The 56,648-nt window shown below is 71.0% G+C and carries 50 protein-coding genes (1 of these 50 running past the window's edge); 22 read left to right on the top strand and 28 right to left on the bottom strand.

The features are described from left to right. Positions 1-576 carry the 3' portion of a hypothetical protein gene (locus tag ACZ7L0_RS24405; protein WP_471244853.1) on the top strand. The gene continues 516 nt to the left of window position 1, outside the view, so only the last 576 of its 1,092 coding nucleotides appear in the window; the start codon falls outside the window, past its left edge; it ends in the stop codon at positions 574-576. A 31-nt stretch (positions 577-607) separates the two neighbouring features. Here ACZ7L0_RS24405 and fxsT read toward each other — a convergent pair whose 3' ends face one another. Both fxsT and ACZ7L0_RS24395 read right to left on the bottom strand, forming a co-directional pair. After that, the gene (fxsT, locus tag ACZ7L0_RS24400) at positions 608-3,259 is read right to left on the bottom strand and encodes an FxSxx-COOH system tetratricopeptide repeat protein (protein ID WP_471244656.1); all 2,652 of its coding nucleotides are present in this window, start codon (positions 3,257-3,259) and stop codon (positions 608-610) included. Between the two features lie 161 nt (positions 3,260-3,420). Then, a complete protein-coding gene (locus ACZ7L0_RS24395; protein WP_471244655.1) occupies positions 3,421-4,875 on the bottom strand; it encodes an amino acid permease in 1,455 nt (484 codons plus the stop codon). Positions 4,876-5,176: 301 nt separating this feature from the next. Between ACZ7L0_RS24395 and ACZ7L0_RS24390 the strand changes: the two genes are divergently transcribed. From ACZ7L0_RS24390 to ACZ7L0_RS24380, 3 genes are all read left to right on the top strand, one after another. Next, a complete protein-coding gene (locus ACZ7L0_RS24390) occupies positions 5,177-5,923 on the top strand; it encodes a FadR/GntR family transcriptional regulator (RefSeq protein WP_471244654.1) in 747 nt (248 codons plus the stop codon). A gap of 76 nt (positions 5,924-5,999) precedes the next feature. Next, positions 6,000-7,472 carry an APC family permease gene (locus tag ACZ7L0_RS24385; RefSeq protein WP_471244653.1) on the top strand — a complete coding sequence of 491 codons (1,473 nt, stop codon included), beginning with the start codon at positions 6,000-6,002 and terminating at the stop codon, positions 7,470-7,472. Between the two features lie 246 nt (positions 7,473-7,718). Beyond that, positions 7,719-8,588, top strand: a complete 870-nt coding sequence (locus ACZ7L0_RS24380) for a DMT family transporter (RefSeq protein ID WP_471244652.1) — start codon at positions 7,719-7,721, stop codon at positions 8,586-8,588. A 35-nt stretch (positions 8,589-8,623) separates the two neighbouring features. Here the strand turns inward: ACZ7L0_RS24380 and ACZ7L0_RS24375 are convergent, their stop codons facing one another. Then, on the bottom strand, positions 8,624-8,944 hold the full coding sequence (locus ACZ7L0_RS24375; protein WP_471244651.1) for a hypothetical protein: 321 nt from the start codon (positions 8,942-8,944) through the stop codon (positions 8,624-8,626). Between ACZ7L0_RS24375 and ACZ7L0_RS24370 the strand changes: the two genes are divergently transcribed. Next, positions 8,934-9,419, top strand: coding sequence for a DUF4232 domain-containing protein (locus tag ACZ7L0_RS24370; protein WP_471244650.1), 486 nt, complete (start codon positions 8,934-8,936; stop codon positions 9,417-9,419). The two genes, ACZ7L0_RS24375 and ACZ7L0_RS24370, sit on opposite strands and share 11 nt — an antisense overlap. A 52-nt stretch (positions 9,420-9,471) precedes the next feature. Here ACZ7L0_RS24370 and ACZ7L0_RS24365 read toward each other — a convergent pair whose 3' ends face one another. Then, complete coding sequence (locus tag ACZ7L0_RS24365) at positions 9,472-9,957, bottom strand: hypothetical protein (protein WP_471244649.1); 486 nt, start codon at positions 9,955-9,957, stop codon at positions 9,472-9,474. Positions 9,958-10,096: 139 nt separating this feature from the next. On the opposite strand from ACZ7L0_RS24365, the gene ACZ7L0_RS24360 reads away from it, so the two are divergent. Then, positions 10,097-11,008, top strand: coding sequence for a slipin family protein (locus tag ACZ7L0_RS24360; protein ID WP_471244648.1), 912 nt, complete (start codon positions 10,097-10,099; stop codon positions 11,006-11,008). Here the strand turns inward: ACZ7L0_RS24360 and ACZ7L0_RS24355 are convergent. Continuing rightward, positions 10,962-12,143 carry an MFS transporter gene (locus ACZ7L0_RS24355; RefSeq protein ID WP_471244647.1) on the bottom strand — a complete coding sequence of 394 codons (1,182 nt, stop codon included), beginning with the start codon at positions 12,141-12,143 and terminating at the stop codon, positions 10,962-10,964. The two genes, ACZ7L0_RS24360 and ACZ7L0_RS24355, sit on opposite strands and share 47 nt — an antisense overlap. Positions 12,144-12,214: 71 nt before the next feature. Here ACZ7L0_RS24355 and ACZ7L0_RS24350 point away from each other — a divergent pair, with 71 nt between their 5' ends. From ACZ7L0_RS24350 to ACZ7L0_RS24340, 3 genes are all read left to right on the top strand, one after another. Then, on the top strand, positions 12,215-13,213 hold the full coding sequence (locus tag ACZ7L0_RS24350; protein ID WP_471244646.1) for an ArsR/SmtB family transcription factor: 999 nt from the start codon (positions 12,215-12,217) through the stop codon (positions 13,211-13,213). Next, a complete protein-coding gene (locus ACZ7L0_RS24345) occupies positions 13,210-13,716 on the top strand; it encodes a glutathione peroxidase (protein WP_471244645.1) in 507 nt (168 codons plus the stop codon). Before ACZ7L0_RS24350 ends, ACZ7L0_RS24345 begins: the two co-directional genes overlap by 4 nt. Before the next feature lie 84 nt (positions 13,717-13,800). Further along, a complete protein-coding gene (locus ACZ7L0_RS24340; protein WP_471244644.1) occupies positions 13,801-14,649 on the top strand; it encodes a MerR family transcriptional regulator in 849 nt (282 codons plus the stop codon). 126 nt (positions 14,650-14,775) lie between these two features. On the opposite strand, the gene ACZ7L0_RS24335 is transcribed toward ACZ7L0_RS24340, so the two are convergent. The 3 genes from ACZ7L0_RS24335 to ACZ7L0_RS24325 all read right to left on the bottom strand — a co-directional run bounded on the left by ACZ7L0_RS24335 (position 14,776) and on the right by ACZ7L0_RS24325 (position 17,025). Further along, positions 14,776-14,967: a DUF397 domain-containing protein gene (locus tag ACZ7L0_RS24335; protein WP_471244643.1), complete on the bottom strand. Its 192-nt coding sequence runs from the start codon at positions 14,965-14,967 to the stop codon at positions 14,776-14,778. 192 nt (positions 14,968-15,159) lie between these two features. Beyond that, complete coding sequence (locus ACZ7L0_RS24330; protein ID WP_471244642.1) at positions 15,160-16,017, bottom strand: helix-turn-helix domain-containing protein; 858 nt, start codon at positions 16,015-16,017, stop codon at positions 15,160-15,162. A gap of 252 nt (positions 16,018-16,269) precedes the next feature. Continuing rightward, complete coding sequence (locus ACZ7L0_RS24325; RefSeq protein WP_471244641.1) at positions 16,270-17,025, bottom strand: GOLPH3/VPS74 family protein; 756 nt, start codon at positions 17,023-17,025, stop codon at positions 16,270-16,272. Positions 17,026-17,277: 252 nt separating this feature from the next. On the opposite strand from ACZ7L0_RS24325, the gene ACZ7L0_RS24320 reads away from it, so the two are divergent. Together ACZ7L0_RS24320 and ACZ7L0_RS24315 are read left to right on the top strand one after the other, a co-directional pair. Beyond that, the gene (locus tag ACZ7L0_RS24320) at positions 17,278-19,587 is read left to right on the top strand and encodes a D-alanyl-D-alanine carboxypeptidase (RefSeq protein ID WP_471244640.1); all 2,310 of its coding nucleotides are present in this window, start codon (positions 17,278-17,280) and stop codon (positions 19,585-19,587) included. Between the two features lie 198 nt (positions 19,588-19,785). Next, on the top strand, positions 19,786-21,636 hold the full coding sequence (locus ACZ7L0_RS24315) for an MFS transporter (protein ID WP_471244639.1): 1,851 nt from the start codon (positions 19,786-19,788) through the stop codon (positions 21,634-21,636). A gap of 22 nt (positions 21,637-21,658) precedes the next feature. On the opposite strand, the gene ACZ7L0_RS24310 is transcribed toward ACZ7L0_RS24315, so the two are convergent. Beyond that, positions 21,659-22,516, bottom strand: a complete 858-nt coding sequence (locus ACZ7L0_RS24310; RefSeq protein ID WP_471244638.1) for a hypothetical protein — start codon at positions 22,514-22,516, stop codon at positions 21,659-21,661. 80 nt (positions 22,517-22,596) lie between these two features. On the opposite strand from ACZ7L0_RS24310, the gene ACZ7L0_RS24305 reads away from it, so the two are divergent. After that, positions 22,597-23,385 (top strand): SDR family oxidoreductase, encoded by a 789-nt coding sequence (locus ACZ7L0_RS24305; RefSeq protein ID WP_471244637.1) that lies wholly within the window; start codon positions 22,597-22,599, stop codon positions 23,383-23,385. Between the two features lie 221 nt (positions 23,386-23,606). Further along, positions 23,607-25,187 (top strand): sodium:solute symporter family protein, encoded by a 1,581-nt coding sequence (locus ACZ7L0_RS24300; protein WP_471244636.1) that lies wholly within the window; start codon positions 23,607-23,609, stop codon positions 25,185-25,187. Positions 25,188-25,201: 14 nt separating this feature from the next. Here the strand turns inward: ACZ7L0_RS24300 and ACZ7L0_RS24295 are convergent, their stop codons facing one another. The 5 genes from ACZ7L0_RS24295 to ACZ7L0_RS24275 all read right to left on the bottom strand — a co-directional run bounded on the left by ACZ7L0_RS24295 (position 25,202) and on the right by ACZ7L0_RS24275 (position 28,642). Beyond that, on the bottom strand, positions 25,202-26,317 hold the full coding sequence (locus ACZ7L0_RS24295) for an ADP-ribosylglycohydrolase family protein (protein WP_471244635.1): 1,116 nt from the start codon (positions 26,315-26,317) through the stop codon (positions 25,202-25,204). Between the two features lie 148 nt (positions 26,318-26,465). Next, positions 26,466-26,726 carry a hypothetical protein gene (locus ACZ7L0_RS24290; protein WP_471244634.1) on the bottom strand — a complete coding sequence of 87 codons (261 nt, stop codon included), beginning with the start codon at positions 26,724-26,726 and terminating at the stop codon, positions 26,466-26,468. Next, positions 26,723-27,028: a hypothetical protein gene (locus ACZ7L0_RS24285; RefSeq protein WP_471244633.1), complete on the bottom strand. Its 306-nt coding sequence runs from the start codon at positions 27,026-27,028 to the stop codon at positions 26,723-26,725. The genes ACZ7L0_RS24290 and ACZ7L0_RS24285 overlap by 4 nt, the downstream gene beginning before the upstream one ends. Before the next feature lie 143 nt (positions 27,029-27,171). Next, positions 27,172-27,660: a hypothetical protein gene (locus ACZ7L0_RS24280; RefSeq protein WP_471244632.1), complete on the bottom strand. Its 489-nt coding sequence runs from the start codon at positions 27,658-27,660 to the stop codon at positions 27,172-27,174. Between the two features lie 550 nt (positions 27,661-28,210). After that, positions 28,211-28,642, bottom strand: a complete 432-nt coding sequence (locus ACZ7L0_RS24275) for an ATP-binding protein (protein ID WP_471244631.1) — start codon at positions 28,640-28,642, stop codon at positions 28,211-28,213. 114 nt (positions 28,643-28,756) lie between these two features. On the opposite strand from ACZ7L0_RS24275, the gene ACZ7L0_RS24270 reads away from it, so the two are divergent. Then, positions 28,757-29,569 carry a helix-turn-helix domain-containing protein gene (locus ACZ7L0_RS24270; RefSeq protein ID WP_471244630.1) on the top strand — a complete coding sequence of 271 codons (813 nt, stop codon included), beginning with the start codon at positions 28,757-28,759 and terminating at the stop codon, positions 29,567-29,569. Beyond that, a complete protein-coding gene (locus ACZ7L0_RS24265) occupies positions 29,566-29,757 on the top strand; it encodes a DUF397 domain-containing protein (RefSeq protein ID WP_471244629.1) in 192 nt (63 codons plus the stop codon). The genes ACZ7L0_RS24270 and ACZ7L0_RS24265 overlap by 4 nt, the downstream gene beginning before the upstream one ends. Here ACZ7L0_RS24265 and ACZ7L0_RS24260 read toward each other — a convergent pair. After that, on the bottom strand, positions 29,745-32,150 hold the full coding sequence (locus ACZ7L0_RS24260; protein WP_471244628.1) for a tetratricopeptide repeat protein: 2,406 nt from the start codon (positions 32,148-32,150) through the stop codon (positions 29,745-29,747). The two genes, ACZ7L0_RS24265 and ACZ7L0_RS24260, sit on opposite strands and share 13 nt — an antisense overlap. Positions 32,151-32,242: 92 nt before the next feature. Between ACZ7L0_RS24260 and ACZ7L0_RS24255 the strand changes: the two genes are divergently transcribed. Continuing rightward, a complete protein-coding gene (locus ACZ7L0_RS24255) occupies positions 32,243-32,740 on the top strand; it encodes a DUF2165 domain-containing protein (protein WP_471244627.1) in 498 nt (165 codons plus the stop codon). A 52-nt stretch (positions 32,741-32,792) separates the two neighbouring features. Here ACZ7L0_RS24255 and ACZ7L0_RS24250 read toward each other — a convergent pair whose 3' ends face one another. From ACZ7L0_RS24250 to ACZ7L0_RS24225, 6 genes are all read right to left on the bottom strand, one after another. Then, a complete protein-coding gene (locus ACZ7L0_RS24250; RefSeq protein ID WP_471244626.1) occupies positions 32,793-33,749 on the bottom strand; it encodes a MerR family transcriptional regulator in 957 nt (318 codons plus the stop codon). A 55-nt stretch (positions 33,750-33,804) separates the two neighbouring features. Next, positions 33,805-35,868 (bottom strand): laminin G domain-containing protein, encoded by a 2,064-nt coding sequence (locus tag ACZ7L0_RS24245; RefSeq protein WP_471244852.1) that lies wholly within the window; start codon positions 35,866-35,868, stop codon positions 33,805-33,807. 167 nt (positions 35,869-36,035) lie between these two features. Then, positions 36,036-38,621: a bifunctional FO biosynthesis protein CofGH gene (locus ACZ7L0_RS24240; protein ID WP_471244625.1), complete on the bottom strand. Its 2,586-nt coding sequence runs from the start codon at positions 38,619-38,621 to the stop codon at positions 36,036-36,038. Between the two features lie 79 nt (positions 38,622-38,700). Then, positions 38,701-39,561, bottom strand: coding sequence for an LLM class F420-dependent oxidoreductase (locus ACZ7L0_RS24235; RefSeq protein ID WP_471244624.1), 861 nt, complete (start codon positions 39,559-39,561; stop codon positions 38,701-38,703). A 128-nt stretch (positions 39,562-39,689) separates the two neighbouring features. Continuing rightward, positions 39,690-40,430, bottom strand: coding sequence for a TIGR03943 family putative permease subunit (locus ACZ7L0_RS24230; RefSeq protein WP_471244623.1), 741 nt, complete (start codon positions 40,428-40,430; stop codon positions 39,690-39,692). Then, on the bottom strand, positions 40,427-41,437 hold the full coding sequence (locus tag ACZ7L0_RS24225; protein ID WP_471244851.1) for a permease: 1,011 nt from the start codon (positions 41,435-41,437) through the stop codon (positions 40,427-40,429). The genes ACZ7L0_RS24230 and ACZ7L0_RS24225 overlap by 4 nt, the downstream gene beginning before the upstream one ends. A gap of 135 nt (positions 41,438-41,572) precedes the next feature. On the opposite strand from ACZ7L0_RS24225, the gene ACZ7L0_RS24220 reads away from it, so the two are divergent. Continuing rightward, the gene (locus tag ACZ7L0_RS24220) at positions 41,573-41,968 is read left to right on the top strand and encodes a nitroreductase/quinone reductase family protein (protein WP_471244622.1); all 396 of its coding nucleotides are present in this window, start codon (positions 41,573-41,575) and stop codon (positions 41,966-41,968) included. 12 nt (positions 41,969-41,980) lie between these two features. On the opposite strand, the gene ACZ7L0_RS24215 is transcribed toward ACZ7L0_RS24220, so the two are convergent. The 7 genes from ACZ7L0_RS24215 to ACZ7L0_RS24185 form a co-directional block, all read right to left on the bottom strand. Next, positions 41,981-43,432: an aldehyde dehydrogenase family protein gene (locus tag ACZ7L0_RS24215; RefSeq protein WP_471244621.1), complete on the bottom strand. Its 1,452-nt coding sequence runs from the start codon at positions 43,430-43,432 to the stop codon at positions 41,981-41,983. Continuing rightward, positions 43,429-45,159, bottom strand: coding sequence for an N-acyl-D-amino-acid deacylase family protein (locus tag ACZ7L0_RS24210; RefSeq protein ID WP_471244620.1), 1,731 nt, complete (start codon positions 45,157-45,159; stop codon positions 43,429-43,431). Before ACZ7L0_RS24210 ends, ACZ7L0_RS24215 begins: the two co-directional genes overlap by 4 nt. Before the next feature lie 13 nt (positions 45,160-45,172). Then, positions 45,173-46,291, bottom strand: a complete 1,119-nt coding sequence (locus ACZ7L0_RS24205; protein ID WP_471244619.1) for an LLM class flavin-dependent oxidoreductase — start codon at positions 46,289-46,291, stop codon at positions 45,173-45,175. A gap of 109 nt (positions 46,292-46,400) precedes the next feature. Beyond that, entirely contained in the window at positions 46,401-47,171 is a 771-nt protein-coding gene (locus ACZ7L0_RS24200; RefSeq protein WP_471244618.1) for an SDR family NAD(P)-dependent oxidoreductase, read from the bottom strand. A 9-nt stretch (positions 47,172-47,180) separates the two neighbouring features. After that, positions 47,181-48,119 carry an LLM class F420-dependent oxidoreductase gene (locus ACZ7L0_RS24195; protein WP_471244617.1) on the bottom strand — a complete coding sequence of 313 codons (939 nt, stop codon included), beginning with the start codon at positions 48,117-48,119 and terminating at the stop codon, positions 47,181-47,183. Between the two features lie 134 nt (positions 48,120-48,253). After that, positions 48,254-49,726 (bottom strand): VCBS repeat-containing protein, encoded by a 1,473-nt coding sequence (locus ACZ7L0_RS24190; RefSeq protein ID WP_471244616.1) that lies wholly within the window; start codon positions 49,724-49,726, stop codon positions 48,254-48,256. Between the two features lie 132 nt (positions 49,727-49,858). Beyond that, positions 49,859-51,115 (bottom strand): amidohydrolase family protein, encoded by a 1,257-nt coding sequence (locus ACZ7L0_RS24185; RefSeq protein ID WP_471244615.1) that lies wholly within the window; start codon positions 51,113-51,115, stop codon positions 49,859-49,861. 210 nt (positions 51,116-51,325) lie between these two features. Here ACZ7L0_RS24185 and afsR point away from each other — a divergent pair, with 210 nt between their 5' ends. The 5 genes from afsR (at position 51,326) to ACZ7L0_RS24160 (ending at position 56,553) form a co-directional block, all read left to right on the top strand. After that, positions 51,326-54,289: an SARP-family global regulator AfsR gene (gene afsR / locus ACZ7L0_RS24180; RefSeq protein ID WP_471244614.1), complete on the top strand. Its 2,964-nt coding sequence runs from the start codon at positions 51,326-51,328 to the stop codon at positions 54,287-54,289. A 204-nt stretch (positions 54,290-54,493) separates the two neighbouring features. Next, entirely contained in the window at positions 54,494-54,703 is a 210-nt protein-coding gene (locus tag ACZ7L0_RS24175) for a hypothetical protein (RefSeq protein WP_471244613.1), read from the top strand. Positions 54,704-54,893: 190 nt separating this feature from the next. Continuing rightward, on the top strand, positions 54,894-55,040 hold the full coding sequence (locus ACZ7L0_RS24170; protein WP_471244612.1) for a hypothetical protein: 147 nt from the start codon (positions 54,894-54,896) through the stop codon (positions 55,038-55,040). Between the two features lie 48 nt (positions 55,041-55,088). After that, positions 55,089-55,559, top strand: coding sequence for a DUF397 domain-containing protein (locus ACZ7L0_RS24165; protein WP_471244611.1), 471 nt, complete (start codon positions 55,089-55,091; stop codon positions 55,557-55,559). A gap of 58 nt (positions 55,560-55,617) precedes the next feature. After that, positions 55,618-56,553: a hypothetical protein gene (locus ACZ7L0_RS24160; RefSeq protein ID WP_471244610.1), complete on the top strand. Its 936-nt coding sequence runs from the start codon at positions 55,618-55,620 to the stop codon at positions 56,551-56,553. Positions 56,554-56,648 lie beyond the last annotated feature (95 nt).

Below are 56,648 nucleotides of genomic sequence, written 5' to 3'. Positions count from 1 at the left end.
GATTCCGGTGTGCTGCGCGGGGAGCGGCCGAAGAAGGCGATCGCGTTGATCAATCCCCATCAGCAGGACGTCAAGGACTACCTGGCGACCGCGTTCCGCACGCCCAGTCGGGAAAACGATCCTCTGCTGCTGTTCAGCCGGTTCGAGAAGACGAGGGTGCGGCTCGTCGGGAACGTGGTCAAGACACGAGGGCGGATCACGTACCGGGAGGGCAAGCGCGGTGCGCTCGAGGTGACCACCGATGTCACGTACGTCTATCCGGTCGTACGCGCCGCGGCGGGAAGCGACGAGGTCGCGCGCACCATCGTGCGCCGCGAGGTCGTGATGAGCTGGGACGACCCGGCGAAGGTGATCATCGACCCGGGCACGTTCTCCCTCGTCTCCTACAAGGTGGACACCACCAACGGCGGCTGCGACACCTTCACCGGCTACCTCACCCCCGAGTTCAACGCCGATCGCGCGACCAAGGGTTCCGGTGACGGCCCCGAGGTCGACCCGTACGACCGCAGCAAGTCGATGGACACCCGCATGCGGGAGGCCGGCGGAGCGGGGTGCGGGACCGCTACCCGGTCGTGAGCGGCCCGGCGAGGGCGCTGCCGGCCTCGGCTCATCCGGGCTGACGCCGGCCGGTGCGGCGTTGCCCGGATTTGCGGCCCGACAGCAGCTTCTGGGCTTCCGTCACCTTTCCTCTGGCCGTCAGCACCGAAGCGAGATTCCTGGTCAGGGCTTTCGACACCGGGTGATCGGCACCGAGGCTCCGGAGACTGCGGGTGCGGGTTTCCTTGAGCAGTTCTTCGGCTTCCGCGTACCTCCGCAGTTCGTGCAGGGCGACGCCCAGGGAGTGGGCCGAGATCAGGGTGTCAGGGTGGTCGTCGCCGAAAATGCGGCGCCGCCGTTCGAGGGTGTCCTCGGTGATCCGGCGGTCCTCTTCATGCTGGCCGAGTTCGTGCAGGGCGACCCCCAGGGAGTGGGCCGAACTCAGGGTGTCGGGATGGTCGTCGCCGAAGATACGGCGCCGCCGCTCAAGGGTGTCCTCGGTGATGATCCTGGCCTCGTCGTGCTGACCGAGCTCACGCAGGATGACACTCAGGGAGTGGGCCGACCTCAGGGTGGCGCGGTGGTCGTCACCGTAGATTCGGCGCCACCGGTCGAGGGTGTCCTCGGTGATGATCCTGGCCTCGTCGAGCCGGCCGAGTTCACGCAGGGTGACACCCAGACCGTAGGCGGAACTCAGGGTGTCAGGGTGGTCGTCACCGAAGATACGGCGCCGCCGCTCAAGGGTGTCCTCGGTGATGCCACGGTCCTCTTCGAACTCGCCCAAGGCGTGCAGGGCACCGCTCAGGGAGTACGCCGATTCCAGGGTCTGTGGGTGGTCGTCACCGAAAATACGCCGTCGCCGTTCGAGGATCCCCTGGGTGAGACGCCTGGCGCCGGCGTAGTCGCCGAGACCTCCGACGGCGTGACTGAGGTACTGAGCACAGGAGAGAGTGTCCGGGTGCTCTTCGCCGTAGGCACCGACCCATGCGGCATGCAGACTCGTGGCCAGTTCGTGGGCGGCGCGCGACTGCCCGCTTTCGACGAGGTAGCGGATGGCCTGGAGGTAGATCTGGCGCAGTCGGGGATCCCCGGTGGCGGTGTGCTGAAGGGCAGTGAGGTGTGTCGTCAGGGCGGCCCATCGAGGCCACGACTCCGGGGTTTCGACGTCGCCGGGAGTGGCGGCGATGAGCACCTTCTCGACATCGGTGTTGATCACCGCGGCGTCAGCCTCGTCGGTGAGGTCGCGCAGGATGGCCTGGGTGAGCCGGTGGATCTGAAAGGCCCCGTATCCCAGGCGGGCCAGGCCGCAGCGAGCCAGGGCCTGGAGGTCCCGCTGCGGCCACAGGATGTCGTCGGGGTCGACGGTGACGGTGGACAGCTGATGTCCGGCGTTTTCCAGCCAGGCGAAAGGGATGGGCTCGGGGCCCAGGAAGGCACCCAGCCGCAGCAGCGCACCGGCACCGGGGCGGTCGTCGGCGAGGCGCTTCGCGGCGATGTCCACGGTGGCGGCCAGCGAGGCGGAGTACTCCGCCGGAGCTCCGTGGGTCAGGAGCTCCTTGCTCTTGCCCGCGAGGAGCTGGCGGTATCTGTCGAGACTCACACCGCTGGCCAGCGTGCCGGCTACCTGCGCCAGGGCGAGGGGGAGGTCACCGAGGTCGGAGGCGAGCGCCTCCGCCTGCTGGGAGGTGATGCCGGGCAGCCGGGCGGTGAGGTAGTTCGTGGACTCGCCCCGCGAGAAGACGTCCAGGTCGTGACCGGCGGTGATGCTGTCCCAGGCGGGATCGCGCGAGGTGATCAGGACGTGTCCGGAGCCTGTGGGCAGCAGGGCCTTGAGGTCTTCCGGGTGCTCGGCGTTGTCGAGGATGATCAGCCAGCGGTCGCGGGTGCGCAGATGCTCCAGGAGGGCGCGGGTGTTGTGCTCGGCGCCGGCGTCGGGTTTGGCGATGGCCAGCCGGGAGGCCAGTTCGATGTAACGGATGGGGAGTTGATCGGCCTGTTCCGCATCGATCCACCAGACGATGTCGTACTCGCCGGCGTAGAGGTGGGCGTACTCCAACGCGATCTGCGTCTTCCCGATGCCACCCAGTCCACGCAGGGTGAACGGGCCGCCGCGCAACCCCTCACGCACCTGCTCGATGACGGCCTCCCGCCCCGTGAAGTACGGGGTGCGCCCGACCGGTACCTCCCATACACCGGGCCTGTCCGGGCCATCGGCCGAAGCGGCGTGACCGGAGTCCGCCACCCCGGGGAACTGCGGAGCGCCGGCGGAGACGGGGCCGCTCGCGGCCCTGGGAGGGAAGGCGGGCCTGTCGGGGTCCCCAGGGGGGCCGCTCAACGCCTCCAACAGCGCTTTGACGGCGTCCGGTTCGTCGAGGCCGTGCAGGTCCGTTCTGAGCAGCGGCGTGAAGTGGGCGGGGATCTCGGCGGTGAGGGGTTCGATGACCAGGGGAACCAGGCGGCCACGGCGCGCGGCCACCGCGTTGCGCTCTTCACGGGTCCAGCGGTCGGGGCCGAAATACTCGTCGGAGAAGAGGGCGACCACCACCGTCGCACGTGCCACGGCGTCGCTCATACGCTGGATGACGTCGTCGCCGGTGTGCCAGTGCCACACGTCCAGCTCGACCGGATGACCGGCCTCACGCAGGTGGTAGGCCACCCACTTCGCCCACGCCCGGTCGGGCTTGGCGTAGCTGATGAAGACGGCTTGCGGTTCCCCGGTCAACTGTGGCCCCCTGACTGCCCGCGCTCTCCTGTGTGCAGCGCTACAGATGTTCCTCTGTATACCGTGGAACAGGACCTCGGATCACCCGGACGAAGGGCCGGCCCGGGAGAGGACTTCTCCCGGGCCGGCCCTTCGTCTCGTCTTGTGGCCCCTACGACTCCCTACGACTGGGGGACCGCGTCGTGGGTCTTGTCGCGGCCCAGCCGCCGGCGGAGCAGCGCGACGGCCACCACGCCGATGGCCACCAGGGTGGACAGGACCACCTGGTCACGGCCTCCGCCGTCGGCCGTGTCGGTCAGCATGTAGCCGAGCACGAAGGTGATCAGGGCGATGGTGGCCCAGGTCAGGTAGGGGTAGAGCCACATCCGGACGATGAGCTTCTCCGGCGACTCCCGCTGGAGGATCCGGCGCATGCGCAGCTGGGAGAAGCAGATCACCAGCCAGACGAACAGGGCGATCGCGCCGGAGGAGTTGAGCAGGAACTGGAAGACGGTGTCCGGCCACAGGTAGTTGAAGGCGACCGCGACGAAGCCGAAGACCACCGAGGCCAGGATGGCCGACTGCGGCACGCCGCGGCCCGTGGTGCGGCCGAAGGCCGCGGGGGCGTCGCTGCGCCGGCCGAGGGAGAACGCCATCCGGGAGGCGGTGTACAGGCCCGAGTTGAGGCAGGACAGTACGGAGGTCAGCACGATGGTGTTCATGATCTGGGCGGCGTGCGGGATGCCGATGGAGCTCAGTGCGGCGACGTACGAGCCGTCCTTGAGGATCGCCGGGTCGTCCCAGCGCAGCAGCGACACCACGAGCAGGATCGAGCCCAGGTAGAACACCGCGATCCGCCAGATCACGCTGTTGGTGGCCTTGGTGACGGCACCCTGCGGGTCCTTGGACTCGCCGGCCGCGAGCGTGACGATCTCACTGCCCATGAAGGAGAAGACCACCATCAGGACGCCGGTGAGGATGGCTCCCGGCCCGTGTGGCAGGAATCCGCCGTGCGCGGTCAGGTTGGAGAAGCCGGACGCCGGGTGGTCCGAGCCGGGCAGCAGACCGAAGATGGCGAGGCCGCCGATCACGATGAACGCGGCGATGGCGACGACCTTGATGCCGGCGAACCAGAACTCGAACTCGCCGTAGGAGCTGACCGAGGCGAGGTTGCTGGCGGTGAGGACGACCATGACGATCAGGGCCCAGCCCCACTGCGGGACCGCCGGGATCCAGCCGGCCAGGATCTTGGCGCCGGCCGTCGCCTCGACGGCGAGCACCACGACCCAGAAGAACCAGTACAGCCAGCCGATGGTGAATCCGGCCCAGCGGCCCAGCGCGCGGTCCGCGTAGGCGGAGAACGAGCCGGACGTGGGGTTGGCCGCGGCCATTTCCCCGAGCATGCGCATGACGAGGACGACGAGGACGCCGACCAGCGCGTAGGAGACGAGGATGCCGGGGCCCGCGGCGGCGATGCCGGAACCGGATCCGACGAACAGGCCGGCACCGATGACACCGCCGATCGCGATCATCGACAGGTGCCGGTTCTTCAGTCCGGCTTGCAGGCCGGAGTCTGCCGGGGTGCTTTCGGTGGTGGTGAGCGGGTCTGCGGCGGGGGCAGGGGGACGTGAAGTCATCTCGACATCCATGGCGGGAGTGCGGAAGAGGACATGCGTCGGTGAGCCGGGGCGGGGATGACCGCGCAGCTTCGACCGGAGGGGGACGGGGGGACGGGCGCCGTGGAGGGAAATTAGTTCACTACGATCTAAAAGAACAAGCCTTGTTTAAGTGTTCACCATGCTCTATTTTGCGTGCAGCGCGGAACCACCACTTCCGGTGGCTGCCGCCCCGTCCCGTCGCCCCCCGGCGTCCCGGCACCCGTGGGAGCCCCCGTGCACGACACCGTGACCCCGCTCAGCAGGCCGTTAGGGTGGCGTCGTGGTGAATCCAGCGGGGAAGTTCGGGCCCTACAACCAGCCGGGGACGGCGCGGCCGGGATCGGTCGCCGGGGTACGAGACGCCCGTGTCCTGCCCGGCAGGGGACCGACGGGATCGGAGCTGGTCCGGTCACGGATCGCACTGCGGGTGCGCCTGAAGTCCGTGTCACCGGGGGACCGGCTGCCGGACGCCGGCGTCCTCGCCGAGGAGCTGGGGATCAGTGAGATCACCGTGCGCCGTGCGCTGGAGGGGATGTGCCAGGACGGCTTGCTCGACCGCCGACGAGGCCGTGCGGGCGGGACCTTCGTCGCGCAGGACTGGGACGCGGTCGTCGCCCTGATGCACGACGCCGACGAGGCGGCCTCCCTGGACGCCCTCCACCTGCTGCTCGAGTGCGGCATCGTGGCGCACAGCGCGGGCGAGGTCCCGCCCGACCGGCTCGCGGCGCTCCAGGCGCTGGTCGACGAGCTGGACCTGGCCGACGACCAGGCACGACTGCTCGAACTGGAGACCCGCTTCCATCTCGACCTCGCGGAGGCGCTCGGCGGGGCCGGAATCCGTGAGTTCGCCGCCGACCTGCTCGGCCGGCTGTGCCTGCTGTCGCCCGCCCCGACGCCCGCGGTCGTACGGTCGCGAAACCGCTGCCACGCCGAACTGCTCGCCGAACTCGGCCGGGGCGCCATGGACCCGGCGGTGCGGGCGGTGAAGGCCCACCAGCAGGCACACCAGGAGACCCACCCCGGCTGACGCGCCCGCCGACCGTGCCGACCCGACCGCCCACACAGACCCCTCGCGCCGCCACACCGCAGAAGGAGTTGCCGCCATGCCTGACCCCGGAGGCGTCGGCCCGTCGTCGACATCGGGCCCCGTCGGCGGCGTGCCCCAGCGCCTGCGCGGCGGTGTCCTCGGCATGGCGGACATCGCCGCGGCCACGATGGCCAACGTCGGCCCGGCCATGAGCTTCTTCTTCGGCTTCGCCTTCCTGGCCACCACCGCGGGGATCGCGTCCCCGCTGACCATCGTCGCCGCGGGTGTGGCGGTCGCGCTCCTCGGCAACACGCTCGCCGAGTTCTCCCGGGCGCACCCCTCGGCGGGCAGCTTCATCACCTTCGTCGGCAAGACCTTCGGACCGGTCAGCGCGGTGACCACGGCCCTGCTGGCCGGGCTGGGGTACATCATCGCGATGGCCTCCGTCATCGCGATCTCGGGCGGGTTCGTGCAGATCACCCTGTACCACTACACCGGGGTCGACCTGCCGTGGATCCTGTGGACGCTGCTGCTGACCGGGCTGTCGGTGGTGCTGATGCTGCGCGGGGTGGTGGTCTCCACCAAGTGGGCCGGGTACTTCTTCGGCGTGGAGATGCTCGTGCTGGTCGTGGTCTCGGTCGCGGCGATCGTCGAACACCGCGGCAGCCTCTCCGCCGCCCCGTTCCTGCCGGGCCACCTCACCCACGGCCTCAAGGGCCTGGCGGCGGGCTTCCCGCTGGCGGTGTACCTGTTCATCGGCTGGGAGAACTCGGCGGCGCTGGCGGAGGAGACGGAGAACCCGCGGCGCAACGTCGGCCGCGCCGTGTTCTTCTCCGTCGCGATCATGACGGTGAGCTACATCCTCTTCTCCTACGCCACGGTGACCGGCTTCGACTACGACGTGGCCAGGCTCGGTGACGCCCCCATTCCCTTCATCGACGTCGCCCACCACACACTCGGAGCGCTGGCGTTCGTCGCCTATGTCGGGGGCCTGACCTCCACCCTCGGCGTACTGATCGCCGGTATCAACTCCCAGGCCCGTCTGGTGTTCAACGCCGGACGCGAGGGGCTGCTGCCGTCCTTCTTCGGCTATGTGCACCCCACCCGCCGCACGCCCAACAACGCGATCATCACCTTCACCGTCACCGCGCTGCTGATCATCGGAGGCTGGGGGCTGGGCCACCTGCTCGGGGCCGACGGCGGTCCGATGAACCCCGTGGTGTTCTTCACCGAGTCCTCAAGCCTGGGCGCCATCCTGATCCTGCTGGTCTACCTGGCGTCGAACATCGCCCTGCCGCTGTACTACCGCAAGTACCGCCCGCAGGAGTTCCGGACGGTACGGCACCTGGTGCTGCCCGCGATCGGCACCCTGGCCATCCTGGTCCCGCTCTACTACCTCGCCAAGCCCGGCCAGCCCGCGCCGTACAACTGGTTCCCCTACGCGGCACTGGCCACCCTGCTCGCCGCCATCGGCTACGCGACCCTCCTGGTCCGCCGCGACCCGAGCCTGGCCGAACGGGTGGGTTCCGTCGTCGCGGACGTGGAGTGAGCACGCGACCCCTCGACGAACAAGAGCCACGTAAGGTGGCGCCGTGCATCACCATCCGACCATCTGCCCGCCGCCCCGCTTCTGAGCGGGGCGTCTGCCGGGCCGGGCCAAAAGAGCATGGCCGCGGCCTTCTGTGGTGTTGCCGAATCAGCTGATGCCCCGCTTTGACGCCGTCCTTTCCTCGTTTCCGCGTCAGAGCCGGAGCCCTTTCTCATGTCCGCACGCTCGTCTCTTTCCGCTGCCCGCATGTCGCGCGGCGGCGTCGCCCTGCTCGTCCTGGCCGGAGTGCTGTGGGGAACCGGCGGTCTCGCCGGTGCGGTCCTCGCCTCGTACACCGGACTGACCCCGGTCGCGGTCGCCGCGTACCGTCTGCTGACCGGGGGTGCCCTCATCACCGGTTACGCCCTGGCGACCGGCCGTCCCACCCGCGCGTCCCACCTGCCGCGGGCCCTTCCCCGGATCGCCACCGCCGGTCTCCTGCTGGCCTGCTTCCAGGCCGCGTACTTCGCGGCGGTGGCCGCCACCTCGGTCGGTCTGGCCACCCTGACCACGATGGTCGCCGTCCCCGTCATGATCACCGCCGGGACGGCATGTCTGGACCGGCGCCGCCCCAGCCGCCGTACGACCGTCTCTCTGGTCATCGCACTCGCCGGCCTGCTGTTCCTGATCGGCTCACCGGCCGCGGGTGCGCACCGGGTGGCCGGTACCGGCCTCGCCCTGCTGGCCGCGGCGGGCTTCGCTGCCCTGTCGCTGGACCGCCGCGACGCACTTCCGGGCCTGGACCGCATCACCATGACCGGGCTGGGTTTCCTGGCCGGTGGCCTTCTGCTGCTGCCCGTCGCGCTGACGACCGGAATGGGCATCCCGGCCCGCCCCGGCGCGATCGGCGCAGTACTGTTCCTCGGCCTGGTGCCCACCGCCCTCGCCTACACCGGCTACTTCACCGGCCTCCAGCAAGCCGGTCCGGGCGCCGCGGTCATCGCCGTCCTCCTGGAACCGCTCACCGCCACCCTGCTCGCCGCACTGGTCGGCCAGGAGCATCTGGACGGTACGCAGGTCCTCGGGGCGCTTCTCATCCTCGTTTCGATCATGGTCCGGCAGGATTCCGCGTCCTGATGCCACGATCCGGCCCGGGTCTCGTCACCGCTGCGTCACAGGTGAGCGGTCGGGAGAACCCCCGGCCCCGCCTGCTCTGTCTGCATCGGCGACAGTCGCCCAATTCCGAAATCGGGGGAGAACATGCAGTTCAGGAACAGCGTCCGCAGAACCGTGCTGGTGGTAGCGGCGGCCTCGGCCGCTCTGGCGGTGGCCGGGTGCCAGTCCGATGGCGACGAGGCGGGGGCGTCCGGGGCATCGTCGTCCTCGCCCTCGTCCTCGGCCTCGTCCTCGGCCTCGGCCTCGCCGAGCGTCTCGTCGGGATCGCATTCCGGTGCGCCGGATGTCACCGCGACGGCGGTGCCGGTGGCGAGCAAGTCCTCCGGAACCGGTTCGTCGGGCGGCACCGTGAAGGCGTGCGCGGCGGACAGCCTGAAGGCGACCGCCTATCAGGCCGCCGATCGGCCGGACGGTACGGGGACGGGCGCCGCGATCGTCGAGTTCAGCAACGCCTCCGGGCAGCCGTGCGTGCTCAACGGCCATCCGACGGTCGCCGGGGCCGGCAACGGTTCCCCGGAGCACAACTCCCCGCTCACGGTGACGACTTCCGGGTCGGCGACGCCGGTGAAGGTGGCCCCGGGCGGCAAGGCGTGGGTGAAGCTGACCTTCGTGCAGGTGCAGGGCGAGGCCGACGGTTACTGCGAGTCCGGTGCGGACCCGGTGGTCTACCCCACGCTGGTGGTCGGGCTGCCGGAGGCGGGGGCGCACCAGGTCGCCCTGGCGGACGGCCAGTTCGCCGAGTGCGACAACAAGGTGACCGCCACCGCGGTTTCGTCGGTCAAGCCTTCCTGAACCGTCAGGAAGCGCTCCACGGCCCGGGCTTCCGGCGGCCGCGGTGTGCGGTTCACGGGCGCTCGCCCTTGCGGCGCTTCCGGTTCGGGCGGTGCGGGCGCCGGAGGGTGTCGAGTTCACCGATGGCCGCGCGTCCGTGGGCCGGGTCGCCGGGGGTGGGGCCGCCCGCGCACCACCAGGTCGGGCGGCCGGCGACGCTCCGCACGTGCATGCCGAGGCCGTGGACGGGGCAGACCGGCCAGACCCGCCAGAGCAACTCCATGACGGTGTCCTGGGCGGCTTCGGCCACGGCGGAGACGGCTGCGTCGAGGGCGGTCGCCGAGTCCGGCTGAAGAGGGTTGCCGTGGGAGTCGCCGTTCGCGAGCGAGACGTACACCTGCTCCGGCTCGCCGTCCTCCCAGGACACCCCCCGCAGGCACAGGGGGAGCTGTTCCGGGAGGGTGGCCGCCAGGTCGCGGTTCACCAGGGCCAAAGCCTCCTCCCAGAGCGGGTGTTCGCCGGGGGCCGGTGGGCGCGGGGACGGGTTGTCGAAGGGCACGTACCCAGTGTCCCCGCCCCGCCGGTCTTCTTTACGCATTCCTGACGCCCCCCGGCGCATCCGGCGGCCCCCGCCCGGTGTCCTCCTTCGTGCCTCCCCGTGTCGTGGAGGTGCTCAACGAGCCGAGGAATGGAGTGCCATGGAAGGCACCGTCGTCGCAGTAGTGGTCGTGGCCGTGCTGGCCCTGCTCGTGCTGCGCAGTGGGATGCGGGTGGTCAACCAGGTCGAGCGCGGGGTCGTGTTCCGCATGGGCAAGGCTCTGCCGGAGTACCGCCACCCGGGCGTCACCTTCCTGATCCCGTTCGCCGACCGGATGCGGAAGGTGAACGTGCAGGTGGTGACCATGCCGGTGCCCACCCAGGAGGGCATCACCAAGGACAACGTGTCGGTGAAGGTCGACGCCGTCGTCTACTTCCGGGTGACGGACCCGCTGCGGGCCGCCATCGAGGTGCAGGACTACGTCTTCGCCGTCGGGCAGGTCGCCCAGTCCTCCCTGCGGTCCATCATCGGCAAGAGCGACCTGGACGACCTGCTCTCCGACCGGGAGCGGCTGCACGAGGGGCTGGCGCTGATGATCGACAGCCCGGCCGCCCAGTGGGGCATCCACATCGACCGGGTCGAGATCAAGGACGTACAGCTGCCGGAATCGCTGAAGCGGTCCATGTCCCGGCAGGCCGAGGCCGAGCGGGAGCGGCGGGCCCGGGTCATCACCGCGGACGGCGAGTTCCAGGCCGCGCAGCAGCTCGCCAACGCGTCCCGGATCATGTCCGACACCCCGGAGGCCATGCAGCTGCGCCTGCTGCAGACCGTGGTGGAGGTCGCCGCCGAGAAGAACTCGACGCTGGTGATGCCCTTCCCGGTCGAGCTGCTGCGCTACTTCGACAAGGCGGCCCAGCAGTTCGCGGCCCCGGCGGCCCCCGCCGCCGCCCCCGCGACCCCTGAGGTTCCTGAGGCCGCGGCTCCCGAGGTTCCCGCGGCTTCCGCGGCTTCCGTGCTCCCGCCTGCTACGCCGGCTGAAGCCGCTCCCGTCCCTCTCGCCGAGCAGCCGTAGCCAGCGCCAGCGTCACCGCGGCCGAGGCGAGAGCCATGACCGTCATCGCCGTGGCGGGCGAGGTGAGTTGGGCCACCGACCCCGCCAGCGAGGCGCTCACGCCCTGCATCGTCAGCATGCCCGCCGAGTGCAGCCCGAGGGCGTGGCCGCCGAGTCCGTCCGGGGTCAGGGCCACCAGGCGTTCCTGCTGCACCAGGCCCGCCCCGAAACCGGCGGAGGCGACGGCGGCCAGGGCCGCGGCGAGCGGCAGCGGCGGGTGCTGGAAGAAGACGAGGTACGGCGTCGCCAGCAGCAGGAGCAGCGGTACGGCCAGCCGCGCGCGGACTCCGGGCGGCAGCAGCCGGCCCACGGTCACGTCCCCGGCCAGCATGCCCAGCGCGGCGCCGGCGAACAGCGTGCCGGCGCCGTCGGGGTCGTAGGAGACGAAGAGGGACTCGCAGCCCACCACCAGGCCGTTGGGGATCCACAGGCCCAGATAGACCAGGCGGCGGGGGCGGGCGGACCACAGCAGGGCGTTGGTGCGCCAGGTCGCGGCGACGGAGGGGCGGCCCGCGGTCCGGGGCGGGCGCCGGGTGAGGCCGAGGCGGACGCCGAGCGCCGCCACCAGATACAGGGCCGCGGACACCAGGAGCGTGGTGCGCGGTGACAGGGCGGCCACCAGCACGCCGCCCGTCGCGTACCCGGTGATCTGCATGACACCGCTCATCATGTTGAACACCGAACGCCCGGGAAGATAGCCGCCCTTGGCCAGGATCTCGTTCAGCAGGCCCCAGCGGACTCCCCCGCCGAGGGAGGCGACCAGCCCCTGGGCGAGCAGGACGGCGAAGACCGCCGCCACCGGCAGACCGGGCAGCGCCAGGACCGCCGTGCCCGCCGCGAAGGCGAGGCCGATGCCGGTCAGCGCCGCCCGTGGCGGCAGCCGGTCCGCGCCCGACAGGAACAGGGTCGCGCCCAGCACCTGGGCCAGGGACGGGCCGAACATGCTCACCGCGGACAGCAGCGGCGAACCCGTGGTCCGTAACACCAGTGTGCCGAGCGCCAGACCGGCCACCGTCTGGGCGGCGGTCTGGGCGGCGGAGGCGAGGAAGAGCGGGGTGAACTCGGGGGTGCGGAAGAGGTCCTTGTAGCTGCGCATGCGGGGAGTCTCCGGGGCTCCGCGGAGGGCCGTTATTGTTTCGCACCCGCGCGAAACCTCCGGAGGTGCCCATGGGCTGGTGGCTGGTCAACGCCGACACGCTCGCCCGCAGCCGGTTCGTGCTCTCCCCGTACGTCGAGACCTTCGCCTCCCTGAAACTGCTGCACGCGGGCGAGGCCGCGCACCCCGGGGAGCGGCACTGGCTGCGCGCGCACCTGCCCGCCTACCGGGCGCGGCTGGCCGCCGACCCGGTGACCGCGCTGCTGGTGCGCGCGGGGCTCGGCCGGAGCTGGATCGCCGACTTCCTCACGCCGGCGCCGCGGGACGGGGAGACCTTCGAGGAGGGCGTCGCCCGGGTCCGGGCGACCGGCCCGGCCGAGGCACGCGCGAACCTGCGGATGTCCCTCGCCGGGCCGCTGCCCGCCGCGCTGGACCGGGACGATTTGCCCGAGCGGGCGGCCGGGGTGCTCACCTACGTGTGGGCCGAGGCCGTACGGCCGTACTGGGACCGGCGCCGACGGGTCCTGGAGGCGGACGTGGTCGCGCGGACCGCGCAGGTGAGCCGGGGCGGCTGGGCGGCGGTGCTGGACTCCCTGCGGCCGGGACGGACCCAGTGGCTCGGGGACAACCGGCTCCAGGTGAGCCCGCACGAGTACCCGCCCCGCGAGATCTCCGGCGCCGAGCTGCTGTTCGTGCCGGTGACACCGCAGCGGCACGGGTGGGTGTCGTGGGAGGAGCGCACCCGGTACGCCGTCGTCTACCCGTGCGCCGGCGCGCTCGCCGACGGGAGCGGCCGGGCGGCGCCGCGGAGCCTGGGCGCGCTGCTCGGGACGGCGCGGGCCGGGGTGCTGGTGCTGCTCGACTCGCCGATGAGCACCACCCAGCTGACCGCGGTGACCGGGCAGGGGCTCGGGTCGGTGGGGCGGCATCTGAAGGTGCTGCGGGACGCGGGGCTGGTCGAGCGATGGCGGGCGGGGCGGTCGGTGCTGTACGCGCGGACGGCGGCGGGGGACGTGATGGTGGAGGCGGCCACGGGCCGGACACGGACCGGAGCTAGCATCCGCTCATGACGACTACTGACCACACCGGCTCCGTGCTGGACGTCGAGATCGGTGCCCTTCAGGGCGGTTCCGCGAACCTGCCGGGTTACGCGGGCAAGGCCGTGCTGATCGTGAACGTGGCCTCCAAGTGCGGGCTGACCCCGCAGTACTCCGGGCTCGAGCGCCTCCACGAGCGCTACGCCGACCAGGGCTTCACCGTCCTCGGCGTGCCCTGCAACCAGTTCCTCGGGCAGGAGCCCGGCAGCGCCGAGGAGATCGCCGAGTTCTGCTCCGCGACGTACGGCGTGACCTTCCCGCTGACCGAGAAGGTCGAGGTGAACGGGGAGGACCGGCACGCGCTGTACGAGCGCCTGGTCGGCTTCGCCGACGCCGAGGGGCACAGCGGCGACATCCGCTGGAACTTCGAGAAGTTCCTGATCGGCCGGGACGGCCGCGTCGTCGCCCGCTTCTCCCCGCAGACCGACCCGGAGTCGGCGGAGGTCGTGGCGGCCGTCGAGGCCCAGCTCGCCTAGCAGGTGTTGACCTTGCCCCTGGGGCAGGGCTGAGCGTCCTGGTCACCGGGCGGAAAGGGCCGCCCGGTGACGGAGGATGCCGGTATGGACGAGGAACTGCTCACCATCGGGGCGTTCGCGGCGCGGGCCAGGCTGTCGGCCAAGGCACTGCGGCTGTACGACCGCCTCGGGCTGCTGGCCCCGGCGTACGTCGACGCGGTCAGCGGTTACCGCTACTACCGCGCCGGCCAGGCCGAACGCGCCCGGCTGGTGGCCCAGCTGCGCCGGCTCGACATGCCGCTCGCGGTGATCGCGGAGGTGGTCGAGGCGGACGGGGCCGAAGGCGCTCGGCTGCTCGCCCGGTACTGGGCGGACGTCGAGGCGCGGCTGGCGGGGCAGCGGACGCTCGCCGAGTACCTCCGTGGACGGCTGTCGGGGAGGAGCTCCGAGATGTACGACAGGTTCCAGGTCGAGACGGTGGACGTGCCCGCACAGGTGGTGATCACCGAGAAGCGGCACACGCTGGCGGACGAGTTGCCGGCGTGGATCGGGGCGTCGCTGGGGCGGCTGGAGGCGGCGGCCCGGGAGTGCGGGGGCGTCGTGGCGGCGCCGTACGTCGTGTACCACTCCGAGGTGTCGATGGAGAGCGACGGGCCCGCGGAGTCCTGCGTGCCGGTGGCGGACGAGACGGCGGCCCGGGCGTGGGCGGAGCGGCACGGGCGGGCGTGGGAGACGGCGGTGCGGGTGGAGCCGGCCCAGCGGCTGGTGTTCACCCGGATCACCAAGGCGCAGGTGGCCCACCCGCAGATCCTCGCCGCGTTCGAGGCGGTGGAGGAGTGGATGGCGCGGGAGGGACTCCAGGCGGCGGGGCCCTGCCGGGAGGTGTACTTCGCCGACTGGGACGCGGCGGGACCCCAGGACGCGGTGTGCGATGTGGCGTTTCCGGTGAAGTGACACCGCCGCCCAGGGTGGGGTGACACCGCCGCCCAAAGGGCGAGCCCTCTCGGCAAGGACGGCGGGCTGGTCGAGAGGGCTCTGGGTGGTGCTGTGCAGTTGTGGTCGTCGGGTCAGGGAGGCCCCCTACGCCTTGACCGAGGCCACGAAGGCGTTCCACGCGTCGGCGGGGAAGGCCAGGACGGGGCCCTGGGTGACCTTGGAGTCACGTACGGCGAGTTCCGCGGTCGCGGGCGACTTGACCTCGACGCACGCCCCGTTCCCGGCGGAATAGGAGGACTTCGTCCACGTCTCCGTGGCGCCCTGAAGCAGTGCCATGTCCACTCCTGTTGCGAGTTGCTCTGTAGTGCGATTCACGCCAACCAGGTCGACCGGTTGGCGTGATCGACGCTACTCGGCAACAGCCCCTCCTGGCGTACTCGTTCACTCGACCGGATGGCATATTCCATTGGGGACTTCCACCTGGACCTGGCATCGGTGTAGGATCCGGCGCCCCATCTGCCCGAAGGCTCAGCGGGCGTACTCTTTCGCCGCGTCGGCGATGAATTGGCGGGATTGCTCCACGTTCAGGGACTGTGCCCGCAGATGTTCGTACATCACGGCGTACTTCTGCACGTCCTGCGCCTTCTCCAGATACAGGTCGCTGGTGACGCCTTCGAGGTACACCACGCTGGAGTCGGCCGCGTCGGCGAACTCCAGGATCGCGTACTGCCCGTTGAGCCCCGGATGCGCGCCCACCTCGAACGGCAGCACCTGCACGGTGACGTGCGGCAGCTGGGACATCTCGATGAGGTACTCCAGCTGCTCCCGCATCACCAGCCTGCTGCCCACGACCCGGCGCAGCGCGGCCTCGTCCAGCACCACCCACAGCCGGAGCGGGTTGTGTTCGGCGGTGATACGTTCCTGTCGCCGCAGCCGCACCTGCACCCGCTTCTCGATGTCGGCGGTCGAGGTCTCCGGCAACGCGCCCTGCACCAGCGCCTCCGCGTACGCCCGGGTCTGCAGCAGTCCGGTGACCAGCTGGGGTTCGTACACGCGCAGCGACTCGGCGTCCGTCTCCAGACCGATGTAGACGCTGTACGGGATGTCACCGAACGCGTGCCACCAGCCCTGCTGACGCGAGTCGCGGGCCATCTCCATCAGCGAGTCGACGATCCGCTGGTCCTCGACCTCGTACACCCCGCACAGGTCACGGACGTCGCGCTGGCTGATGCTGCGCCGGCCGTTCTCCAGACGGCTGATCTTCGACTGCGACACCAGCAGTCTCTCCGCCACTTCTTCGGCCGTCATGCCCTTGAGCTCGCGAAGCCTGCGCAGCTCCTGGCCCAGCCGGCGCCGCCTGACGGTGGGATTGACATTGGACGCCACGGGACGTGCACCTCCGGCTGCCTGCCTGTACCTACCACTTTGCGTATCTGCTGTTGAGCAGACTGCCACCAAGGTGCTTCCTACCGCTGGCAAACGGTGGATATGCGGCGCGGACACGTCAGTTCGGGCACCAGTACGCACAACACCGCTCACACGCAGCCGAGCGGGGCGGTGAGACATACGGTCTCACCGCCCCGCTCGAACCAGCGGCTCCCGGGACGGGACTTGGGGGCTGTGCCGTGGGTCTGCGGCTCAGTGGGCCACGGCCCGCGCCATGGATCCGTGGCGCGGTTGCATCGGAACACCGCGGGCGGGTTCCGGTGCGGACCTGGCTCCTGGTCCGGCCTGGCGGCCGGCCGGGGCCGGGTTGCGGCGCGGCTGGGCCGCCGCACCGTTCTGAACGTCCATCACGGCGTGCGCCACGAGGCCGCCCATGGGGTCGTGCCTGATCAGATCCCGCAACCGGGAGCGCGACGAGCGCCCTTCGTTCCCCGGGTACAGGTGCTTGCCGAGGCCGACCGCGTGCGCCAGGGCGGCGAGCGCCGCGGTCCGCGGGTCCGGCGGTACGCCGGTGCGGATCGCGGAGTCCAGCCGGGCACGGATCTCCCGGCTGATGTCGTTGTCCGTCGCCTGGTAGCGAGTCGTCGGCAGCACCCCGCACATCTGGCCCGCCACGGCGGCGACCATGCCGCACCGCTCCAGATGCGAGAGGTAGACCTGGCGGAGCCCGAGACGCGGCCCGCCGATCCAGTGGACGGCCCGCACCGGGGCGCCACGCCTTCGCAGCAACTCCAACGCGCAGTCCAGTGTTGGATCTCCTGTCGGCCGTGGTACCACCACGGCGATACGATCCCCGTCTGGGGCTATCCGTCCGGCCAGCGCCAGCTCCACTAGCTGTGCTCCGGCCAGACCGAGGTCGAGCGACTGCGGCTGTGCAGTGGTACCCGTGGCCGGGTCCAGTGCCAGCAGCAGAAGCTCCTCCGGAAGTGTTCTGCGGCTCCTGCCCATCCATGCCTCCCCGCGTGGATGAATGACAGGGTGACCCCTCTCACATTGGTCTGTCGAGAGCGCGTGACCGGTTCGTAAGGGAACCGGTAGGTATGTCGTTCTCGTCTACCACGGGGGACAAGCCCGCACACAGGACACTGGTACATGGTTCGGACAGCGGTGGGGAGGCGTTGTCCGGGCGGACGGTTAGCCGTCGGTTGGTGGTCGGTTCGGCAGGCGCACGGAGGACGTGCGGCACATGAGGAGGCATCGGTGGCGGGCGAGTCCCCCGACAGGTCGAAGCAGCGCAAGTCGTCGGCAGAACCGACGTCGGGGAGCGCGGCTCCGGTTCCCGAGGCACGCGACCCGCGGCTCGCGGTGACCCGCGAGTCCGACGCGCGTGGCGCCGTGGACACCTCGACCAAGATCCTCTCCACCCGGGGCCTGGCGTCCGACGCCGAGAACTCCGACACCCCCGCCCCCGAGGACGACGCCCGCCTCCGCGAGGCCGTGGCGGCCTGGGTACGGTCGGGCGACTCGGCCGACGCGGAGAAGCGGGCGGACACCGAGGACGACGAGGACGACGAGGACGACGAGGACGACGACGAGTCCGAGGACACCCCGGAGACGGCCGCCGAGGACGACGAGGACGACGAGAGCGCCGCTCGGGCGAGCGGCGACGACGAGCCCGCCCAGGACGCCGACGCCGAGCCCGAGGCGACGGACGAGCCCGAGGCCGCCTCCGCGGACGTCGAGGAGCCCGTAGACGCCGGCACGGACGCGGAAGAGCCCGAGACCGCCTCCGCAGACGCCGCGGAGTCCGCAGACGCCGACGCGGACGCGGACGCCGAGGAGCCCGCAGACGCCGCCCCGAAGGCGGACGCCTCTGCGGACGAACCCGACGACCCGTCGGCCGCCGACGGCGAATCCGCCCCGCAGGGGCCACCCGCGGCCGACGACGAGAGCCGCACGGCTGGTGCGGGTGGGGACACGAAGACCGAAGGCGAAGCCAAGGCCGTCGATCAGCCCACCGCCGTCTTCAAGGCCCCGAAGCCGCGGGTCGACCAGCCGACCACCATGCTGAAGCTCGGCGGCACCGCCAAGCCCAAGGCCCCCGAGTCCGACCCGGAACGCACCAGCAAGTTCGTCGCGCTCAAGCACCTCGACGACCCGGCGACCCGCAAGCCGGAGCCGAATACGGCACCGAAGACGGAGCCGAAGCCGGACGCGAAGCCCGTCCCCGCCGACGCCACCACCCCCGTCCCCCAGATCGGCCCCGAGCGCACCACTCAGCAGCCCCTCCCGCCCAAGCCTCCGCTGGACCTGCTGGCCGAGCTGACGAACACGCCCCCGCCCCCGGAGACCCCGGTCCGCACGCTCGTGCGCCGGGTCAAGATCTGGACCCCGCTGGTCCTGCTCCTGGCGGTCGTGTTTGCGGTCGTACAGGCCATGCGCCCGCTGCCCGCCCCCACCCTCGGTCTGACCGCCGAGGACACGTACCAGTTCAAGGGCGGCAAGGTCAGCCTTCCCTGGCCGACGGAGGGTCAGGGCTGGATGGACGTCGAGGGCGTCGGCACGATGAGCAGCTTCGGCAAGCAGACCCCCATCGCCATCGGCTCCGTCGCCAAGACCATGACCGCGTACATCATCCTCAAGGACCACCCGCTGAAGACGGGCGCCGAGGGCCCGGCGATCGAGATCGACGCCACCGCCGAGAGGGAGGGCCACTACGACGAGCAGAACGAGTCGACCCTCAACACGGTGAAGAAGGGCGACAAGCTCACCGAGAAGCAGGCGCTCTCGGCCGTCATGATTCCGTCCGCGAACAACATCGCGCGGCTGCTGGCCCGTTGGGACGCGGGCTCCGAGGCGGCGTTCGTCAAGAAGATGAACGCCACCGCCAAGAAGCTCGGTATGACGAACACCACGTACACCGACCCCTCGGGCCTGAAGGAGACCACCGTCTCCACCGCCGAGGACCAGGTGAAGCTCGGCAACGCGGTCGTGAAGATCCCGGCCCTGACGGCCATCACCAGCGCGGCCAGCTGGGACGACCCCTACGGCCACAACTGGACGAACTACAACACCCTCCCCTACGTCATGGGCGCGATCGGCATCAAGACCGGCAGCACCACCGCGGCCGGCGGCAACCTCCTCTTCGCCGCGAGGAAGGAGATCGGCGGGGAGACGGTCACCGTCGTCGGCGCGGTCCTCGGCCAGCACAAGCCGAAGATCCTCGACACGGTCAACGCGGTCAGCAAGACCGCGCTGATCGCCGCGAAGGACGCGCTGACCTCGGAGAAGATCCTCAAGAAGGGCGACGTCGTCGGGTACGTGGACGACGGTCTCGGCGGCCACACCCCGATCGTCACCACCGAGGACGTCACCGCGGTCGGCTGGGCGGGCCTGAAGGTGAAGCTGTCCTTCGACGCCGGCGACGTACCTCACACCGCGAAGGCCGGCACCAAGGTGGGCACGCTCACCGTCGGTGACGGCAAGAGCGGCGCGGTGAAGGTGCCGGTGGCCCTGCAGAAGGCCCTGACCGAGCCGGGCCTCGCCGCCAAGCTGACCCGCCTCGGCTGACGCACGGCACACCGTTCGTCACCGTACCCCGCCGACGGAGCACCACCCGGGAGCCCCGCGGCGGGGTGCGTGCTAGCGTCACGAATCGGGGCAGGTGACCGGTCGGGGGGACACGGCCGCGAACCGGACGAGAAGCGGCCGGGAACAATCGAGGAACACGGCCGAGAACAGAAGACGGGACACGGGGAGTGCCTTCAGGTGGCCACTGCGGAGCCGACACGCGCCGACGACGCCGATCCGGGCCCGGGACCAGGCTCACGAATACGCCTGTCCGCGGCTGACACACGCGCGGACGGCGATACGGGCCGCCGGTCCCGGCTGCGGGCTGCCGCCGAGCGGCTGCGGCAGCGGATGCTCCTGCATCCCGCCCTGTCCATGACCGCGCTCTCCGGCGTGCTGCACATCATCTGGTTCTTCACGTTCGCGAACAGCGGCGGCGACCTCGCGGCGCAGGACGCGTGGGCGGAGTTCGTCGGCCGGCACCCGGACTCGGCGTACAACCTGGCCTGGTACGGCGGCATGCACCCGGTGTCGTACAGCGTGGTGTCGCCGTATCTGATGTCGGTGCTCGGCGTCCGTACGACGATGATGATCGCGGGGACGGTGTCGGCGGGCCTGCTGACCATGATCCTCATCCGCAGCCGGGTGGTGAAGAACCCGCTGTGGGCCGCCCTGGCCGGGGTGTTCGCGCTGATCTGCAACGCGATCTCGGGCCGGGTGACCTTCGGCCTCGGCACCGTGTTCGCGCTCGGCGCGGTGGCGGCCGTGTTCTGCTGGCCGTACCGCTGGCGGCACAAACGCTGGGCGAAGGCCCTGGTGGCGGCCCCGCTCGCGGCGCTCGCCACCATGTCGTCGCCCGTCGCGGGGCTGTTCGTGGGCCTGATCGCGGCGGCGCTGTTCCTGCAGAAGCGGCGTCCGGGTGCCTGGGCGCTGGGGCTGGCGCCGACGGCGGTGGTCGCCGTGTCGACATGGCTGTTCCCCTTCTCCGGCACCCAGCCGATGAAGTTCGGCTCGGTGATCATGCCGCTGCTGTACGGGCTCCTCTGCCTCTTCCTCGTCCCCAAGGAGTGGAAGACCGTCCGGCTGACGGCCGGGGTCTTCAGCCTCGCGGTGGTGCTGGTCTGGCTGGTCAACTCGCAGATCGGATCCAACATCTCGCGGCTGCCGATGCTGTTCGCGGGTGTCACGCTGATCGCGGCGCTGCCGTTCACGGTGCCCCGCTCGCGCAAGTGGTACACGATCGTGCTGGCCTTCCTCGGCTCCGCCGGCTGGATAGGCTTCAAGTCCGTCGACGACATCGTCCACACGACCCCGGACGCGTCGTGGGCGCGCGAGCTGGCCCCGCTCGTCAACGAACTCCAGCAGGTCGGTGCCGAGAAGGGCCGCGTCGAGGTGGTCCCGGCCCGCTCGCACCGCGAGGCGTCCGCGCTCGCCCCGTACGTCAACCTGGCCCGGGGCTGGCTCCGCCAGGCCGACATGGAGCGCAATCCGCTCTTCTACGACGACACGCTCAACTCGGCGAACTACCACGAGTGGCTGCAGCGCTGGGCCGTCCACTTCATCGTCGTGCCCAAGGACCAGCCCGACGCCGACGGCGGCGGCAAGCGGGAGCGGCAACTCATCCAGCGCGGGATGCCGTACCTCACGCAGGTCTGGGGCGACGCCAACTGGCAGCTGTTCCGGGTGACCGACCCGGCCCCGCTCGCCGAGCCCAACGCGATCGTCGACCGGGCGGAGCAGGGTGAGATGACGATCGAGGTCCGCAAGGCCGGCCGCATCCTCATCCGCATCCCCTACTCGCCGTGGCTGAGCATCGTCGACGCCAAGGGCAAGAGCCTGAAGCCGCCGCAGGAGACCGAGGCCTCCAAGCACCGGGCCGACGGCACCCCGAAGACGTACGACAACGTCAACGGCTGCCTGATGGAGACGCCGGAGGACGCCAAGGGCGACAAGTGGACGATGCTGCTCGCGCCGAAGGCGGGGACGTATCACCTGGCGGCGCCGTACCAGTTGCCGCGGGGCACTCCGTGTCCGGACGAGCTGAAGTGACCGTCCGCGGGCCGGTGCGCGCCTACCGCTGCCCGGAGGGGGCACGGAGCTCGCTCACGTAGCGGTCCGTGCCCGGCACCGTCGGGATGAAGGGGGCCACCAGCTCCACCCTGCCCAGCCCCGACCCGGTCACCTGCTCGTCGAGCCCGGTGAAGCACCGCTCCCAGCACTCCCGCGGGTCCGCCTCCAGGAACCACAGCAGGGTCAGCCGGGTGTCGACGCCCTCCACCTGCTTGACGTAGGTCATGCGGTCGCCGGGCAGGGGCGTCGGCCGGAACACGGTCACCATCGCCGCCGGGGAGCCCGCGACCCGCTTCGGCAGATGGCGGGCGCGCAGCCACTCCAGCAGTTCGGCGCGCTGCTCGGCGGTGTCGCTGTCGACGACCTCCAGGACCAGGCCCGCATACGGGTGGTCGAGGGCGTGGAAGTCACGGGGTCCGGCCGCGCCGTCCCGGTACACCGTGGCCTCGTGGTCCTGGAAGGCCGTGAAGACATGGGTGCGGTCCTGGTAGACGCGGGCGTCGCGGTTGAGGCGCTTGTTGATGGCGACGGTCCACTTCATGTGGTCGTCGTAGCGGCCGTCGGTGATCCAGTACGTGGAGAGGTAGCAGCCGGCGGTGACCGGCTGGGCCAGCGCCGACTTCTCCGGGTAGCGCAGGAGCTGGAGGTCCCGGGTCGCCACCCAGCGGCGGCCCGCGTACATCCAGGGCATGGCCATGGCGCCGGCGTAGTAGTGGTCGTCCTCGTACCAGCGGTTGTACGCGTACTCGTGGCCCGGGTGCGGTTCGACCATGGTGATCAGGGCGTGGCCGGGGCGCACCCCGTACGGGCCCACTGCGGCCAGTTCGGCGTACGTCTCGCTGCGGGTCTCCTCGCTCATGCCGTTCCCCTTCCTTCCTCCGCCGGACGCCCATACTCTGACGCTCCGTCAGATGATGCGCCATCCCCCGGGAGGCCCGGATGTCACTGCTCGCAGGCAAGACGGTCGTCGTGTCGGGAGTCGGGGCCGGGCTCGGCCACCAGGTCGCCGCCGCCGTCGTACGGGACGGGGGGAACGCGGTGCTCGGCGCCCGCACCGGGGCGAACCTCGCCAAGACCGCGGCCGAGATCGACCCGGAGGGGACCCGGACCGCCCACCGGGCGACCGACATCACCGACGAGGGGCAGTGCGCGGCACTGGCGGGGCTGGCGCGGGACCGGTTCGGCGGGCTGGACGCGGTGGTGCACGTGGCGGCCTGGGACTCCCACTTCGGCGGCCTCGAAGACGCCGACTTCACGACCTGGCAGTCGGTCATCGACGTGAACCTGCTGGGCACCCTGCGGATGACCCGGGCCTGCCTGCCCGGGCTCAAGGAGCGCGGCGGCGGGTCGGTGGTGTTCATCGGCACCCAGTCGGCGGTGGCCGCGCCCACCCAGGTGAAGCAGGCGGCCTACGCGGCCTCCAAGGGCGCCCTGACCAGCGCGATGTACTCACTCGCCCGAGAGTTGGGCCCCCACCGCATCCGGGTCAACACCGTCCTTCCCGGCTGGATGTGGGGACCGCCGGTCCAGGCGTACGTCCAGTTCACCGCCCACACCGAGGGCGTACCGGAGGCGGAGGTGCTGGGGCGCCTGACCGGCCGGATGGCGCTGCCGGAACTCGCGACGGACGGCGACGTGGCGGACGCCGCCGCGTTCCTGGCCTCGGACCGGGCGCGGGCCATCACCGGGCAGTCGCTGCTGGTCAACGCCGGGGAGCTGATGCGCTGACCACCCACCATTTCCAGCCACTCAAGATGTTCATATAGGTGAACTAAGGTCAGCAAGCCGAACATTTTTGCTTGCTCTTGACCTTACGCTCGCTTGTCGTGCCCGCGTAACCGCAACCACGATGAGCGGGCACTTCGCGGCCTTCCCCGTCCACGCTCCGCTTATGCGAAGTGCCAGCCAGCTGAGCGGAGTTCACAAGGCGGACCCTGGAAGGGGGGCGCATGAACAGTCTCGACTGGGCCGTGCTCATCGGCTACTTCGGCGTGATGGTCGCGATCGGCGTCTGGTCGCACAAGCGCGTGGACGACGTCAGCGACTTCTTCACGGCGGGCGGAAAGATGCCGTGGTGGCTGTCCGGCATCTCGCACCACATGTCGGGCTACAGCGCGGTGATGTTCACCGGGTACGCGGGCATCGCCTACACCTACGGCGTCACCTCCTTCGTCACCTGGTCCTTCCCCATCGCCCTGGGCATCGCCATCGGCTCGAAGCTGTTCGCGCCGCGCATCAACCGGCTCCGCTCCCGGCTCCACGTGGCCTCCCCACTGGAGTACCTGAAGAACCGTTACAACCTGCCCACGCAGCAGGCCCTGGCCTGGTCCGGCATGCTGCTGAAGATCGTGGACGTGGGCGCGAAGTGGGCCGCCATCGCGACACTGCTGTCCGTCTTCACCGGGGTCACCCTCAACCAGGGCATCCTCATCACCGGCGCCATCACCGCCGTCTACTGCACCATCGGCGGCCTGTGGGCGGACGCGCTGACCGAACTCGGCCAGTTCGTCATCCAGTTGCTGGCCGGTCTGTCGATGTTCGTCGCGGTGCTGCTGAAGCTGAACGACAAGGGCATCGGGTTCTTCGACGCCTGGGACGAGCCCGCCCTGCACGGCCACGGCAAGGCCCTGGTCGGCCCGTACGGCACCGTGTTCCTGCTCGCGTTCCTCTTCATCAAGCTCTTCGAGTACAACGGCGGCATGCTCAACCAGGCCCAGCGCTACATGGCGACGGCCGGCCCGCGCGAGGCCGAGCGCTCGGCCCGACTGTCGGCGGTGCTCTGGCTGGTCTGGCCGGTCGTCCTCTTCTTCCCCATGTGGATGTCACCGCTGCTGGTGCACGCGCAGAAGCCCGACGGCTCCGACTCCTACGGCCTGATGACCGAACAGCTCCTCCCGCACGGCCTGCTGGGCCTGGTCATCGTCGGCTTCTTCTCCCACACCATGGCCATGTGCTCCTCCGACGCCAACGCGATCGCGGCCGTCTTCACCCGCGACCTCGCACCGGTGCTGTCGGCACGGGCCCGGGAGTGGGGGCAGCGGTCCGGGCTGATCGCGGCCCGTGTCACCACGGTGGTCTTCCTCGGCCTGTCCATGGCGGTGGCGACCCAGGTCAACTCGCCCGCCTTCAAGGACATCATCACCGTCGTCATCAAGTGGGTCGCCGGTCTGATGGGCCCCATCGCCATCCCGATGATGCTGGGCCTGCTGCGCCCGTTCCGCCGCTCCGGCCCGACGGCCGCGCTCACCAGCTGGGCGATGGGCCTGCTGGCCTTCTGGCTGGTCAACTACCCGATCAACTGGAACGTCGACGGCGGCGTCCCGCTCCAGTACCAGGTCTCGGTCCCGCTGGCCGTCTCCCTGGTCCTCTACATCCTCATCGGCTACCTGAAGCCGGAGGACACCCCGGAGCGCCTGGCGGTCATCGAGCGGATCAACACGGACGGGGACGGAAGCGGCACGGCGGCCGTCGCGGTGCCGGCCCCGGCAGGAGCGGGGGACGACGTGATCGGGGCGCCGCTGAAGGACTGACGCACCCCTGCCGCTCAGGCCCTCGGATAACGGGCCAGCCACCCCGGCGAGGACCCGGCGGGCCCGTGCAACGCGGGCCCCTGGGTCATCTCCATCGCGAAGTCGTCGGCCAGCTCCAGCATCGTGGGACGGCCCTCCAGCTCGGCCAGCCAGGCCGGCGGGAGGGCCGTCTCGCCGTGCAGCGCCCCGAGCAGCCCACCGGTCAGCGCACCCGCCGCACCGGACGGCCCGCTCTGGTTCACGGCCAGGCACAGCCCATGCCGTACGTCCTCCCCCACCAGCGCGCAGTACACCGCGCAGGCCAGCAGCCCGTCCGCCGCCCCCTCCCCCACCAGCTCCTCCACCCGCGCCGGGGTCGGCATCCCCTGCCGTACGGCACCCAGCGCGTGCTGAAGGGCGTCGGAAACCGGCTGATGCCCCGGCCGGGCGGCGAGCAGCGCCAGCGTCCGCTGCACCGCGCCGTCCAGGCTCTCGCCCCGGGCCAGCGTGTGCACGATCACCGCGTACGCGCCCGCCGACAGGTACGCCGTGGGGTGACCGTGGGTCTGCGCCGCGCACTCCACCGCCAGCTGCATCACCAGCTGCGGCTCCCACCCGACGAGCAGCCCGAAGGGAGCGGACCGCGCGACCGCCTCCGGCCCGTCCCCACCCGGATTCTTGGGCGCGTCCAGCGTCCCCATGTTCTCGTCACCGAACCCGAGCAGCAGCGCGCGAGTGGGGTCCCGCCGGGCGTAGAGCCACTCCTCCCGTGCCAGCCACCCGTCGTCCTTGCGCCGCTCGTCGGGCCCCCAGTCCCGCTGCGTCGCCGCCCATCTCAGATACGCCCGGTGCAGATCGGTCGGCGGATGCCAGGCACCGGTGTCCCGCCGCACCTGGGCCCGTATCAGCCCGTCCACCGTGAACAGCGTGAGCTGCGTGTGGTGCGTGACGGCACCGCGCCGCCCGTACGCCACCGCCAGGTCGACAAGCCCCTCCACCCCGTACCCGGCCCGGATCTCCTCCACCCCGAGCCCGTCCACAGGCGCGCCCAGCGCATCCCCCACAGCCACCCCGAGCAACGCCCCCCGCACCCGCCCCCGGAAGTCCTGCTGCTCGGCCCGCCCCCAGACGGCCCCGGATGTCGCACCCACCCTGACCTCCCACGTGGCACCGTCCGTATCCATGACGCCCAGCACTGTAATGGACCGGGAACGGTCGGTTTAGGGGCCAATACGGTCGGCGGAGTGTGGAGGATGTGAACCCGTGAGCGCATGCACTCGAAAAGGCGTCGCCGCGGTGTCAGCCGTACCACGTGACATTGCAGACGTACACGCACTCATGGCGGGGCACGGCCAGGAAGCTGATGAAGCCACGCCCGCCGAGAAGGTCGAACTCGCGCAGCCCGCCTTCCCGATCAGCGGGTCTGCCCACCCTTACGGAGTCGTGGCCAAGCGCGGCCAACTCGACGGCCAGCCTCTCGACCTCCGCCACCACTCCCGGCGGAAGCCCTCCGGTGATGTACTCGGCACTCGGGTTGTAGTCCCAGGACCAGTCGGTCACAGGCCTGCCTCTGCCTCCGCCGCCTCCCGGATCGCGTGGATCTCGACGATGGCCTCAGCGGGATCCAGTTCGCCGGCGTCCACGATCCGCTCCAGCTCCCGCAGCCGGGCTGCCCGGGCGGGGTGGCGTTCGATGGCGACGAACACGGCCCAGGAGTGCACGAAGGCTCGCAAGGGCGCCAGGCTCTGGGTCTGCTGAGCATTGGTCGTGGCCTCGAACAGGTGCTGCGTCAGTGCCGGGAGCCGGCTGGGAGCGATCCGGGCCACCGCGTTCCTGAGCGCGTCCGGAGTCGGCTCAGGCATGGGGATCAGCGGTCCGTACGGGCCGTCACTCTGGGCACTCACAGTGGCCTCCGGTGCTGCTGGTTCGCTCCTCGTACCGTACCGGCGAAGGCCGCGGCACGCTGCCGGGGCGGCCCAAGCGATGGGGCTCGTTTCCGGCATCGCTATGCCACCTTCCATTCGGCGGTCCGGCAGTCGCGGCAGTGGCCCGGGGCGGGTGCGCGGAACGCGCGGTCGCAGTCTTCGCAGGTCTGGAGGGGGTCGGGCCGGGTGGGCTCCGGAGCGGGTTCGAGGGCCGGAGGCAGGAGGGCAGTGAGGCGGTGGGCGAGGAAGCCCGCCGGATGGCGCACGCCTTCCGGGGGCAGGCCCGTACAGAGCGTTCGCCGCACGTCGTCGGGCCCGACGCCGCGCTCCAGCCAGGCGACCACGGCTGGAACGAGACTGCGTACATCGCGCTCGGCCAGGTGGAGCCGGGGGTCGCGGAGGCGGAGGCTTGCCAGTAGGGAGTGGGCGGTGCGGTGGGCGGGCAGGTCGGATGCGGCCGGGGCCGGTTGTTCCGGCTCCTTGAGGTCCGGGGCCGGTTCGCGGCGAGGTGCGGACGTCAGGTGAGCCGTGCGCGTCCGGGGCTTGTTGTAGGAGGTCGTACGCGTCACGATCCGCCCCGACGGCAGCCGCTCCTTGGTGCGGGCCAGATAACCGTGTTCCTCCAGCTCCCGCAGCGCCGAGGCGATCCGCGTCTCTCCCTCGGGGAACTTGGCCGCCAGGACCTTGATGCCGACGAGGGCTCCGGTGGGAAGCGACTGGATGTGGACCGCCAGCCCGATGGCCGTCAGTGACAGATCCGAATGCTGGCCAGATGGTTTCCGACAACGGTGAACTCTTCGTCGTGGCGCTCGTCCACGTGGTCAACTCCGAGGCGGGAACGGACGGACCGGGGGCGCGCGTGCGCGCTAAGGTGCTGGGCAGTCATCGGGAAGGGGCTCTACTTCCTGGGTGATCAGGCCCTCGTTCGGGATGGCAGTCCCGGCGGGGGCCGTTATGTGTGTGTCGAGGGTGACGCTGCCTCACCGATTCGCCGACGCGCCAGGCGAACCGATCCTGATCACCCGACCGAGTGACCAGGGGTGCGGTGGTCGACGGGCTGGGTGGGGCGGGTTCGGTTCTTTCCCCGGTTCTTTGTCTTTGGCGTCGGGCCCGGCCGGGTCACTGCTCCGCCCGATCCGGCGCCAGTTCGGCCCACACCGTCTTGCCGCCCGCCGGAGCCGCCGCCACGCCCCAGCGCTCCGCGTACGCCGCGACCAGCCACAGCCCCCGCCCCGATTCCGCGCACAACGGATCCGGCTCCTGGATACGCGGCACCCGGTCGCCCCGGGCGTCCGTCACCTCGATGCGCAGGACGCCGAGCGCGTCGAGTCGAAGCGTCAGCCGGAAATCGCGGCCCGGTACGCGCCCGTGCAGCACGGCGTTGGCGGCGAGTTCGGCCACGACGTGCAGGGCGTCGCCGTATGGCTGATCCCAGTCCGCGAGTTGGCGCTCCGTGAGAAGACGGGCGAGCCGGGCGCCCCTGCGGGTCGCGGACAGCAGCACGGTGAAGTGGCGTACGAGGAGCGTGGTTTGGGTGATTTCCTGGTTCACGTCACTCAGCGTGGTCGCTCCCTTCTACCCTGAACAGCACTGACACAGGTACGGAGAGCGACTGTCCGGGCACGGTCCGAGGTCGTCCGGCCGGGTACACGGGAGGTGGGCGGTATGGAGGACGAGGAGGCCACGGCCGTACTCAAGGCGGTCGGACGGCAGATCAAGGTCTGGCGCGAGGCAGCCGGGATGCGGCAGGCGGAGTTCGGCGCCGCCATCGGGTACGGCGAGGAGATGGTCTCGTCCGTGGAGCGCGGACGGCGGGTCGCCAAGCCGGAGTTCCTCGACAAGGCGGACGAGGTGCTGGGGGCGGGCGGGAAGCTGTCCGCGATGAAGGAGGACGTGGAGAAGGCCCGGTATCCGAAGAAGGTGCGGGACCTGAAGATGCTGGAGGACGAGGCGGTCGAGCTTGGCGCGTACGCCAACCACAACATGCACGGCCTGCTCCAGACCCCGGAGTACGCCCGTGCGTTGTACGCGATGCGGCGGCCGGCGTTCACGGAGGAGGAGATCGATCGGCATGTCGCCGCCCGCCTGGCCCGGCAGCGCATCTTCGAGCGCGTGCCCGCGCCGCTCCTCACCTTCGTCCAGGAAGAGGTGACATTGCGGCGGCCGGTCGGGGGCAGAATGGTTTTGCGGCAACAGCTCGAATATCTCTTGGACATCAGCAGGTTGAGGCATGTCGAGATCCAGGTGATGCCGACGGCCCGCGAGGACCACGCGGGTATGGGTGGGCCGATTCGACTGCTGAAGCTCCGGGACGGCAAGACGCTGGGGCACTCGGAAGCCCAGCTGCACAGTCGTGTGATCAGCGATCCCCGGGAAGTCCAGATCCTGGAGATGCGCTATGGAATGATCCGGGCGCAGGCTCTCACGCCTTGGGAGTCGCTGGCGTTCATCGAGAAGGTTCTTGGAGAAGAGACATGACCTCCACGTTGACGTGGTTCAAGAGCAGCTACAGCAGCAATGACGGCCCCGACTGCGTCGAGGTAGCCATAGCCACCCCCGAAGCCACCGTCCACGTACGCGACTCCAAGGACAAGCTGGGCGCCCGCCTGGCGTTCACGGACGGCTCGTGGGCGGAGTTCGTGGCGTTCGCCGCTTATTCCGCGTAGCGTCGCGTCACCTCGGCCCGCCGCTCCAACGCCCAGGCATAGCCGGGGTTCAACTCGATGGCTCGGTCGAGGTCGGCCAACGCCTCGTCATGCCGGCCCAGCTCGTGCCGGGCCGCTCCCCGGCTGGCCAATGCCGAGGCATGGTCAGGGCTGAGGGCAAGGGCTCGGCTCAGCTCGGTGACGGCCTCCTCGAAGCGGCCCGCGATCCGGTAGGTATCACCCCGCTCCGACGCGGTCCAGGCGGAGTCGGGCGCGAGACGAACCGCCCGGTCGAGATCGACGAACGCGGCGTCCCACCGTTCCATGACCCGGTGCAGGCGAGCCCTTCGCACGAGAGGCCACAGGAAGTCCTCGTCGAGGTTCAGCGCATGGTCGAAGTCGGCGAGTGCTTCGTCGTACTGCCCAAGCGCGTACCGGCACACGCCTCTGCAGGTCAGAGCGTAGGCATCGGCAGGGTCGAGCGCGATGGCCCGGTCGAAGTCGACTACGGCCTCCTCGAACCGGCCCGCGAACCGATGGGCCTCCCCTCGCTGTGCGACGATCCATCCCGCGTGGGGAGCCAGCTCGTGCGCGCGGTCGAGGGCAGCCGTGGCAGCCGCGTAGTCGCCGAGCCTCCGGTGGGTGACGCCACGACCGTAATGCGCCCAGACCAGCTCCGGATCGAGCTCGATCGCCCGGTCGTACTCGGTCAGGGCCCGCCCGTACTCCGCACTGTTGCGCAGCTCCCGGCCGCGCACCCCGTGTGCCATGGCCCGGCCGCCCCGGTCCAGCCCAGGGTGGGACAGGAGCAGGGTCATCGCCCTTGTCACCCCGGCCGTGCCGTCCGCGAGCGCCTCGCACAGACGGGATCCCAGGCCGCGCAGGTCCGAAGCGTCCGCCGCACCGCCCGCCTCCTCCAGCATCAGAGCCCAGCGGGCGCCTACCACCTGATCGACACGACAGGCCTCGACCATGTCCCGCAACGCCGAGCCGAGCGCTTCGAGCGGTCTGGCACACAGCGAGTGATAGGTCTCCTCCTGCCGCCACTCGCGCCAGGTCTCCCGCTTCCAAGGCCTGTCGCCGGGGCGCAGCTGAGCCGCCGCTTCCTCCCGCCAGTGCCGGAACATCCCCGCGAGCCGCTCGTGGCGCTCGGTCCAGCCACGCGGAGACCAGTGGCGCTGCAATCGGAGCATCTGTTCGCGCACCAGGTCGTGGTACCGCAGTCGGTCTCCGCGGTCGTCCACGAAAGGCAGCCCGCGCAGCCAGGCGAACAGCGCCTCGGCCTCCTCGTCCGGGCAGTCCACGGCTGCCCGGAACACGTCCATGTCCAGGCGCCGGGGCAGCGCGCACGCCAGGGCCACCGTCCGGCGTACCGGATCCTCCTCCCATTTCAGGAACCTTTCGACCGCCGTGGCACTGGGGTCGCCCACATCGTCCGGATCGGAGGGGCGCTGCTCGGCCAGGGTCGACACCAGCACCGGCAACCCGCCCGTCAGCCGCAGCACCTCCGCGACGACCGGCTCGTCCCGCACACCCCTGTCCGCCAGCAGCCCCCGCGCCTCCGCCTCCGTGAACGGCCCGAGCGGCACGTCCATGACGAAGTCGGCGAAACCGCCCCAGCGGGCGGTGTCGAAGGCACGTTGGCCTGCCGTCACCACGACGACGCTGGCGGGCAGCGCGCCGTGCCGGTCCGTTGTCATCAGATCGTGCAGCCAGGCGTCGAGGAACGGGCCGGTCCGCTCGTACGTGTCGAAGAACAGGACGGTCCACGGAACCGTGGATGCGGCATCCGACAACTCGCCGAGTAGCACCGGCGTCAGCACCCGCTCCGGTGACAGCACCAGCTGCACGTCCTCCTGGCTACGGAAGCGGGCGCTGAGACCAGCGCGTAAGCGGTCGGCTCCCTGGGCGAGCCGGTCCGCGTCCAGCGCACCCGCGAACGCGCTCACCCCGGGCACCATCCCCAGCCCCACCAGCCCGGCACGCGCCACTGCCATGCCGGCCGCCGAAGGCCCCTCCGGCTGAGGTTCCAGCGCGGCGATCGCCGCCGCCTCCGCCTCGTGCCGTCGTTCCCGATGTGCGGCCAGAAGCCGGTCCAGTTCCTTGAAACGGTGTCCGTGGGTAGCGAATTGCCGACTCATCGTGGCCATCATCTCCGGCAGGCTTCCGACGCTCTCGTCGATGTACGCCGTCAACGCCCCCCGCTCCCGGGCGATCTGCTCCAGCTCGCGGACCAGGAAAGTCTTTCCAACACCCGCATTGCCGTGCACATGGAAGAGGAAGCGATGCCGCTCGTCCTCGGGCGGGATGTCGAAGTTGCCGCGGAACGCGGCCCGTTCATCACTGCGTCCCACGAACCCGGCCCGCCTGCGCTGCCGGATCAGCTCCTGCATCGACGGCCGCGCCTGCGCCATCCGTACGTCCCCTCACCGCTGGTGGTCGGCCCGCACTCATTCTGGCTCAATGTGTACGGGACGCGGCGGCCACGCAGGGAAAGCAATCCGTCATGACCACATCAGCCTCACGCGCCCCACGCCTCGCCGCCACCCTCCTGACCGGCACGGTCGCCCTCTACATCGCCCTCGTCGCCTTCGGCAACATCACCGACTTCGGTACCAACCGGCAGTTCGTCCGCCATGTCCTCGCGATGGACACGACGTTCAAGGACGACGACCTGATGTGGCGCGCCATCACCTCCCACGCCTGGCAGGACGCGGCGTACATCGCGATCATCACCTGGGAAACCCTCGCCGCCCTGCTCCTGACCACCGCGACCTACCTGTGGGCCCGCCACCACCCCCGCGCCCGCCAGGCCTCCACCACCGGCCTGCTGATGCTCCTGCTGCTCTTCGGCGCCGGGTTCATAGCGATAGGTGGCGAATGGTTCGCGATGTGGCAGTCCAAGACCTGGAACGGCCTGGACGCGGCCACCCGCGTGATCGTACTGACGGGGGTGACCCTGCTGGTGACGTACCTGCCGGGGGCGGCACCGGAGAAGAACTGACGGTGGGCGGGCCATACTGCGAGCGCTCCCCGCGACCGAAGCGTGGTGTGCGCTACCTCGTTGATGGTGACCATGCGTCGCGGTCGTTTCGCAGGGCCTGGATGAGCCAGGGGTAGATCGGGGTCAGGTTCGGTACCACCTGCCAGCCGTTGACTGTCCAAACCAGCCGCCAGTACCGGTCCACCCGGGGATCGTGGGCCTCTTCGAACTGCCGGGCCATCCAGTCCCGGAATTCCGTGTCGGGGGTGCGCGCGAACGCCTCGGCGAAGCGGTGCACGAGGTCGTCGACGACGGGGGCGGCCCTGTCGCTGAGCGGATCGATGCCCGACTCCATGGCCTCGGCCACCTTCTGGCGGGTGAACTCCATCAGTTCCTCGCCGGCCTCGCGCTCGATGTCGAGTGTGCGCCCGGCGGCCTGGCGCATGGCCGTCCGGCGCAGCCGGGCCCGGAAGTCCTCGTCCCCGACCAGTTCGGCGAGCTCCACCCACGCGGCGACCTGCTCGCTGGACGGATCATCGGGGAGGTCGGGAATGGCGGCGCGAACCATGGCCACCGCGGCTGGGTCGGCATCCGCTGTGCCGAAGGTGGCGTCCAGGAAATCGTCGATCAGACGTCGGCGTTCCTCGCCGGTCAACTGCGTGAGCCTGTGCATGAGCTTGGTCTCCTCGGGATCGGACCCACGTCCGGCCACGACTCGCAGAACGCTCCGACGCAAGTGCAGCACCCGGATCTGGACGTCCAGGGCGTCGGCGTGCGCCGCGGCGACTTCCGCCACCGAGAGCTCGCGGTCCAGTACCCGTTGGATGGTGGCCAGGTCCATGCCCAGCTCGCGCAGTGTGCGCAGGAGTTCCAGACGCAGCAGTGCGTCGAGGTCGTAGAGCCGATAGCCGGCGGGACTTCGGGTGGTCGGCGCCACGACCCCCGAATCGGAGTAGAACCGGATGGTCCGCACGGACAAGCCGGTCCGCCGGGAAAGCTCCCCGATCGAGTAGAGGGTCGTGACGTCCATGTCCCCAACCGTGCCGTCTCCAGTCACTGGAGACTCAAGGCCGTTCCCAGGCCGGTCAGCACAGGCAGGGGTCTGTGCCCCAGCCGAGGGCCGGGATGTCGCTGTCGCGGAGGGCGCCGGCGTAGGCCTGGATCTCGTCGACGTCTCCGCGCAGGTACTCGCCCCAGCCGTCGCCGGTGTGGGCGCGGCCGACCTGGAGGGCGCCCGAGGAGTGCCAGCCGTTCGGGAAGCCGGCGGTGGCACCGGTGTTGGTGTAGCCGTCGAGGTAGAGCTTGATCTTGTCGGTGGCGTCGTCGTAGACCACGGCCAGCCGGTGGCCCTGGCCCTCGCCGCCGTCCGCCGACTCGATCTGCGCGACCACGGTTTCGGGCGCGCCCGCCTCGTCCTTCTCCGGCATGACCAGCTGCCAGGCGTGCGCCGACGGCTCGTAGCGCACCCTGAAGGCGTCCGTGTGCTCGCCGGCCTGGGACAGCACGGTCATCGGGTGGGCAGGCTCGGAGTCCGCGAGCCGTACGACCACGCCGATGCTGAAGCTGTCGCCGGTGTCCACGACCGGCTCCTCGGTGGCCGCGTAGGCCGACTCGCCGTCCAGCCGGAGGTGGCCGTCACCGACGAGCGCGTACGCCACGTCGGGGCAGTCCGGGTCGAGCTCCGGGACGCAGGAGCCGTCCGGGCCGCGGTGGATCGTCGCGCCCGCGCCGAGCTTCAGCGGCACCCCGCCGTTCTGCTCGGGGCTCGCCCCGCCCGCCGCGTTCTCCAGCGACCAGTGGCCGAGCAGCCCCGGTTTCCGGCGGGCGAGCTCGGTCACCTCGTCCGGCACCACGACCCGGTCGTGGACCTGGACGCCGCCGATGTCGCCGTGCCACGCGTCGCCGTAGCCCTCGCCGTCGCGGGCGCGGCCGATCTGGAAGGAACCGGCGGCATCGGCGGGTGCGGCCTGCGCCTCGGTACCGATCTCGTGGCCGTTGACGTACAGGTGCGCCTTGCCGGTCTCGGCGTCGTAGAGGCCCAGCAGATGCGCCCACTCACCCGTCTCCGGGGCGCCGCCCGCCACCCGCGCGGAACCGAGGGCGAACGACCACGCGGGGCCGGAGTTCCGGCTGCTCAGCCCGAGCGCGAAGCCTGCGGAACCGCCCGCGTCCTGGCTGGCGACGGTCATGTTCCGGTCGGTCCGGGCCGGGCGCACCCACGCGCTCACCGCGAAGGTCCTGCGCGGGTCGGCCACCGCCGGGGATCCCGGGGTGAGGTAGCCGTCGCCGCCGCCGTCGAGATACGCCGTGGCGGAGAGTCCGGTGCCCGCGGGCGCGCCGCCGCCGAACGTCACACCGGCCCCGGCGCGCGCGGCGGTGCCCGTCTCGGCCGCGGCGCTCGTGGAGCCCGCCGCGTCCTCCAGCTTCCAGTGGGCGACCGGGGCTCGGCCGGACTTCACATAGAAGCGGTACGACGACTCGCCGCTGCTGCGTCCGGCGCGGTCGATGGCGCGGACCGTCAGTGTGTCCGGGTGCGAGCGGAGCGGGAGGTAGGGAATGGTCACGCTCCCGCCGGGCCGCTCCGGCCGGACGGTTCCGTATGGGCCGCCGATGAAGCCGTACGTGTAGGCGACGACGTCGTCCGAGGGCGAGTCCATGGTGAAGTGGCCGTACACGCCCACTCCGTCCACCCAGAGTTCGTCCTCCGGGTATTCGGGGGAGGTGATCGTCGCCTTCTGCGGGCTCTCGTCGTCGAACGCGAACTCGCAGGCCGCCCCGCCGTCGCCCGCGGAACTCCACGCCGAGGTGGCCTTTCCGTCGTTCGCGCGCACATGCCACGACACCACCGTGTTCGCGGGGATGTCGGACGGAAGCTGCACGGAGAACCTGCTGCCTGACAGCTTCGCGGTGGTGGTGTACGTCCGGCGCTGCTCCGCGCCCCCGGCGTCCGGCCACCAGACCTCGAACTCACCGCTGACCTGGCTGCCGTCCGGGTCGTACAACACGGCACCGAGCGCGGGCGCCGCGGCGACGTACGCCTTGCCGTCCCCCGTCGCGCACGCCTTGCCCCCGGTCGTCAGATCCTGGACGAGCGGCTGCTTCGGCGGCAGGTTGTCCGCGGCGTGCGCCACGCCGGACGTGGCCGCCATGACGGCCGCCACGGAACACCCCACCGCGAGCAGTCTGCCGCCCGCGGATCTTGTCGACGTACCCAATTGCCCTCCCCTGTCAGCTCCTTGGACTCATGCGTCGCACAAGCCGCTGGAGGCTAACAGGGGCCACCGACACCACCGAAAGGGTTTTCCCGCCGCGGGCGTCAGTCCAGCACCGGCAACAGCTCCGGAAGATGCCCGTCCGAAGCCGCCGCCGCCCGCTGCCGTTCCTCCGGTACCTCCCCGTACAGCGTCGTGCGGGGCCTGGCAGGACGGCCGGCGGTCTCGGCGACGGTGATCAGGTCGCGTACGGACTTGTAGGAGCCGTAGGAGGATCCGGCCATGCGGGAGATGGTCTCCTCCATCAGGGTGCCGCCCAGGTCGTTCGCGCCGGAGCGGAGCATCTCCGCCGCGCCCTCGGTGCCGAGCTTCACCCAGCTGGTCTGGATGTTGGGGATCCACGGGTGCAGCAGCAGCCTCGCCATGGCGGTCACCGCGCGGTTGTCCCGGATCGTCGGACCCGGGCGCGAGATGCCGGCCAGGTACACCGGCGCGTTGGTGTGGATGAAGGGAAGCGTGACGAACTCCGTGAAACCGCCGGTCTGTTGCTGGACGCGGGCCAGGGTGCGCAGGTGGCCGAGCCAGTGGCGGGGCTGGTCCACGTGGCCGTACATCATGGTCGAGGACGAGCGGATGCCCAGCTCGTGCGCGGTCGTGACGACCTCGATCCAGGTGGCGGTGGGCAGCTTGCCCTTGGTGAGCACCCAGCGGACCTCGTCGTCGAGGATCTCCGCGGCCGTGCCCGGGATGGAGTCGAGGCCCGCTTCCTTCGCCGCGGTCAGCCACTCGCGGATGGACATCCCGGTCCGCGTGGCGCCGTTGACGACCTCCATCGGGGAGAAGGCGTGCACATGCATCCCGGGGACGCGGGACTTGACCGCCTTCGCGATGTCGAAGTATGCCGTTCCCGGCAGGTCCGGGTGGATGCCGCCCTGCATGCAGACCTCCACCGCGCCGAGTTCCCAGGCCTGTTGGGCCCGGTCGGCCACCTGCTCCAGGGAGAGGGTGTAGGCGTCGGCGTCCGTGCGGCGCTGGGCGAAGGCGCAGAAGCGGCAGCCGGTGTAGCAGACGTTGGTGAAGTTGATGTTGCGGGTGACGATGTACGTGACGTCGTCGCCGACCGCCGTCTTGCGCACCTCGTCCGCGATCCGCGTCAGCGCGTCCAGCGCCGGGCCGTCCGCGTGCAGCAGGGAGAGTGCCTCCTCGTCCGTGAGGCGCGTCGGGTCGTCGGCCGCCGTGCGCAGGGCCTGCCGCACGTCCGTGTCGATGCGCTCGGGCGCCATCCCGGGCGCCGCCGCCTCGCGCAGGGCGGCCCAGTCTCCGTACACCTCGTCGAAATCCTCGCGCCGGTCGGACGTACGGCCCTCGGTGTCGATCGACGCGTGCAGATCCGTACGGCCGGACGCGACGAAGGCCTCCTCCGGCTCCTGCCACGGATGCCCCTCCACGACCGCGTCCGCACGCGCCAGCCCCGTCTCCGGATCCGCCAGCGCCCGTACGTGCGGCAGCAGCCGCGGGTCCAGCCAGGGCTCGCCGCGCGTGACGAACTCCGGGTACACGCAGAGGCGTTCGCGCAGCTCGAAGCCCGCCGCCGCCGACTTCCGCGCCAGGTCCTCGATCTGCGGCCAGGGGCGTTCGGGGTTGACGTGGTCGATGGTCAGGGGCGACACCCCGCCCCAGTCGTCGATGCCGGCGCCGATGAGCCGCTCGTACTCGGAGTCGACCAGGTTCGGCGGGGCCTGGAGGCAGGCGCTCGGGCCCATGATGTGCCGGGCCACCGCCACCGTGGCGACCAGGTCGTCCAGTTCGGCGTCCGGCATGCCGCGCATCGCCGTGTCCGGCTTGGCGCGGAAGTTCTGGATGATCAGTTCCTGGATGCCGTGGTAGGCGCGGGCGACCTTGCGCAGGGCGAAGAGGGACTCGGCGCGCTCCTCGTAGGTCTCGCCGATGCCGATCAGCAGCCCGCTGGTGAAGGGGACCGAGGACCGGCCGGCGTCCTCCAGCACGCGCAACCGCACGGCGGGTTCCTTGTCCGGGGAGCCGTGGTGCGGTCCGCCGGGCTCCGACCACAGGCGGGTCGCCGTCGTCTCCAGCATCATGCCCATGGACGGGGCCACGGGCTTGAGCCGCTGGAAGTCGGTCCAGGTCATGACGCCCGGGTTGAGGTGGGGCAGCAGGCCGGTCTCCTCCAGGATGCGGATGGAGATGGCGCGGACGTAGGCGATGGTGTCGTCGTAGCCGTGCGCGTCGAGCCACTCCCGCGCTTCCGGCCAGCGGTCCTCGGGTTTGTCGCCGAGGGTGATGAGGGCTTCCTTGCAGCCGAGGGCGGCGCCCTTGCGGGCGATGTCGAGCACCTCGTCGGGGGACATGAACATGCCGTGACCGGCCCGGCGCAGCTTGCCGGGCACGGTGACGAAGGTGCAGTAGTGGCACTTGTCCCGGCACAGCCGGGTCAGGGGGATGAAGACGCTCTTCGAGTACGTGATGACGCCGGCCCGGCCCGCCGCCTCCAGGCCCGCGTCCCGGACCCGGGCGGCGGAGGCGGTGAGGTCCTCCAGGTCCGCGCCGCGCGCCTGGAGCAGCACCGCCGCCTCGGACACGTCGAGGGCGACGCCCTCACGGGCCCGTTTGAGGGCGCGACGCATGGAGTTATCGGTCGGGCCGGTTCCGGAGGTCGCGGAAGTCGTCATCCTTCGAGGATACGAGCGCCGTGATCAGGCCCATCAGGCACCGCCCGATTCGTCCCCGGCCACCGGCCGTCGCACGGTCTCACGCGGAGGGGGCGGGCATCTGGTCGCCGTACTGGTCCAGCAGCCGCAGCACCTCCGCCTCCCCGGCCGGCGGCAGCTGCACCACGACCTCCTCGATCCCGAGCTCCGCGTAGTGCGCGAGCTTGCCCGGGCTGGGCTGGACGGCGTACGGCACGACCTGGAGGGCGGCGGGGTCGCGACCGGCGTCCGCCCAGGCGGCGCGCAGCACCGGCAGCGACTCGGTTAGGCCCCGCCCGCCGATCGGCAGCCACCCGTCCGCGTACTCCACGATGTGCGCGAACAGCTTCGGCCCGGCGGCCCCGCCGACGAGGGTGCGGGGCCCGACGACCGGCCCACGCGGCTTCTGCACCGGCTTGGGGTGGGCCTCGCTGGGCCGCAGGCTCCCGAACTCGCCGTCGAAGCCGGTCGGGTCCTCGGACCACAGCGCCCGCATGAGCGCCATCCGGTCCCGGACCAGCTCCCGCCGCGTACGCCACTCCACCCCGTGGTCGGCGGCCTCCTCCACGTTCCAGCCGAAGCCGACGCCCAGGGTGAACCGGCCGCCGGACAGGTGGTCCAGGGTGGCGATCTGCTTGGCCAGGTCGATCGGGTCGTGCTGGGCCACCAGCGTGATCCCGGTGCCGAGCCCCAGCCGCTCGGTCACCGCCGCCGCCTGTCCGAGCGCGACGAAGGGATCGAGGGTACGGCCGTACTCGCGCGGCAGCTCACCGCCGGCCGGGTACGGGCTGGTCCGCTCGACCGGGATGTGGGTGTGCTCGGGCAGGTACAACCCGGCGAACCCGCGCTGCTCCAGCTCACGGGCGAGCCGGGTCGGGGCGATGGTCTCGTCGGTGAGGAAGATCGTGACGGCGATACGCATGCCAAAGGTGTACCGGGCCCGGGGCCATCTGTCCATACCGACTGGTCGGCATCCGTGCCGGTGGGGTGAGGTCCGCTGGTGCCGCGCTCTTGCCTCCCCGTGGGCCGCGTTCTTCACCGCCCCTGACGTCAGCGGGTGGCCGGGAACGGCAGGGCATCCGCGTAGCCGTTCGTCGGGCGCGGGACCTTCTTGAGGGTGTGGGCGTCGAGGGCGGCCGGGGCGGTGCTGGTGCCCAGGATGCCGCCGGGGTGCCAGGTTCCGGTGACGGCGACCCAGGTGTTGGCGGAGGGTGCCGGGACGCCGTAGATCCGCACCTTCACGGTCTGCGCGTCCGCCGCGCAGCACGAAATGATGATCCGGGTCAGGTACCAGCTGTCCTCGCCGCTCTTGCCGGGCGTCACGAGACCCGTCATCCGCACGCTGCGGCCCTTGATGGCCCGGCCCCGGTCCTGCTGCACCCGGCGGGTGAAGTCGGTGAGCGTGATCGGCAGCGGTGAGGTCGCGGGCAGGGGGTCGAAGTGCTCCTGCTCGGTGACCTCCTTGGGGGCCGCCCGGGAGGCGGTGTACGCACCGAGGGCCGGCGGGGCGTGGAGGAGCAGGCTCAGGGCGGGGAGGACCAGCAGCCACGCGGTGCGGGGCACCCTGGAGTGGTCGTGCCCGTGACCGTCGTCGTGGTCGCCGTCCGCGTCCCGTCTTAGCCACGACCACGCCTCCGCCCCCGCCAGCACGAGCAGCACCACTCCGGACGCGATCAGCAGCGGCCGCATCCCCGCCTTGACGTACCGCAGGTACAGGTCCGTGAAGAGCGAGGCGTGCAGCAGGCCGATGCCGCTGAGGGTGAGGAGCAGGGCGGGTACGGGACGCTTCACAGCAGCGCTCCTCCGATCAGGGCGGTGCACAGCACGGCGACGACCGTGGTGGCGGCGGAGAAACGGAGCGCGAAGGCCCGGCCGAAGGTGCCGGTCTGGAGGGCGATGAGCTTCAGGTCGACCATGGGGCCGACCACCATGAACGCCAGCCGGGCGACGGGCGAGAAGCCGGTGAGGGACGCGGCCACGAAGGCGTCGGCCTCCGAGCACACGGCGAGTACGACGGCCAGCCCGGCCAGGAACAGCACCGACAGCCAGGGCGAGCCGGAGAAGGTGTCGAGGACGGAGCGCGGGACCGTGACGTTGAAGGTGGCCGCCGCCATGGCGCCGACGACCAGGAAGCCGCCCGCGTGCAGGAAGTCGTGCTGGAAGCCGCGCCGGAACTCCGTCCAGCGGCTGCGACCCGGGTGGTGGCCCGTGTGGCGGACGGCCGGTCTCAGCCACTCCTCGCGGCCCCGCCACAGCCACAGCCAGCCCATCGCGGCGGCGGTGGCGAGCGAGGCCAGCAGGCGGGCCAGGACCATGGCGGGGTTGCCGGGGAAGGCGATGGCCGTGGCGGTCAGGACGACCGGGTTGACGGCGGGGGCCGAGAGAAGGAAGGCGAAGGCGGCGGCGGGCGTGACCCCGCGCCCGATCAGGCTGTTCGCGACCGGCACCGAGGCGCACTCGCAGCCTGGCAGCACGGCCCCGGCGACCGAGGCGACCGGGACGGCGAGCGCGGGCCGGCTCGGCAGCAGCCGGGTGAACACCCGGGCCGGTACGAACGCGTTGATCGCACCGGACAGGGCCGTGCCCAGCAACAGGAACGGCAACGCCTGCATGGTGACGGCGAGGCACACGGTCCGCCAGGCCTGCAGCGCCGGTCCCTCCGACCACCGGCCGACGAGGACGATCGCCGTGCCGGGGAGGACGGCCGCCGCGAGCAGCAGGAGCGGCCAGAAGCGGGGTGGGGCGGCTCGGGTGTCGTCGCCGGTGGTCGCCGTGGCCACCCCGTCCGTCCCGGTCACCCCGGCCGCCTCGGCCCCTCGCGCCGGTTCCTCGGTCTTCTGCACCCCAGCTCCCCACCCCACTGATGCCGGAGTCGAACATAGCGTGGACGCAGCACTTCCAGGTCAAGCCGATCCCAAGGGAGTTTCGCGACGATGTCCCGCCTCGCCGACCTCAGATTCCGCGCCACCACCGCCTTCCAGCGCCACCTGGCCAACCCGGTCACGCGCCGCCTCCCGCTCCAGACGGTCCTGGAGACCACGGGCCGTACCTCCGGCCTGCCCCGCCAGACCCCCGTGGGCGGTCGCCGGGTCGGGGACTCCTTCTGGCTGGTGTCGGAGTTCGGGGAGAAGTCCCAGTACGTCCGGAACATCAAGGCGAACCCGGCGGTACGGGTCCGACTCCGGGGGCACTGGCACACCGGTACCGCCCACCTGATGCCCGACGACGACCCGGTCGCCCGCCTCCGCGGCCTGCCCCGGGGGAACAGTGCGGCGGTACGGGCGCTGGGGACCAGTCTGCTGACCGTACGGGTCGATCTGGACGCCTGAGGCTCCTTCACCTCACCCCGGCCAGACGATCGCCTGCACCTCGCTGTACGCGTGCAGCGCGTAGACCCCCACGTCCCGGCCGACCCCGCTCCTCTTGAACCCCCCGAACGGCGCCTCCATGTTGCGGCCGACGGTGTTGATCCCGACCCCGCCGGCCCGCAGCCGCCGGGCCACCCGGAAGGCGCGGGCGACGTCGCCGGACCAGACGTAGTCGATCAGGCCGTAGTCGGAGTCGTTGGCCAGGGCCACGGCCTCCTCCTCGTCGTCGAAGGGGATCACCGAGACCACCGGGCCGAAGATCTCCTCGCGGGCCACCCGCATGTCGTTGGTGCAGTCGGCGAGGAGGGTCGGGGAGACGTAGAAGCCGCGGTCGAGCGGGGGGCGTTCACCGCCGGCGACCACGGTGGCGCCCTCCTTGCGGGCCAGTTCGACGTACGACTCCACACGGTCCCGGTGTCCGGCGGAGATCACCGGGCCCACCACCGTGTCCGCCTCGGCCGGATCCCCCACCTTCAGCCTTCCCGCGTACGCGGCAAGCCCCGAGACGAGACGGTCGTACACCCCCCGCTGCACCAGCACCCGCGTCGGCGCCGTGCAGATCTGCCCGCTGTAGAAGGAGAAGGTCGTACCGATCCCGGCCACCGCCGACCCGATGTCAGCGTCCTCGAAGACGACCGCCGCGCCCTTCCCGCCCAGCTCCATCAGCTGCCGCTTCATCCCCCGCCCGCACACCTCGGCGATGCGCTGCCCGACCGCCGTGGAACCGGTGAAGCTGACCATGTCGACGTCCGGGGAGGCCACGGTCGCCTCGCCCACCCGCACCGCGCGGCCGGAGACGACGTTGACGACTCCGGGGGGTGCCCCGGCCGCCTCCAGTGCCTCGGCCATGCGGTAGACGGACAGCGGGTCCTGCGGGGCGGGTTTGACGACCACCGTGTTGCCCATGGCGAGCGCCGGGGCGACCTTTCCGGCGGGGTTGGCCCAGGGGTTGTTGTAGGAGGTGACGCAGGTGACGACGCCGACCGGCTGGCGCACGGCCAGCGCGCCCATCACCCCCGCCTTCCCCATCGGGCCCGCCTCGTTGATCTGCGGCGCGACGGGCCACTCGGCCGGTTCCACGCGGGCGTACCGGCGGAAGCGGGCCGCGGCCACGCCGACCTGCATCGCGCGGGCCGTGCCGGTCGTGGCGCCGGTCTCGGCGCGGGCCAGGTCGGCGTACGGCACCAGGTGGGCGCGGATGTGGTCGGCGGCCCGGGCCAGGACGGCCGCCCGTTCCTCCGGCGGGGTCCGGGACCACGGGCCGAACGCCTCGCGGGCCGCGGCACAGGCCGCGAGCGCCTGGTCCCGCGTGGCCTCCGGTGCCCGGCCGACGGTCTCCTCGGTCGCCGGGTCGACGACCTCGTAGTGGCCGCCGTCCGGCTCGACCCACGCGCCTGCGATGAACAGCCGCTGCCCCTCGCTCACTTGGTGCTCACCGTCCGGGTGTCCCGCCCCGAGCGCAGCACCCGGCCCGGGACCGCCCCGCTCACCACGTCGTCCCGGATCGCCTCGACCCCGTTGACCCAGACCGCCCGGACACCGAGCGCCTTGGAGTCCAGCCGTGGACTGTCACCCGGCAGGTCGTGCACCAGGGTGGCCTGGCCCGCGGCGATCCGCTCCGGGTCGAACAGGACGAGGTCCGCATGCCAGCCCTCCCGGATCCGGCCCCGCTCGCGCAGACCGAAGAGGCGTGCCGGGTCGTCCGTCAGCATCTTCACCGCCTGCTCGATGCCGACCAGCTTCCGGCCGCGCAGGCAGTCCCCGAGGAAGCGGGTGGTGTACGGCGCACCGCACATGCGGTCCAGGTGCGCGCCCGCGTCGGAGCCGCCGAGCAGTACGTCCTCGTGCTGCCAGGTCTCGGCGCGCAGGGACCAGGAGGCGGGGTCGTTGTCGGTGGGCATCGGCCACAGGACCGTACGGAGGTCGTCGGCCGCGCAGATGTCCACCAGGCAGGCGAAGGGGTCCTGGCCCCTCTCCGCCGCGATGTCCCGTACCACGCGGCCGGTCAGCCCGCGGTTCGCCTCGCTGTACGTGTCGCCGATGACGTACCGCCCGAAGTCGGCCAGCCGCCGGAAGACGCCCGCCTCCTTGGAGTCGGCGCGGCGCAGCATCTCGGCCCGGACCGCGGGGTCGCCGAGGCGCGCGATCCGCTCCGGTACGGGCAGGCCGAGGATCTCGCCCCAGCCCGGGATCAGGTTGAGCGCGCAGAAGGTGCCCAGGGACATGTTCATCGGCGTGAGGATGGGCATGGTCAGGGCGACGACCCGGCCGCCCGCCTTCCGGGCCCGCTCGCTCGCGGAGAGCTGGCGGGGGACGCGTTCGGGCACGGCGGCGTCGACGGTGAGGACGTTCCAGTTCAGGGGGCGTCCGGCCGCCGCGCTCATCTCCACGAACAGGTCGATCTCGGCGTCGCTGAACTGGTCGAGGCAGCCCGCGACGATCGCCTCGATCTGTGTGCCCTCGTGCTCGCCGACGGCCCGGGAGAGGGCCAGCAGTTCCTCGGGGCGTGCGTGGCGGGAGGCGACCGGCTGTCCGTCGCCGTCGGAGTGGGTGGACGATTGGGTGGTGGAGAAGCCCCAGGCGCCCGCGTCCATCGCCTCGTGGAGGAGGCGCAGCATCCGCTCCAGCTGCTCCGGCGTCGGCTGCCCGCCCACCGCGTCCGGGCCCATCACGTAGCGGCGCAGCGCGCAGTGGCCCACCATGAAGCCCGCGTTGACGGCGATCCGGCCCTCCAGCGCGTCCAGGTACTCGCCGAAGCCGTGCCAGTTCCAGGGTGCCCCCTCCTCCAGCGCGACCAGGGACATGCCCTCCACCTTGGACATCATCCGCCGGGTGTAGTCGGCGTCCTCGGGTCTCTCCGGGTTCAGGGGGGCCAGCGTGAACCCGCAGTTCCCGGCCGCGACCGTGGTCACCCCGTGGTTGAGGGAGGGGGTGGCGTACGGGTCCCAGAAGAGCTGGGCGTCGTAGTGGGTGTGGGGGTCGACGAAGCCGGGGGTGAGGACGAGGCCGGTGGCGTCCTCGGTGGTCCGGGACTCCTCGGTCACGGAGCCGAGGGCGGCGATCCGGCCGTCCCGGATGCCCACGTCGGCGGTGTAGGCGGGCGCGCCCGTGCCGTCGACGACGGTCACGCCCTTGATCAGGTGATCGAGCATCCTCGCGGCCTCCTCACGCCGCTTCCCGGAACCGGGTGGTCCGGTGGACCGGGTCCGTGTCGATCTTCGGGATGACGTGCTCGCCGATCAGCCGGATGGTCTGGAGGGTCTCCTCCTTCGGCACCCCGACCGGCAGGCCGAAGCTGAGCTGGTCCGCGCCCGCCTGCTCCCAGCGCTTGCACTGGCGCAGCACCTCGTCGGGGTCGCCGCAGATCAGCAGCTCTTCCTCGACGAGGAGTTCGACGAACTCGGGGGTGTACTCGGGGAGCGTCTCCGGCCAGAGGGGGAAGCCCTCGGGGCGCGGGAAGGTGTCGTGGTAGCGGAAGACGAGGGAGGGGAGGTAGTGCAGTCCGCCACTGGCCGCGATCCGGATCGCCTCGTCGTGGGTGGGCGCGCAGATCGCCGTCGTCGTCACCATCACGTTGTCGTTGACGAAGTCCCCGATCGGCTCGGCGTTCACGATCGCCGTCTTGTACTGCTCCAGGACCCACTCCATGTCGGAGACCTTCTGGATGCTGAAGCCCAGCACCCCGAGCCCCTTCTTCGCGGCCATGGCGTACGACGGCGGGGACCCGGCCGCGTACCACATCGCCGGGTGCGACTTGCCGTACGGCTTGGGCAGGACCTTCCGCGGGGGCAGCTGCCAGTGCTTGCCCTGGAAGCCCTCGTACTCCTCCTGGAGCCACATCTTGGGGAACTCGGCGATGGTCTCTTCCCAGATCTCCTTGGTGTGGTTCATGTCGGTGATGCCGGGGAGGAAGCCGAGGATCTCGTGCGAGCCGGCGCCGCGGCCGCTGCCGAACTCGAAGCGGTTGCGGGAGAGGTGGTCGAGCATGGCGACCTTCTCGGCCACCTTCACCGGGTGGTTGACCTGGGCGAGGGGGTTGAAGATGCCGGAGCCGAGGTGGATGCGCTCGGTGGCGTGGGCGAGGTAGCCGAGGAAGACGTCGTTGGCGGAGAGGTGGGAGTACTCGTCCAGGAAGTGGTGCTCGGACGCCCAGGCGTACTTGAAGCCGGACTTGTCCGCCTGGATGACGTACTCGGTCTCCTCCATCAGTGCCTTGTGCTCGGCCAGCGGGTCGGTCTCGGCTCGCTTGCCCACGTATCCCTGTACAAAGAGCCCGAATTCCAAGGCGGGTCACCGTCCCTACACTTACTGACACACCGTCAGATTGTCTGCCGCCCGACTGTTGCACCGCCCGCATGCACCGTCAATAGCTGACGACTCGTCAGATCCGCCGTCAGATGACACTCACTCCCGCCAGCCATCCGCCGTCGATCACGAACGGCTGCCCGGTGATGTACGAGGAGTCGTCCGAGGTGAGGAACAGGGCCAGCCGGGCCACCTCCTCCGGCCTCCCGATCCGGCCCAGCGGCACGAGCTTGCGGTACAGCTCGTCCAGCGCCCGGGAGGTCTCCTCGGCGTCCGCGTCCGGGTCCAGCCGGGCCGGATTGGACATCGGGGTGTCGATGGCGCCCGGGCAGACGGCGTTGACGCGGATCCGCCGGGGCGCCAGCTCCAGGGCGGCGACCCGGGTGAGTCCGAGGACGGCGTGCTTGGTGGCGGCGTACGTCCCCACCGCTGCCATCCCGGTCAGCGCGGTGTAGGAGGCGGTGTTGACGATCGTCCCGCCCTCGGCCATCGCGGGCGCGACCGTCTTCATCCCGAGGAAGCAGCCCACCTGGTTGACCTGCACGACCTGCATGAACTCCTCCAGGGGCGTGTCCACCAGGGAGTTGAAGCGCAGGATGCCCGCGTTGTTGACCAGCCCGTCGACGCGGCCGTACGCCGTCCGCGCGGCGGCGAGCGCGGTCTGCCAGTCGGCCTCGCTGCGCACGTCCAGGTGCACGTACGGCGCCCCCAGCTCCTTCGCCAGCGCCTCCCCCTGCTTGTCCAGCACGTCCGAGACGACCACCCGCGCGCCCTCCGCCGCGAAGAGCCGCGCCTCCTGCTCGCCCTGCCCGCGCGCCGCACCGGTGATGATGACGACGCGTCCGTCCAGCCTGGCCATGCGGTCTCCCTAGAGGTGAGGAGCGACATCGGCGCCGAACGCCGAGATCTGGTCGGTGAGTTCCTCGCGGCTCCGGCAGCGCAGCCGCACCTGGATCTGGTGCACGCCCATCGCGCGGTACGCCCGGAGGGACTCGGCGAGGCCCTCAGGAGCGCCGGTGAGCGTGCGTCGGCCGACCTCCCAGGCGGCCCGGCCGACGTACAGGGGCTCGGTGATCGCGCCGACGGTGAAGGACGCCTCGATGCCCGCCCGTTCCCGCAGCTCCCGGATCCGGGCGATCTGTGCGGGCAGCCGGTCCCTCGGATCCCCCTGCGGCAGCCAGCCGTCGCCCTTGAGCGCGGCCCGGCGTACGGCGGCGGGCGAGGAGCCCCCGACCCAGACGGGGACACGGGACTGGGCGGGCCTGGGCCGCTGGCCGAGCCCCTCGAAGTCGTAGAACTTCCCGTGGTGCTCCGGGAATTCGTCCGGACCCAGGGCCACCCGGAGCGCGTCGACCGACTCGTCGAGCAGCGGGCCGCGCCGCTCGAAGTCCACCCCCAGCGCCTCGAACTCCTCCCGTACGTGCCCGGCGCCGACTCCGAGGACCAGTCGCCCTCCGCTCAGGTGGTCGAGGGTCGCGTACTGCTTGGCGGTGACGAGCGGGTGCCGCAGCCCGACGATCGCGACATGGCTGAGCAGCCGGACGCGTTCGGTGACGGCGGCGAGGTGGGCGAGGGTGGCGACGGGGTCGTACCAGACCGTGCTCATCGCGGGCGCGAGGCGGCGCGGGATGGCGACATGGTCGCAGCAGGCGACGTAGGCGAAGCCGGCGCGGTCGGCGGCGCGGGCGATGGCGACGAGGTCGGCGGGGCCGGCTTCGGCCTCCCAGGCCTCCGTGTAGAGGGTGCTCTGGGACTGGACGGGGAGCTGGATGCCGTAGGCGAGGCGCCCCTCGGGCAGGACGGGCACGACGACCCCCTTGTTTGACGGTCCGTCAGATAGGTCCCATCGTCTTGGCTGACGACCCGTCAGGCAAGGGCAACGGCCCCGGCGGAACAAGTCCGCCGGGGCCGTCGATCACGCGGCTGATGATCCTCTGGGGGTCAGCGGGCGAAGCCGCCGCCGAAATTGGCGTCGGTGACGGGCGCGCCCAGGGTGGCCGGGCCGAAGACGACCGAGCCGGTAGCGGTCGGACCGGTGGTGGTGGACCGGAAGGCCCAGACGGCGCCGTCGAAGGTGTTCTCCCCGTGGGCACCGACGTACAGGTCCGCGCGGCCGTCGTGGTCGGCGTCGACCAGCGCGGTGTGGGTACCGAAGAAGTCGTTCTGCTCGGCGGTACCGGGCACACCCGCGGTGTTCTGGCTGAAGGACACCGCCCCTGCGCCGGTGAGACCCGTCTTCCCGCCCCGCAGCACGGTCACGGCACCCGCCGAGGCGGCCTCGCCGATGTCCTCGCCCGGGGAACCGGCCGCCACGTCGGCGTAGCCGTCCCCGTTGACGTCGGCGACGGAGACGCCCCATCCGAAGCCGTCGCCGACCTCGGAGGTGCCGGGCACACCGGACGTGTTCTGGTTGATGAGCGTGGTGTGCGAGGTGTCCGGGCCGGCCGCGGAGCCGTACACCACGCCGATCTGGCCGCCGATGCGCTCCGAGTCGACCTGGGTCTCCCCGGACCCGTCGATGGGGCGTCCGATGACGACGTCCGCGTACCCGTCCTTGTTCACGTCACCGAGGGCGAGGCTGGAGCCGCCGGGCACCTTGGTGCCGCCGGCCTTCTTCAGGGGCACCGGGGCGCCGAGGCCCTGCTTGGTGCCGTGCAGGTAGACCACGCGGTGGAGTACGGGCTCGCCGTCCTCGCCGTAGTCGTGGATGAGCGCGACCAGGTCGGTGACACCGTCGTGGTCGACGTCCCCGGCGGCCACGTCGTCGGTGCCGTAGTCGAAGTCCAGCGAGAGGCCACCGGAGCGCGCGGCACCGGCGGTGCGGGTGAACGGCCCGTCCAGCAGGCGGTTGGCGGTGGCCACGTCGAGGTGGCCGTCGCCGTTGAAGTCACCGACGTTCGGCTGCGCGGCGTCGACCCGGTCGCCCTCGGCGCCGGTGGCCACGACCTTCCCGCCGGCAAGCCCTGCCTTCCCGCCCCAGACCACGGTCAGGGTGCCCGCGTTCTGCACGGAGCCGACGTCCTCACCGCCCGCGCCGACGACCAGGTCCGCGAACCCGTCGCCGTCCAGGTCGCCGAGGGCGAGACCGGAGCCGAACCAGTCGTCGGCCTCGGCCCCGCCGGGTATGCCCGCCGTGTCCTGGCTGATGACCTGCCGGTGGGTGGTGTCCAGCCCCTTCGACGAGCCGTACACGACGCTCACGTACCCCGCACGGGTGTGCCCGCCGACCTTGCCCCACGACGCGGCGACGGCGAGGTCCGCGTACCCGTCGCCGTTGAAGTCGGCGCGCACGCTCTGCGCACCGGCGGACGGCGTACCGGCCGCGTGCGCGCTCACCGGCCCGACGACGGCTCCGGCGACGGCCACGGCGGCCACGAGTCCGAGGCGGCGGGAACGAAACCTGCGCTTGCTCATGAAGAACCCAACTCCCGTCAGTGGAACAGCAGTTGACCAACGGGAGGAGTCAAGATCCTCACGCCGTCGCCCAGTACGACTCACCCCACGGCGACGGGGTTGCCCTGGAGGGCGGCGGAAATTCCCCGGGCGTTAACCGACGGCCCCGGCGGCCCCGACGACCCCGCCCGGCCACAGGCCGTCCTCCGTCAGCCCCAGCAGCTCGATCGCGTTCCGCCGTACGATCCGCTCGACCACGTCGGCCGCCAGGTGCCCCATCTGCGCCTCGCCGACCTCGCGGGACTTCGGCCAGGTGGAGTCGGAGTGCGGGTAGTCGGTCTCGTACAGCACGTTGCCCACCCCGATCGAGTCGAGGTTGCGCAGCCCGAAGGCGTCGTCGAAGAAGCAGCCGTAGACGTGGTCGGCGAAGAGCTCGGAGGGCGGCCGGTGCACCTTGTCGGCGACACCGCCCCAGCCCCGGTTCTCCTCCCACACCACATCGGCCCGCTCCAGGATGTACGGGATCCAGCCGATCTGCCCTTCCGCGTACATCACCCGCAGATTCGGGAAGCGCTCGAACTTGCCGCTCATCAGCCAGTCCACCATCGAGAAGCAGCAGTTGGCGAAGGTGATGGTGGAGCCGACGGCGGGCGGGGCGTCGGCGGAGGTGGAGGGCATGCGGCTGCTGGAGCCGATGTGCATGGCGACGACCGTTCCGGTCTCGTCGCAGGCGGCGAGGAAGGGGTCCCACTCGTCGGTGTGCACGGAGGGCAGGCCCAGGTGCGGGGGTATCTCGGAGAAGGCGACGGCGCGGACCCCGCGGGCGGCGTTGCGCCGGACCTCTTCGGCCGCCAGCCCGGGGTCCCACAGCGGAATGAGCGTGAGCGGTATGAGCCGGCCGTGCGCGTCCGGCCCGCACCACTCCTCCACCATCCAGTCGTTGTAGGCCCGCACGCACAGCAGCCCGAGGTCGCGGTCCCCGGCCTCGGTGAAGGTCTGGCCGCAGAAGCGGGGGAACGTGGGGAAACACAGGGCCGACTGCACATGGTTGACGTCCATGTCGGCCAGACGCTGCGGGACGTCGTACGACCCCGGCCGCATCTGCTCGTACGTGATGACCTCGAGCCTGATCTCGTCCCTGCTGTAGCCGACGGCGGTGTCGAGGCGGGTGAGGGGCCGGTGCAGATCCTCGTACACCCACCAGTCGCCGACCGGCCCGTCATCCCCGGGATTCCCCATGACGGGCGCGAACCGCCCGCCGAGGAAGGTCATTTCCTTGAGCGGCGCGCGGACTATCCGGGGGCCGGTGTCCAGGTACTTCTTCGGGAGCCGGTCCTGCCAGACCCGGGCGGGCTCCACGGTGTGGTCGTCGACGGAGATGATCCGGGGGAAGTCGCTCTGGGTGTCCATGGCGCCCACGGTAGCGCTGATCTGACGGACCGTCAGTAACTGAACCGCTGGTCGGTGCTGACGAGGTCTGTGCGGAACTGTGAGGAGAGCATGTGAGGGGGTTGTGGACTCCCGTGCGCCGCCTGTGATCGGCGTCTCGCACGGCTGACGCATCCGCCCCGAACAAGGCAAACTGACGTAGTTGTTCGGGATGCCTAGGGGGACGAACGCATGGACGGTGGACCGCGAGTACCGGAGCAGCGGCGTCCCGGCTCCTCCTCGCACGAGGAGCCGGAGACGCTGCGCTTCGGCGTGCTCGGTCCCGTGCGCGCCTGGCACGGCGGGGAGCCGCTCAACACCGGCTCCCCCCAGCAGCGCGCCCTCCTGGCCGCCCTTCTGCTGCGCGAGGGCAGGACGGCGACCGCCGCGGAACTGATCGACGCCCTCTGGGGCACCGAGCCGCCCTCGCAGGCCCTGGCGGCGGTACGGACGTACGCCTCCAGGCTGCGGAAGGTACTGGACCCCGGCGTCCTGGTGAGCGAGTCCGGCGGCTACGCGGTACGCGGCCTCGGCGACGGCGCCCTGGACCTGGCCGTGGCCCAGAACCTGGCGGCGGAGGCGGAGAAGGCCCGCAACTCCGGGGACCTGTGCCACGCCCGGGACGTACTGAACCGGGCGCTGGCACTGTGGGACGGGGAACCGCTGGCGGGCGTACCCGGCCCGTACGCGGACGCGCAACGGGTCCGCCTGGAGGAGTGGCGCCTCCAACTCCTGGAGTCCCGCCTGGACATGGACCTGGAGCAGGGCTGCCACGCGGAGGCGGTCTCCGAACTGACCGCCCTCACCGCCGCCCACCCCCTCCGGGAACGCCTGCGCGAGCTCCTGATGCTGGCCCTGTACCGCAGCGGCCGCCAGGCGGAGGCCCTCGCGGTGTACGCGGACACCCGGCGCCTGCTCGCGGAGGAACTCGGGGTGGATCCGCGCCCCGGGCTCAGAGAACTCCAGCAGCGGATCCTTCAGGCCGACCCCGCACTGGCGGAACCCTCGGCGCCGGTGGCGGAACCCGCGGTGGTCCCGGTCCGCCCGGCGCAACTCCCCGCCACCGTCGCCGACTTCACGGGCCGGGCCGCCGTAGTCGGCGAGCTGAGCACCGTACTGGCATCGGCGTCGGAGGCCGAGGGCCGGGTGATGGCCGTATCGGCACTCGCGGGCATCGGCGGCGTCGGAAAGACGACGCTCGCGGTCCACGTCGCCCACCAGGCACGGACCGCCTTCCCCGACGGCCAGCTCTACGTCGACCTCCAGGGCGCCGGCGCGAGGTCCGCGGAGCCGGAGACCGTACTGGGCTCCTTCCTGCGCGCACTGGGCACCGCGGACTCGGCCATCCCGGACTCACTGGAGGAACGGGCGGCCCTCTACCGGTCGGTACTGGACGGCCGACGCGTCCTCGTCCTGCTGGACAACGCCCGGGACGCCGCCCAGGTACGGCCCCTGCTGCCCGGGACGGAAGGGTGCGCGGCCCTCGTGACGTCCCGGGTGCGGATGGTGGACCTTGCCGGGGCCCATCTCGTCGACCTGGACGTGATGTCCCCGGACGAGGCGCTGTCCCTGTTCACGAAGATCGTGGGCGAGGAACGGGTGGCCTCTGAGCGCGAGGCCGCGCTGGACGTGGTGGCCGCGTGCGGCTTCCTCCCGCTGGCCATCCGCATCGCGGCCTCCCGTCTCGCCGCCCGGCGCACCTGGACGGTCTCCGTACTGGCCGCGAAGCTCGCGGACGAGCGGCGCCGACTCGACGAGCTCCAGGCCGGGGACCTGGCCGTGAAGGCCACCTTCGAACTGGGCTACGGCCAACTGGAGCCCGCCCAGGCCCGAGCCTTCCGCCTCCTGGGTCTGGCCGACGGACCGGACATGTCACTGGCGGCGGCAGCGGCGGTACTGAACCTGCCCACAGAGGAGACCGAGGACCTGCTCGAAGCCCTGGTCGACACCTCACTACTGGAATCAGCGGCACCCGGCCGGTACCGGTTCCATGATCTGGTCCGGCTCTACGCGCGTGCTTGTGCGGAGAGGGACGAGGTGCCGGGGAGTTCTCGGGATGCGGCTATGTCGCGGTTGCTGGACTTTTACCTGGCCACCGCGGCGGGGGTCTACGCGATCGAGCGGCCGGGCGATCGATTGGTGGATCACCTCGAGCCCACTCAATACCCGGGCCTGACCTTCACGGACTCCAAGGCCGCCGTGGACTGGCTGTACGCGGAAGGTGACTGCCTCCTGGCCTGCGTCCGCCAGAGCGCCGGGCGCGACATGCTCAGGCGGGCCGTAGACCTGTTGTGGGTCGCCAAGGACCTCACGGAATCCGGGACGAATTCCCACCAGTACGAAAGCACCGCTGTGGCCTTGCGAGACATGGCCCAGGAGAGTGGCGACAGCCGTTCCGAAGGCCGCGCGCGCACCGCGTTGACCAATGCGCTCCTGGTCTCCGACAAGTTCACGCAGGCGGATGAGGAGGCACGCCTGGCCATCCTCCTCGCGCAGAAGTCAGGAGACCTCGCGCCTTGCTGCTGGGCCCCCAACGACCGCGGAATCATCGCCCTCTATCAAGGGCGCAACGACGACGGGGAGCGGCACCTGCAAGAGGCGATCGCCAACTACCGCGCGGACGGAAACCTGCCGGGCGAGGCCAGCGCTCTGTGCAACCTGTCCCGTATCCACGTCAAGCTCGGGCGGCTGACCAGCGCGGTCGAGCTGGCCAGACGGGGACTGGCCATCTACGACCAGCTCGGGCTTACCCTCCGTGTCGCCAACGCGCGCCTCGCGCTCGGCATCGCGCTCAGCGCGGCCGATCGTGGTCCGGAGGCTCTGGAGCAACTCCACGAAGCGCTGCGGTTGTTCCAAGACAACAGGCAGCGTCTCTGGGAGGGGACCGCCAACTTCCGTATCTCCGAAACGCATCTGGCCGCCGGGCACCACGCCTTGTCAGCACGCCACGCCGAGCAAGCACTCGCCCTCCGGGTCATCGGAGGTGATTGGATGCGGGCCAACGTGCTGACGACGCTGGGCCAAGCACTCAACCAGCTCGGGCAGACCGACCGGGCGAGGGCCTGCTGGAGCGAGGCCCTCAACATCCACGAGCAGTTCGGCGCCGCCGAGGCCGAGCATGTGAAGGCCCTCCTCCGGCCGGCCGCCGCAGCCTGACGAACCGTCGGAGTCGGCGTTCATTGTTTGTTTATCGCCGTTCGTCATCCTCATAAGTGCCGGTCCGTCGCGTCGGGGGGCAGACGGCACGGCACTCGGCCCCACCGCTAGGGTGAACGGCCTTGAAGCCCGTCCGGCGGTCCTCGGGGGAGTCGCCGGACGGGCGATCATCCTTCTAGGACGCTCGACAGAAAGTTGCCGACGATGAGCGACACCTCGCAGAAGCACAAGATCAAGACGCTGGAAAACCACGCCGGCAGCCCGGACGACGGCTCCACTGTCGAGCCGCTGGAGAACCATGCGGGCAGCACCACGGAGAGCGAAACCATCAAGCCGCTCGAAAACCACGCTGGTGTTGTGGAAGAGGGCATCCTGAAGACCCTGGAGAACCACGCCGGCTCCGAGAAGGCGTAACGCCCTCACACACGACGGGGGATCGGCCGCGGCGGCGCGGAGGGGGAGCCGTCGCGGCCGAGGCGTGTCTGGGGCCAGAACAAGATCCAAGCCGTTCTTTGGCAAGAAGCATTCGATCTACTCGAACAATCGTTCCTTGGGAATTAACGTCGCTTCCGCCCTTGAAGCCCCCTTCTTAACAGGAGCTGAGATGACGCGTACCAAGAAGATCCTCGCCACCATCGCCTTGGTGCTCGGTGCCACGGCTGTCGCGACCAGCCCTGCACTGGCGGACAACCACATGCCGGTGAGCCCGCAGGACAGTGTCGTGGCTCCGCTGGACAACCACATGCCCTGACACGGGACACCATCGGTGGGGCCGAGCGCATCGCCCGGTCCCCCTGCCATGTCACCCCGGCGACATGAGGCCGCCCTCTCCGCCTCCGTCGCCAACTCGCATCGCACGGTCTTGCCCGCCACTTGCTGGCGGGGGATGTGGGGACGCGGCCGCGTTACACCTTCCTGTGCGTACAGTCATGAGACAATCACAAGTGACGCCGACCCGCGTACCACTGAAGGGGTTTCGACTGCGCAAGCGCAAGTGACGAACGTCGGTGATGAGTTGTGCCCCACGCCAGGGACCCCGACGCATCCGCGAACGTCCCCTCCTTCTACGGCGCCGAGTTGCGCTACCAGCGCAAGCTGTCCGGCCTCACGCTCGAACAACTCGCGGAGAGAAGCTTCCGCAGCGTCCCGTTCCGCCACCGCCCACCCCTACGCCGTCCCCGTCCGCGACTCGAAAGAGCCCCAGGACGGCCCCGTACTCCTCTTCCGCCCCTCCGCCCCGACGGTCTTCCTCGACGCCCTGAGGGGCTGACCCCGCCGAGTTATCCACAGGCTGAGCGGCCGGTTGGGGATTCTGGGATCTTGCCTGGGTGGAGCGAAGGGACTTACAGGCGCTGGCGGAGAGGGGCATCCTCCTCACCGCGCGGGCCGTGGAGGCGGGCTGGCCCCGGCGGAGCCTGGCGCGCGTGCTGCGGGCCGAGGGATGGGTCCGGCTCCGGTACGGCGCCTGGGCGGAGCCGGGGCGGGACCTGGACCTCCTCACGCGGCTCCGGGCGGTGCAGCTACTCGAACCCCGGCTCGTCGTGAGCCACCGTTCAGCGGCTGCCATCTGGCGGATCGAGACGCTCACCCGTGCCTCAGAGGCACCCCTGCACTTCATCGACCCGCAGCTCACCATCCGCCGCGTGGGCAGCGGCGTGCGCGTACACCGGCTGCCGCTCAGCACGCAGGACGTGTTCGAACGACAGGGACTGCGGCTCACCGCCCCGCCCCGCACGCTCGCCGACCTCCTCCGGGGCGGCCCGAGGGACGAGGCGGTCGTCGCAGTGGACTCGGCTCTGTCCTACCGCAGAGTTGAAGGCACCCGCCGCCCACCGCTCGTCGGGCCCGATTCGATCACCGCCGCGCTTGAGCCTCCCTCGCGGGGGTCGGCCCGGGCTCGTGGCTGGCTGCGCCTGACCGGTCCGCTGACCGGATCACCGGCCGAGACCGTTGCCCGGCTGCGCATGTACGACGCCGGGCTCCACCCCGAGAGCCAGGCCGAGCTGCACACCCCGGACGGCCGGCGCCGCTTCGTCGACTTCCTGTTCCGGGCGGAAGGGCTGGCGGTGGAGATCGAGGGCTACGCCTACCACGGCACCCGCGACGCCCACCGCAGGGACATCGCCCGCTACAACCAGCTCCTCCAGTGCCCGGAGATCCGCAGCCTCCTCCGCTTCGGCGCCGAGGACGTCTTCCATCGGCCCGCCTACATGGTCGAGGAGATCCGGGCCGGCCTGGCTGCCCTGGCCCACGATTCCCGGTGACCGTGGGGGCCGCCCGCTTCTTGGTCATTGTCGTGCTTCCACGGCCCGAGTAAAGGGCGCTTCGCGTCGGCTGCGCCGATGGCCCTGCGGGCCAC

It is taken from the genome of Streptomyces sp. NPDC039424, from assembly GCF_055639495.1.
The sequence above is the reverse complement of the archived record's forward strand: the minus strand, read 5'-3'. Positions and strand labels throughout refer to the sequence as shown.

What these genes read in the sequence shown, in the direction of transcription:
- ACZ7L0_RS24395 (WP_471244655.1), bottom strand. Translation starts at nt 4,875, where the DNA reads ATGACTTCACGTCCCCCTGCCCCCGCCGCAGACCCGCTCACCACCACC.
- ACZ7L0_RS24385 (WP_471244653.1), top strand. Translation starts at nt 6,000, where the DNA reads ATGCCTGACCCCGGAGGCGTCGGCCCGTCGTCGACATCGGGCCCCGTC.
- ACZ7L0_RS24380 (WP_471244652.1), top strand. Translation starts at nt 7,719, where the DNA reads ATGTCGCGCGGCGGCGTCGCCCTGCTCGTCCTGGCCGGAGTGCTGTGG.
- ACZ7L0_RS24360 (WP_471244648.1), top strand. Translation starts at nt 10,097, where the DNA reads ATGGAAGGCACCGTCGTCGCAGTAGTGGTCGTGGCCGTGCTGGCCCTG.
- ACZ7L0_RS24355 (WP_471244647.1), bottom strand. Translation starts at nt 12,143, where the DNA reads ATGCGCAGCTACAAGGACCTCTTCCGCACCCCCGAGTTCACCCCGCTC.
- ACZ7L0_RS24350 (WP_471244646.1), top strand. Translation starts at nt 12,215, where the DNA reads ATGGGCTGGTGGCTGGTCAACGCCGACACGCTCGCCCGCAGCCGGTTC.
- ACZ7L0_RS24345 (WP_471244645.1), top strand. Translation starts at nt 13,210, where the DNA reads ATGACGACTACTGACCACACCGGCTCCGTGCTGGACGTCGAGATCGGT.
- ACZ7L0_RS24340 (WP_471244644.1), top strand. Translation starts at nt 13,801, where the DNA reads ATGGACGAGGAACTGCTCACCATCGGGGCGTTCGCGGCGCGGGCCAGG.
- ACZ7L0_RS24335 (WP_471244643.1), bottom strand. Translation starts at nt 14,967, where the DNA reads ATGGCACTGCTTCAGGGCGCCACGGAGACGTGGACGAAGTCCTCCTAT.
- ACZ7L0_RS24325 (WP_471244641.1), bottom strand. Translation starts at nt 17,025, where the DNA reads ATGGGCAGGAGCCGCAGAACACTTCCGGAGGAGCTTCTGCTGCTGGCA.
- ACZ7L0_RS24310 (WP_471244638.1), bottom strand. Translation starts at nt 22,516, where the DNA reads ATGAGCGAGGAGACCCGCAGCGAGACGTACGCCGAACTGGCCGCAGTG.
- ACZ7L0_RS24305 (WP_471244637.1), top strand. Translation starts at nt 22,597, where the DNA reads ATGTCACTGCTCGCAGGCAAGACGGTCGTCGTGTCGGGAGTCGGGGCC.
- ACZ7L0_RS24300 (WP_471244636.1), top strand. Translation starts at nt 23,607, where the DNA reads ATGAACAGTCTCGACTGGGCCGTGCTCATCGGCTACTTCGGCGTGATG.
- ACZ7L0_RS24285 (WP_471244633.1), bottom strand. Translation starts at nt 27,028, where the DNA reads ATGCCTGAGCCGACTCCGGACGCGCTCAGGAACGCGGTGGCCCGGATC.
- ACZ7L0_RS24270 (WP_471244630.1), top strand. Translation starts at nt 28,757, where the DNA reads ATGGAGGACGAGGAGGCCACGGCCGTACTCAAGGCGGTCGGACGGCAG.
- ACZ7L0_RS24265 (WP_471244629.1), top strand. Translation starts at nt 29,566, where the DNA reads ATGACCTCCACGTTGACGTGGTTCAAGAGCAGCTACAGCAGCAATGAC.
- ACZ7L0_RS24260 (WP_471244628.1), bottom strand. Translation starts at nt 32,150, where the DNA reads ATGGCGCAGGCGCGGCCGTCGATGCAGGAGCTGATCCGGCAGCGCAGG.
- ACZ7L0_RS24255 (WP_471244627.1), top strand. Translation starts at nt 32,243, where the DNA reads ATGACCACATCAGCCTCACGCGCCCCACGCCTCGCCGCCACCCTCCTG.
- ACZ7L0_RS24250 (WP_471244626.1), bottom strand. Translation starts at nt 33,749, where the DNA reads ATGGACGTCACGACCCTCTACTCGATCGGGGAGCTTTCCCGGCGGACC.
- ACZ7L0_RS24245 (WP_471244852.1), bottom strand. Translation starts at nt 35,868, where the DNA reads ATGGCGGCCACGTCCGGCGTGGCGCACGCCGCGGACAACCTGCCGCCG.
- ACZ7L0_RS24240 (WP_471244625.1), bottom strand. Translation starts at nt 38,621, where the DNA reads ATGACGACTTCCGCGACCTCCGGAACCGGCCCGACCGATAACTCCATG.
- ACZ7L0_RS24235 (WP_471244624.1), bottom strand. Translation starts at nt 39,561, where the DNA reads ATGCGTATCGCCGTCACGATCTTCCTCACCGACGAGACCATCGCCCCG.
- ACZ7L0_RS24220 (WP_471244622.1), top strand. Translation starts at nt 41,573, where the DNA reads ATGTCCCGCCTCGCCGACCTCAGATTCCGCGCCACCACCGCCTTCCAG.
- ACZ7L0_RS24210 (WP_471244620.1), bottom strand. Translation starts at nt 45,159, where the DNA reads ATGCTCGATCACCTGATCAAGGGCGTGACCGTCGTCGACGGCACGGGC.
- ACZ7L0_RS24200 (WP_471244618.1), bottom strand. Translation starts at nt 47,171, where the DNA reads ATGGCCAGGCTGGACGGACGCGTCGTCATCATCACCGGTGCGGCGCGC.
- ACZ7L0_RS24190 (WP_471244616.1), bottom strand. Translation starts at nt 49,726, where the DNA reads ATGAGCAAGCGCAGGTTTCGTTCCCGCCGCCTCGGACTCGTGGCCGCC.
- ACZ7L0_RS24185 (WP_471244615.1), bottom strand. Translation starts at nt 51,115, where the DNA reads ATGGACACCCAGAGCGACTTCCCCCGGATCATCTCCGTCGACGACCAC.
- afsR (WP_471244614.1), top strand. Translation starts at nt 51,326, where the DNA reads ATGGACGGTGGACCGCGAGTACCGGAGCAGCGGCGTCCCGGCTCCTCC.
- ACZ7L0_RS24175 (WP_471244613.1), top strand. Translation starts at nt 54,494, where the DNA reads ATGAGCGACACCTCGCAGAAGCACAAGATCAAGACGCTGGAAAACCAC.
- ACZ7L0_RS24170 (WP_471244612.1), top strand. Translation starts at nt 54,894, where the DNA reads ATGACGCGTACCAAGAAGATCCTCGCCACCATCGCCTTGGTGCTCGGT.
- ACZ7L0_RS24165 (WP_471244611.1), top strand. Translation starts at nt 55,089, where the DNA reads ATGTCACCCCGGCGACATGAGGCCGCCCTCTCCGCCTCCGTCGCCAAC.